General features: G+C 74.6%; 56 protein-coding genes. 32 read left to right on the top strand and 24 right to left on the bottom strand.

All coding sequences use genetic code 11. The features are described 5' to 3' along the window. Nucleotides 1–112 precede the first annotated feature (112 nt). Nucleotides 113–667 carry a DinB family protein gene (locus LN037_RS02480; RefSeq protein ID WP_230749474.1) on the top strand — a complete coding sequence of 185 codons (555 nt, stop codon included), beginning with the start codon at nucleotides 113–115 and terminating at the stop codon, nucleotides 665–667. A 19-nt stretch (nucleotides 668–686) separates the two neighbouring features. Here LN037_RS02480 and LN037_RS02475 read toward each other — a convergent pair whose 3' ends face one another. Beyond that, the gene (locus tag LN037_RS02475; RefSeq protein WP_230749472.1) at nucleotides 687–1,136 is read right to left on the bottom strand and encodes a GNAT family N-acetyltransferase; all 450 of its coding nucleotides are present in this window, start codon (nucleotides 1,134–1,136) and stop codon (nucleotides 687–689) included. Between the two features lie 90 nt (nucleotides 1,137–1,226). On the opposite strand from LN037_RS02475, the gene boxC reads away from it, so the two are divergent. The 3 genes from boxC to LN037_RS02460 are packed head-to-tail and all read left to right on the top strand — an operon-like array spanning nucleotide 1,227 to nucleotide 6,036. Continuing rightward, complete coding sequence (boxC, locus tag LN037_RS02470; RefSeq protein WP_230749470.1) at nucleotides 1,227–2,933, top strand: 2,3-epoxybenzoyl-CoA dihydrolase; 1,707 nt, start codon at nucleotides 1,227–1,229, stop codon at nucleotides 2,931–2,933. Between the two features lie 4 nt (nucleotides 2,934–2,937). Then, a complete protein-coding gene (gene boxB, locus LN037_RS02465) occupies nucleotides 2,938–4,365 on the top strand; it encodes a benzoyl-CoA 2,3-epoxidase subunit BoxB (RefSeq protein ID WP_230749469.1) in 1,428 nt (475 codons plus the stop codon). Between the two features lie 39 nt (nucleotides 4,366–4,404). Beyond that, complete coding sequence (locus LN037_RS02460; protein ID WP_230749519.1) at nucleotides 4,405–6,036, top strand: benzoate-CoA ligase family protein; 1,632 nt, start codon at nucleotides 4,405–4,407, stop codon at nucleotides 6,034–6,036. A 413-nt stretch (nucleotides 6,037–6,449) separates the two neighbouring features. Here LN037_RS02460 and LN037_RS02455 read toward each other — a convergent pair whose 3' ends face one another. Beyond that, nucleotides 6,450–6,641: a hypothetical protein gene (locus LN037_RS02455; protein WP_230749467.1), complete on the bottom strand. Its 192-nt coding sequence runs from the start codon at nucleotides 6,639–6,641 to the stop codon at nucleotides 6,450–6,452. A 240-nt stretch (nucleotides 6,642–6,881) separates the two neighbouring features. Between LN037_RS02455 and LN037_RS02450 the strand changes: the two genes are divergently transcribed. After that, nucleotides 6,882–9,011 carry a bifunctional lysylphosphatidylglycerol flippase/synthetase MprF gene (locus tag LN037_RS02450; RefSeq protein WP_230749465.1) on the top strand — a complete coding sequence of 710 codons (2,130 nt, stop codon included), beginning with the start codon at nucleotides 6,882–6,884 and terminating at the stop codon, nucleotides 9,009–9,011. On the opposite strand, the gene LN037_RS02445 is transcribed toward LN037_RS02450, so the two are convergent. Together LN037_RS02445 and LN037_RS02440 are read right to left on the bottom strand one after the other, a co-directional pair. Beyond that, nucleotides 8,992–9,543: a TetR/AcrR family transcriptional regulator gene (locus LN037_RS02445; RefSeq protein WP_230749463.1), complete on the bottom strand. Its 552-nt coding sequence runs from the start codon at nucleotides 9,541–9,543 to the stop codon at nucleotides 8,992–8,994. The genes LN037_RS02450 and LN037_RS02445 overlap by 20 nt on opposite strands. Continuing rightward, nucleotides 9,540–10,481, bottom strand: coding sequence for an alpha/beta fold hydrolase (locus tag LN037_RS02440; protein WP_230749461.1), 942 nt, complete (start codon nucleotides 10,479–10,481; stop codon nucleotides 9,540–9,542). Before LN037_RS02440 ends, LN037_RS02445 begins: the two co-directional genes overlap by 4 nt. 74 nt (nucleotides 10,482–10,555) lie before the next feature. On the opposite strand from LN037_RS02440, the gene LN037_RS02435 reads away from it, so the two are divergent. Next, nucleotides 10,556–11,785, top strand: a complete 1,230-nt coding sequence (locus LN037_RS02435) for an oxidoreductase (protein WP_230749459.1) — start codon at nucleotides 10,556–10,558, stop codon at nucleotides 11,783–11,785. Nucleotides 11,786–11,856: 71 nt separating this feature from the next. Here LN037_RS02435 and LN037_RS02430 read toward each other — a convergent pair whose 3' ends face one another. Together LN037_RS02430 and LN037_RS02425 are read right to left on the bottom strand one after the other, a co-directional pair. Further along, entirely contained in the window at nucleotides 11,857–12,849 is a 993-nt protein-coding gene (locus LN037_RS02430; protein ID WP_230749458.1) for a phosphotransferase family protein, read from the bottom strand. Nucleotides 12,850–12,884: 35 nt separating this feature from the next. After that, nucleotides 12,885–13,868, bottom strand: coding sequence for a zinc-dependent alcohol dehydrogenase family protein (locus tag LN037_RS02425; protein ID WP_230749456.1), 984 nt, complete (start codon nucleotides 13,866–13,868; stop codon nucleotides 12,885–12,887). A 101-nt stretch (nucleotides 13,869–13,969) separates the two neighbouring features. Here LN037_RS02425 and LN037_RS02420 point away from each other — a divergent pair, with 101 nt between their 5' ends. From LN037_RS02420 to LN037_RS02395, 6 genes are all read left to right on the top strand, one after another. After that, nucleotides 13,970–14,662: a TetR/AcrR family transcriptional regulator gene (locus LN037_RS02420; RefSeq protein WP_230749454.1), complete on the top strand. Its 693-nt coding sequence runs from the start codon at nucleotides 13,970–13,972 to the stop codon at nucleotides 14,660–14,662. After that, on the top strand, nucleotides 14,659–15,855 hold the full coding sequence (locus LN037_RS02415; protein ID WP_230749452.1) for a cytochrome P450: 1,197 nt from the start codon (nucleotides 14,659–14,661) through the stop codon (nucleotides 15,853–15,855). The genes LN037_RS02420 and LN037_RS02415 overlap by 4 nt, the downstream gene beginning before the upstream one ends. A 48-nt stretch (nucleotides 15,856–15,903) precedes the next feature. Continuing rightward, nucleotides 15,904–16,470: a thermonuclease family protein gene (locus tag LN037_RS33315; RefSeq protein ID WP_230749450.1), complete on the top strand. Its 567-nt coding sequence runs from the start codon at nucleotides 15,904–15,906 to the stop codon at nucleotides 16,468–16,470. Nucleotides 16,471–16,528: 58 nt separating this feature from the next. After that, nucleotides 16,529–17,386, top strand: a complete 858-nt coding sequence (locus LN037_RS02405; RefSeq protein ID WP_230749448.1) for a DMT family transporter — start codon at nucleotides 16,529–16,531, stop codon at nucleotides 17,384–17,386. A gap of 64 nt (nucleotides 17,387–17,450) precedes the next feature. After that, the gene (locus tag LN037_RS02400; RefSeq protein ID WP_230749446.1) at nucleotides 17,451–18,848 is read left to right on the top strand and encodes an alpha/beta hydrolase; all 1,398 of its coding nucleotides are present in this window, start codon (nucleotides 17,451–17,453) and stop codon (nucleotides 18,846–18,848) included. Between the two features lie 260 nt (nucleotides 18,849–19,108). Then, on the top strand, nucleotides 19,109–19,300 hold the full coding sequence (locus LN037_RS02395) for a DUF397 domain-containing protein (RefSeq protein ID WP_230749445.1): 192 nt from the start codon (nucleotides 19,109–19,111) through the stop codon (nucleotides 19,298–19,300). 10 nt (nucleotides 19,301–19,310) lie between these two features. On the opposite strand, the gene LN037_RS02390 is transcribed toward LN037_RS02395, so the two are convergent. The 3 genes from LN037_RS02390 to dapA all read right to left on the bottom strand — a co-directional run bounded on the left by LN037_RS02390 (nucleotide 19,311) and on the right by dapA (nucleotide 22,689). Continuing rightward, nucleotides 19,311–20,276 carry an alpha/beta hydrolase gene (locus LN037_RS02390; RefSeq protein WP_230749443.1) on the bottom strand — a complete coding sequence of 322 codons (966 nt, stop codon included), beginning with the start codon at nucleotides 20,274–20,276 and terminating at the stop codon, nucleotides 19,311–19,313. 5 nt (nucleotides 20,277–20,281) lie between these two features. Further along, on the bottom strand, nucleotides 20,282–21,667 hold the full coding sequence (locus LN037_RS02385; protein WP_230749442.1) for an FAD-binding oxidoreductase: 1,386 nt from the start codon (nucleotides 21,665–21,667) through the stop codon (nucleotides 20,282–20,284). Nucleotides 21,668–21,777: 110 nt separating this feature from the next. Next, nucleotides 21,778–22,689 carry a 4-hydroxy-tetrahydrodipicolinate synthase gene (dapA, locus tag LN037_RS02380; protein ID WP_230749440.1) on the bottom strand — a complete coding sequence of 304 codons (912 nt, stop codon included), beginning with the start codon at nucleotides 22,687–22,689 and terminating at the stop codon, nucleotides 21,778–21,780. 91 nt (nucleotides 22,690–22,780) lie between these two features. On the opposite strand from dapA, the gene LN037_RS02375 reads away from it, so the two are divergent. Genes LN037_RS02375 through LN037_RS02365 form a run of 3 tightly spaced genes read left to right on the top strand, consistent with a single transcriptional unit; the run spans nucleotide 22,781 to nucleotide 24,799 of the window. Then, nucleotides 22,781–23,350: a superoxide dismutase family protein gene (locus LN037_RS02375; RefSeq protein ID WP_230749439.1), complete on the top strand. Its 570-nt coding sequence runs from the start codon at nucleotides 22,781–22,783 to the stop codon at nucleotides 23,348–23,350. 23 nt (nucleotides 23,351–23,373) lie between these two features. Beyond that, the gene (locus LN037_RS02370; RefSeq protein ID WP_230749438.1) at nucleotides 23,374–23,751 is read left to right on the top strand and encodes a hypothetical protein; all 378 of its coding nucleotides are present in this window, start codon (nucleotides 23,374–23,376) and stop codon (nucleotides 23,749–23,751) included. A gap of 19 nt (nucleotides 23,752–23,770) precedes the next feature. Further along, nucleotides 23,771–24,799, top strand: coding sequence for an NAD(P)-dependent alcohol dehydrogenase (locus tag LN037_RS02365; RefSeq protein WP_230749436.1), 1,029 nt, complete (start codon nucleotides 23,771–23,773; stop codon nucleotides 24,797–24,799). On the opposite strand, the gene LN037_RS02360 is transcribed toward LN037_RS02365, so the two are convergent. From LN037_RS02360 to LN037_RS02350, 3 genes are all read right to left on the bottom strand, one after another. Then, entirely contained in the window at nucleotides 24,771–25,967 is a 1,197-nt protein-coding gene (locus LN037_RS02360) for an MFS transporter (protein ID WP_230749435.1), read from the bottom strand. The genes LN037_RS02365 and LN037_RS02360 overlap by 29 nt on opposite strands. Next, a complete protein-coding gene (locus LN037_RS02355) occupies nucleotides 25,964–26,596 on the bottom strand; it encodes a GntR family transcriptional regulator (RefSeq protein WP_230749433.1) in 633 nt (210 codons plus the stop codon). The genes LN037_RS02360 and LN037_RS02355 overlap by 4 nt, the downstream gene beginning before the upstream one ends. A 140-nt stretch (nucleotides 26,597–26,736) precedes the next feature. Further along, complete coding sequence (locus LN037_RS02350; protein WP_230749432.1) at nucleotides 26,737–27,168, bottom strand: GlcG/HbpS family heme-binding protein; 432 nt, start codon at nucleotides 27,166–27,168, stop codon at nucleotides 26,737–26,739. A gap of 81 nt (nucleotides 27,169–27,249) precedes the next feature. Here LN037_RS02350 and LN037_RS02345 point away from each other — a divergent pair, with 81 nt between their 5' ends. From LN037_RS02345 to LN037_RS02330, 4 genes are read left to right on the top strand one after another with little or no spacing between them, the layout of a single operon-like run. Beyond that, complete coding sequence (locus tag LN037_RS02345) at nucleotides 27,250–28,926, top strand: PP2C family protein-serine/threonine phosphatase (RefSeq protein ID WP_230749431.1); 1,677 nt, start codon at nucleotides 27,250–27,252, stop codon at nucleotides 28,924–28,926. Beyond that, nucleotides 28,923–29,951, top strand: a complete 1,029-nt coding sequence (locus LN037_RS33310) for a cobalamin B12-binding domain-containing protein (protein ID WP_230749429.1) — start codon at nucleotides 28,923–28,925, stop codon at nucleotides 29,949–29,951. Before LN037_RS02345 ends, LN037_RS33310 begins: the two co-directional genes overlap by 4 nt. Continuing rightward, on the top strand, nucleotides 29,927–30,289 hold the full coding sequence (locus LN037_RS02335; RefSeq protein ID WP_230749428.1) for an STAS domain-containing protein: 363 nt from the start codon (nucleotides 29,927–29,929) through the stop codon (nucleotides 30,287–30,289). The genes LN037_RS33310 and LN037_RS02335 overlap by 25 nt, the downstream gene beginning before the upstream one ends. A 46-nt stretch (nucleotides 30,290–30,335) precedes the next feature. Further along, complete coding sequence (locus tag LN037_RS02330) at nucleotides 30,336–31,151, top strand: crotonase/enoyl-CoA hydratase family protein (protein ID WP_230749427.1); 816 nt, start codon at nucleotides 30,336–30,338, stop codon at nucleotides 31,149–31,151. Nucleotides 31,152–31,159: 8 nt separating this feature from the next. Here the strand turns inward: LN037_RS02330 and LN037_RS02325 are convergent, their stop codons facing one another. From LN037_RS02325 to LN037_RS02305, 5 genes are all read right to left on the bottom strand, one after another. Continuing rightward, nucleotides 31,160–32,371, bottom strand: coding sequence for an oxygenase MpaB family protein (locus LN037_RS02325; RefSeq protein WP_230749425.1), 1,212 nt, complete (start codon nucleotides 32,369–32,371; stop codon nucleotides 31,160–31,162). 66 nt (nucleotides 32,372–32,437) lie between these two features. Further along, nucleotides 32,438–33,619: a sensor histidine kinase gene (locus LN037_RS02320; protein WP_230749423.1), complete on the bottom strand. Its 1,182-nt coding sequence runs from the start codon at nucleotides 33,617–33,619 to the stop codon at nucleotides 32,438–32,440. Continuing rightward, nucleotides 33,616–34,263: a response regulator gene (locus LN037_RS33305; protein WP_308286090.1), complete on the bottom strand. Its 648-nt coding sequence runs from the start codon at nucleotides 34,261–34,263 to the stop codon at nucleotides 33,616–33,618. Before LN037_RS33305 ends, LN037_RS02320 begins: the two co-directional genes overlap by 4 nt. Then, nucleotides 34,256–35,302, bottom strand: coding sequence for an alpha/beta fold hydrolase (locus LN037_RS02310; protein WP_230749421.1), 1,047 nt, complete (start codon nucleotides 35,300–35,302; stop codon nucleotides 34,256–34,258). Before LN037_RS02310 ends, LN037_RS33305 begins: the two co-directional genes overlap by 8 nt. A 345-nt stretch (nucleotides 35,303–35,647) precedes the next feature. Further along, the gene (locus LN037_RS02305) at nucleotides 35,648–37,264 is read right to left on the bottom strand and encodes an acyl-CoA dehydrogenase family protein (protein ID WP_230749418.1); all 1,617 of its coding nucleotides are present in this window, start codon (nucleotides 37,262–37,264) and stop codon (nucleotides 35,648–35,650) included. A 171-nt stretch (nucleotides 37,265–37,435) separates the two neighbouring features. On the opposite strand from LN037_RS02305, the gene LN037_RS02300 reads away from it, so the two are divergent. Then, nucleotides 37,436–38,206, top strand: a complete 771-nt coding sequence (locus tag LN037_RS02300) for an SDR family NAD(P)-dependent oxidoreductase (protein ID WP_230749417.1) — start codon at nucleotides 37,436–37,438, stop codon at nucleotides 38,204–38,206. 13 nt (nucleotides 38,207–38,219) lie between these two features. On the opposite strand, the gene LN037_RS02295 is transcribed toward LN037_RS02300, so the two are convergent. Continuing rightward, nucleotides 38,220–39,059 carry an aldo/keto reductase gene (locus tag LN037_RS02295; protein ID WP_230749415.1) on the bottom strand — a complete coding sequence of 280 codons (840 nt, stop codon included), beginning with the start codon at nucleotides 39,057–39,059 and terminating at the stop codon, nucleotides 38,220–38,222. 169 nt (nucleotides 39,060–39,228) lie between these two features. Here LN037_RS02295 and LN037_RS02290 point away from each other — a divergent pair, with 169 nt between their 5' ends. Genes LN037_RS02290 through LN037_RS02280 form a run of 3 tightly spaced genes read left to right on the top strand, consistent with a single transcriptional unit; the run spans nucleotide 39,229 to nucleotide 42,672 of the window. Then, nucleotides 39,229–39,996 (top strand): 5-formyltetrahydrofolate cyclo-ligase, encoded by a 768-nt coding sequence (locus tag LN037_RS02290; protein WP_230749413.1) that lies wholly within the window; start codon nucleotides 39,229–39,231, stop codon nucleotides 39,994–39,996. 37 nt (nucleotides 39,997–40,033) lie between these two features. Next, nucleotides 40,034–40,996: a cyclase family protein gene (locus LN037_RS02285; RefSeq protein ID WP_230749411.1), complete on the top strand. Its 963-nt coding sequence runs from the start codon at nucleotides 40,034–40,036 to the stop codon at nucleotides 40,994–40,996. Continuing rightward, entirely contained in the window at nucleotides 40,993–42,672 is a 1,680-nt protein-coding gene (locus LN037_RS02280) for an AMP-binding protein (protein WP_230749408.1), read from the top strand. Before LN037_RS02285 ends, LN037_RS02280 begins: the two co-directional genes overlap by 4 nt. Nucleotides 42,673–42,754: 82 nt before the next feature. Here the strand turns inward: LN037_RS02280 and LN037_RS02275 are convergent, their stop codons facing one another. Next, complete coding sequence (locus LN037_RS02275; protein ID WP_230749406.1) at nucleotides 42,755–42,979, bottom strand: hypothetical protein; 225 nt, start codon at nucleotides 42,977–42,979, stop codon at nucleotides 42,755–42,757. A gap of 91 nt (nucleotides 42,980–43,070) precedes the next feature. After that, entirely contained in the window at nucleotides 43,071–43,613 is a 543-nt protein-coding gene (locus LN037_RS02270; RefSeq protein ID WP_230749404.1) for an HdeD family acid-resistance protein, read from the bottom strand. Between the two features lie 75 nt (nucleotides 43,614–43,688). Between LN037_RS02270 and LN037_RS02265 the strand changes: the two genes are divergently transcribed. Further along, nucleotides 43,689–44,231, top strand: a complete 543-nt coding sequence (locus tag LN037_RS02265; protein WP_230749402.1) for a DUF305 domain-containing protein — start codon at nucleotides 43,689–43,691, stop codon at nucleotides 44,229–44,231. Here LN037_RS02265 and LN037_RS02260 read toward each other — a convergent pair. After that, complete coding sequence (locus LN037_RS02260) at nucleotides 44,191–45,087, bottom strand: isocitrate lyase/PEP mutase family protein (protein WP_230749400.1); 897 nt, start codon at nucleotides 45,085–45,087, stop codon at nucleotides 44,191–44,193. The two genes, LN037_RS02265 and LN037_RS02260, sit on opposite strands and share 41 nt — an antisense overlap. A 97-nt stretch (nucleotides 45,088–45,184) precedes the next feature. Between LN037_RS02260 and LN037_RS02255 the strand changes: the two genes are divergently transcribed. From LN037_RS02255 to LN037_RS02220, 8 genes are all read left to right on the top strand, one after another. Further along, a complete protein-coding gene (locus LN037_RS02255; RefSeq protein WP_230749399.1) occupies nucleotides 45,185–45,838 on the top strand; it encodes a GntR family transcriptional regulator in 654 nt (217 codons plus the stop codon). Next, the gene (locus LN037_RS02250) at nucleotides 45,835–46,455 is read left to right on the top strand and encodes an isochorismatase family protein (protein WP_230749397.1); all 621 of its coding nucleotides are present in this window, start codon (nucleotides 45,835–45,837) and stop codon (nucleotides 46,453–46,455) included. The genes LN037_RS02255 and LN037_RS02250 overlap by 4 nt, the downstream gene beginning before the upstream one ends. After that, nucleotides 46,455–47,537 (top strand): LLM class flavin-dependent oxidoreductase, encoded by a 1,083-nt coding sequence (locus tag LN037_RS02245; protein WP_230749395.1) that lies wholly within the window; start codon nucleotides 46,455–46,457, stop codon nucleotides 47,535–47,537. Before LN037_RS02250 ends, LN037_RS02245 begins: the two co-directional genes overlap by 1 nt. 10 nt (nucleotides 47,538–47,547) lie before the next feature. Beyond that, complete coding sequence (locus LN037_RS02240) at nucleotides 47,548–48,066, top strand: HAD family hydrolase (protein WP_230749393.1); 519 nt, start codon at nucleotides 47,548–47,550, stop codon at nucleotides 48,064–48,066. Nucleotides 48,067–48,189: 123 nt separating this feature from the next. Continuing rightward, nucleotides 48,190–48,570, top strand: a complete 381-nt coding sequence (locus LN037_RS02235) for a hypothetical protein (protein WP_230749391.1) — start codon at nucleotides 48,190–48,192, stop codon at nucleotides 48,568–48,570. 55 nt (nucleotides 48,571–48,625) lie between these two features. Continuing rightward, nucleotides 48,626–49,219, top strand: a complete 594-nt coding sequence (locus LN037_RS02230) for a TetR/AcrR family transcriptional regulator (protein WP_230749389.1) — start codon at nucleotides 48,626–48,628, stop codon at nucleotides 49,217–49,219. 6 nt (nucleotides 49,220–49,225) lie between these two features. Beyond that, entirely contained in the window at nucleotides 49,226–50,959 is a 1,734-nt protein-coding gene (locus LN037_RS02225; RefSeq protein ID WP_230749387.1) for an acyclic terpene utilization AtuA family protein, read from the top strand. A gap of 61 nt (nucleotides 50,960–51,020) precedes the next feature. After that, nucleotides 51,021–52,502, top strand: a complete 1,482-nt coding sequence (locus tag LN037_RS02220; RefSeq protein WP_230749385.1) for a CoA transferase — start codon at nucleotides 51,021–51,023, stop codon at nucleotides 52,500–52,502. Here the strand turns inward: LN037_RS02220 and LN037_RS33300 are convergent. From LN037_RS33300 to LN037_RS02205, 3 genes are read right to left on the bottom strand one after another with little or no spacing between them, the layout of a single operon-like run. Continuing rightward, complete coding sequence (locus LN037_RS33300) at nucleotides 52,490–52,945, bottom strand: protein-tyrosine phosphatase family protein (protein WP_230749383.1); 456 nt, start codon at nucleotides 52,943–52,945, stop codon at nucleotides 52,490–52,492. The genes LN037_RS02220 and LN037_RS33300 overlap by 13 nt on opposite strands. After that, nucleotides 52,942–53,670 (bottom strand): RNA polymerase sigma factor ShbA, encoded by a 729-nt coding sequence (shbA, locus tag LN037_RS02210; RefSeq protein ID WP_255692718.1) that lies wholly within the window; start codon nucleotides 53,668–53,670, stop codon nucleotides 52,942–52,944. The genes LN037_RS33300 and shbA overlap by 4 nt, the downstream gene beginning before the upstream one ends. Continuing rightward, complete coding sequence (locus LN037_RS02205) at nucleotides 53,660–54,214, bottom strand: RNA polymerase sigma factor (RefSeq protein WP_230749381.1); 555 nt, start codon at nucleotides 54,212–54,214, stop codon at nucleotides 53,660–53,662. The genes shbA and LN037_RS02205 overlap by 11 nt, the downstream gene beginning before the upstream one ends. Nucleotides 54,215–54,228 lie beyond the last annotated feature (14 nt).

The following is a 54,228-nucleotide window of genomic DNA, read 5'->3' as shown; positions in this document are numbered from 1 at the left end:
GCGCCCCCACCCCCCCCCACTTCCCGCGAAGTCCTTCGTGACGAGGACCGGACCTGACCGCCTCCGCCGCTACCGTTCCTCCTACCAGCAGCGATCAGGGAGGCCACCACCCATGAGCACCGACCCGAGCACCCTGTCCGGCGAGCGGCGCGACCTCGTCGAGGCCCTGCAGATGCACCGGGGACTGTTCCTGCAGACCGTGCAGGGGCTCACCGAGGAGCAGGCGCGGGCGCGGACGACGATCTCGCTGCTCAACCTCGCCGGGCTCGTCAAGCACGTCGCGCAGACCGAGGCCGGGTGGCTGGCGTTCGCGAAGGAGGGGCCGGCGGCGATGCCGATGGAGTGGCCGGAGGTCGACATGGACGACCCGGTGATCCAGGAGCGCATCGCGACCGGGGACATGCGCCACGACGAGTTCAACCTGCTCGGCGACGAGACGCTCGACGGGATGCTCGCCTACTACGCGAAGGTCGCCGACGAGACCGACGCCCACCTCGCGACGGCGGACCTCGACGTCTCGTGGCCGCTGCCCGAGGCGCCGTGGTTCACGCCGGGGGCGACGCGGTCGGTGCGGCGCGTGGCGGTCCACATCGTCGCGGAGACCGCGCAGCACGCCGGGCACGCCGACTTCCTGCGCGAGGCGATCGACGGCGCGCGGACGATGTGACCGCGTCCGGGACGGCGACTCACGACGACGGCGTCACCGCCCGGTCGGTCACGCGCACGCGGCGCCGGAGCTCCCCGGTGTCGCGGGCGTCGAACCCCTGCGCGGCGAGCCACGCCTGGACGCCCTCGCGGTCGGGGTGGTTCTCCGGCACCACGTTGTAGACGTAGTTCAGGGAGCGGGCCGCGGCCTCCTCGGCGAGCCGGTTCATCGCCCACGAACCCACCCCGTGCCCGCGGAACGCCGGCACCACGGCGACCAGCACCTCGGCGTCGCCCCAGGTGTCGTCCAGTCGCCCGAACGCCGCGACCTCGCCGTCGGCCGTCCCGACCCGCCACCACGCGTCGCCCAGCGCGTCGCCCTCGGCCGGGGCGCCGAGGCCGTGCAACCCCGGGCCGGCGGGGGAGAAGGCGTCCGCCTTCGCGGCGTCCCACTGCGGCGTCGTCTCGGCCGTCCACGTCCACTCGGTCACCGTCGAGCACCTCCACGACTGTCTACGGGTCTTCCCCACTGCGTCACAGCGTCGTAGAATGTGGGCCGGACGACAAGGGGGAGGCCCACGGTGACGGTCCTGGACGAGCCGGTCAACGAGACCGTCGCTCCCGAGCGGGTCCCGCACGTCGACTTCGACACGAGCCCGGACCGCTATCGGCACTGGCGGTTCACCGTCGACGGCGAGACCGCGACGGTCTACCTCGACGTCGACGAGGGCGGGGGACTGGTCCCGGGCTACGAGCTGAAGCTGAACTCGTACGACCTCGGGGTCGACATCGAGCTGCACGACCTCACGCAGCGACTGCGCTTCGAGTACCCGCAGGTGCGCAGCATCGTGCTGACCAGCGGCAAGGACTCGAACTTCTGCGCGGGCGCGAACATCCGCATGCTGGCCGGGTCGAGCCACCCGTGGAAGGTGAACTTCTGCAAGTTCACCAACGAGACCCGCAACGGCATCGAGGACATGTCGGCCGCGGGGCAGACCTGGATCGCGGCACTGAACGGCACCGCGGCCGGCGGCGGGTACGAGATGGCGCTGGCCTGCGAGCGGATCCTGCTGGTCGACGACCGCTCGAGCGCGGTCAGCCTCCCCGAGGTCCCGCTGCTCGGCGTGCTCCCCGGCACCGGCGGCCTGACCCGGGTGATCGACAAGCGCCGGGTGCGCAAGGACCGCGCCGACGTCTTCGCGACGAAGTCCGAGGGCTTCGGCGGGCGCAAGGCGGTCGAGTGGAAGCTGGTCGACGAGGCCGTGGCCCGCCGGGAGTGGGACCGCGTCGTCGCGGAGCGTGCCGAGGAGCTGAAGGGCGACCGGCCCGCCGACGCGCAGGGCATCGCCCTCAGCCCGCTCGCGCGCACCGAGGCCGACGACGCCATCACCTACGACCACGTGCGCGTCACGATCGACCGCGGCGCCCGGACCGCCACGCTCGTCGTCGCGGTGCCCGAGATGACCGACGACCCGGCCGCCCTCCACGAGCAGGGCGCGGCCCACCCGCTGCTGGCCATCACCCGCGAGCTCGACGACGCCATCCTGCGTCTGCGCACCAACGAGCTCGAGATCGGCACCTGGCTGATCCTGACCGAGGGCGCGGTCGAGCACGCCCTCGCGGCCGACCGCCTGATCGCCGACCACCAGGACGACTGGCTCGTCGCCGAGACCACACGGTTCCTCAAGCGCACCCTCAAGCGCCTCGACGTGACCAGCCGCAGCCTCATCGCGCTGATCGAGCCCGGCAGCTGCTTCGCCGGGCCGTTCCTCGAGCTCGCGCTGGCCTGCGACCGGCAGTACATGCTCGAGGGCACCTTCGAGGAGGCCGAGGACGCCACGCTGCCCAGTGGCGCCGAGGCGACCGAGCCGGCCACGCTCGTCGTCACGAACGCGCAGTTCGGGACGTTCCCGATGGGCAACGGGCTCTCCCGGCTGGAGTCCCGGTTCTACGGCGAGTCCCTCGACGACGTCCCGCGGGACACGCCGCTGACCGGCGCCGACGCCGACGACGCGGGCCTCGTCACCGACGCCCCCGACGACATCGACTGGACCGACGAGATCCGCATCCTGCTCGAGGAGCGGGCCTCCCTGAGCCCCGACGCCCTCACCGGCATGGAGGCGAACCACCGGTTCGTCGGCCCCGAGACCATGGAGACCCGGATCTTCGGCCGCCTCACGGCGTGGCAGAACTGGATCTTCGTCCGGCCCAACGCGAGCGGCCCCGAGGGCGCGCTGCGCAAGTACGGCACCGGCCGCAAGGCCGACTTCGACCAGAAGCGGGTGTAGCAGCATGACCAGCGCGCGACCGAAGATCGACTTCGACGCCAAGATCCCGAACAACGTCGACCTCGCCGGCGACCGCAAGCTGCAGCGCGCCCTCGAGCGGTGGCAGCCGAACTTCCTCGACTGGTGGGGCGACATGGGCCCGGCCGTCGACACCAAGGACGTCTACCTGCGCACCGCCGTCGACGTCGGCCGCGACGGCTGGGCGCACTTCGACCACGTCCCGATGAACGAGTACCGGTGGGGCGTCTTCCTCTCCGAGCACGACCCGGACCGCACCATCGCCTTCGGTGAGCACAAGGGCGAGCCGGTGTGGCAGGAGGTGCCCGGCGAGTACCGCGCCGACCTGCAGCGGCTCATCGTCATCCAGGGCGACACCGAGCCCGCGTCGGTCGAGCAGCAGCGCTTCCTCGGGGCCACCGCGCCGTCGCTCTACGACATGCGCAACCTGTTCCAGGTCAACGTCGAGGAGGGCCGCCACCTCTGGGCGATGGTCTACCTGCTGCACGCCTACTTCGGTCGCGCCGGCCGGGAGGAGGCCGACCAGCTGCTGGCCCGCAACTCCGGCTCGGACGACTCGCCGCGCATCCTCGGGGCGTTCAACGAGGAGACCCCGGACTGGCTGTCGTTCTATATGTTCACCTACTTCACCGACCGGGACGGCAAGTACCAGCTCGGCACGCTGAAGGAGTCGGGCTTCGACCCGCTGTCGCGCACCTGCGAGTTCATGCTCAAGGAGGAGGCCCACCACATGTTCGTGGGCACCACCGGCATCGACCGCGTGGTCCGCCGCACCGCGGAGCTCATGCAGACCCACGACACCGACGAGGTCGCGGGCGCCGGCGGCATCCCGCTGACGATGATCCAGAAGTACATCAACTTCCACTACACGGTGTCGCTGGACCTGTTCGGCAACGAGTCGTCGACCAACGCCGCGAACTACTTCACCGCGGGTATCAAGGGCCGCTGGCAGGAGGAGCGCCGCGACGACGACCACCGGCTCGCCGACGACGCCGGCCACGTCGACGCCTTCCGCGACGGGCAGATCACCCGCAACGAGGTCCCGGCGCTGCTCGCGCTCAACCAGGACCTGCGCCACGAGTACATCAACGACTGCAAGACCGGGCTCAAGCGCTGGAACCGCATCCTGCAGAAGGCCGGCATCGACGCCGAGCTCTACCTGCCCCACGTGGGCTTCAACCGACAGGTCGGCGCCTTCGCGGGCGCGCACATCACGCCCGACGGCAAGGTCGTGAGCGAGTCCGACTGGAAGGCCCGCAAGGACGCGTGGCTGCCCACCGAGCTCGACAAGACCCACGTGCGCAGCCTCATGCACCCGGTCCTCGAGCCCGGGAAGATCGCGAGCTGGATCGCCCCGCCGTCGACGGGGATCAACGACAAGCCCGTCGACTTCGAGTACGTGCACTTCCACTAGCACTTCCACCGGTCCCGACGATCCCGCAAGGTGGTCGATGTGCTGTCCCACCACCAGCAGTTCAACGCATCGCACTACCTGCTCGACCGGCACCTTCCCGACGCCGGGTCCAGGGTCGCGGTCCGGGCGCTGACGCCCGGCGGCGTGCGGGAGCTGACGTACGCCGAGGTCGCGGCCGAGGTGCGCACGGTCGCGGCCGGGCTGCGCGGGCTCGGCGTCCGCCCCGAGCAGCGGGTGGTCATGTGCTGCTCGGACGGCGTCGAGCTGTTCACCGCGATCCTCGCCACGATGCGGATCGGCGCCGTCGCGGTGCCGGTGTCGACGATGCTGCGCGGGCCGGAGCTCGCGAAGCTGATCATCGACTCCCGCGCCGCGGTGCTGATCTGTTCGCCGGAGTTCGGCGGGGTCACGCGGATCGCGACGGCGCTGGCCGTCGAGAACGGGGCGCCGGACCTCGCGGACGTCGTCATCACGTCGGCCGCCGTGCCGATCGACGACGAGGCGCCGTTGGACGGCTACCCGGTCCGCACCCGGGACTGGACCGACCTGGCCGCGTCCGGGTTCGGGTTCGACGACGGGCTCTACGCCACCTGGGACGAGTCGCCCGCGCTCTGGCTCTACACCTCGGGCACCACCGGGACGCCCAAGGCCGCGATGCACCGGCACGCCGACATCCGCACGGTGTGCGAGACCTACGGCGCCCAGGTGCTGCGCATCCGCCCCGACGACGTGTGCTTCTCGGTGGCCAAGCTGTTCTTCGCCTACGGCATCGGGAACTCCATGTTCTTCCCGATGGCGGTGGGCGCCTCGTCGGTGCTCTCCCCGGGACGGCCGTCGCCGGCGGCGATCGCCTCGGTGGTCACCGAGCACCCCGTGACGCTGTTCTACGGCAGCCCGAGCGTGTACGGCCCGCTGCTCGCCTCGGACCTGCCCGACTCGACGTTCGCGCGCGTCCGCCAGGGCGTGAGCGCAGGGGAGGCCCTGCCCGCGCGCATGGTGATCGGCATGCGCGACCGCTTCGGCCTCGAGGTGCTCGACGGCATCGGCTCGACCGAGGCGCTGCACATCTACCTGTCGAACCGGCCCGGCGAGGTCGCGCCGGGTACCTCGGGCGTGCCGGTCCCCGGCTACGAGGTGGAGATCCGGGCCGACGACGGCTCGCTGGTCGCCGACGGCGAGCAGGGCACCCTCTACCTGCGCGCCGACTCGCTGTGCACCGGCTACTGGTGCCGCACCGACGTCAACCGCCGCGTGTTCGAGGGCGAGTGGATGCGCACCGGCGACACCTACGTCCGCAACCCCGACGGCACCTACCAGTGCCTCGGGCGCACCGACGACGTCCTCAAGGTCGGCGGCATCTGGGTGACCCCGATGGAGGTCGAGGAGCGGCTGGTGCTGCACCCGTCGGTGGCCGAGGTGGTCGTCGTGGGGGTTCCCGACGACGACGGGCTCGACCGGACGGTCGCCTGCGTGGTCGCGGCGGAGGGCGCGGTGGTCGATCCCGAGGCGCTCATCGCCTGGTGCCGGGAGGGCCTGGCGTCGTTCAAGAAGCCCCGGCACGTCCTGGAGATCGACGTCGTCCCGCGCACCGCGACCGGGAAGGTGCAGCGGTTCCTGGTGCGCGAGCTCGCGGCGGCGCGGTTGGCGGAGGTCGTCGGCGCCCGTTCGTAGGAGCGGGTGCTCGATCCTGGCGATTCCTGCGCGTGGCGCACACGCTGCGGCGGTGGTGAGGGTCGACCCTGGCGATTCCTGCGCGTGGCGCACACAAGAACGCGCGGTCGTCCGGGTTCGGGTCGGGCGACCCTTCTTCGTGAGCGAGTCGCCGCGACGCTTGCGCGTGTCGCTCCCGAGATCGCGATCATGCTCCGACGGCAGGCCGGACCGGTGCCGCCGGGGGCGTGATCCGAGGGCGGCGACCGCCGTCGGAGAGTGTGTGCGCGCCGCGCGGGTGTCGCGGTAGCTGGGTTTGCTGCCCGCCGGAGTGTGTGCGCGCCGCGCGGGTGTCACGGCAGCTGGGTGTGCTGCCGGCCGGTGTGTGTGCGCGCCGCGCAGGTGTCACGGCGCGCGCGATGCCACGACCGGACTCAGGTCGTCGACGGCCACCAGAAGGCGCACGCGAGGTCGAGGTCGACCAGGTCGGGGTGCCGCCAGAACAGGGCGTCGTCGCGGTCGAGGCGGCGCGGCGCGTGGGACGCGGTCGGGCAGTGCGCCGCGTGCGGGACGGGGGAGAGGCGTCCCGGGCGGATGGCGGAGCAGAACGAACAGGTGCCGAACATCGGCCACCTCCGGCAATCGGGCCGTCGGTGGTGGACGACGACTGCAGGGGTCCCGGGCACCTCGTCGAACCCGGCTGACGTCCGAGGCTGCCCGACCCGGCGCGTTGCGTAGCGGGTTCGTGACGGCGGGCACCCGGTGAGCTGTATCCCGTCGAAGCGCTGACCGACGGTTGCCACGAGCGGGTATGGCGACCGACACTTCACTCAGATGCCGACCCTCTGACTGCACCGGGTGATCGCATGACCGTCACGGCCCCCTCGGCCCCGGCGCCCGCCCCGAGCGCCCACCGCGGCCACGCGGTCCTCGCCGTCGCCCGCCGCGTCCCGTTCACCGCGGTCGTCGTGGTGCTGATGGTGATCGGCGGGTTCGTCACCGGCGCGTTCTGGAGCCCGCTCGCGGGACGTCCGCTCGGCGCCGACCTCGCCTTCGGCGTGCCGTCGTTCGCCGACGGGAAGTGGTGGACGGTCGTCACCGGCTCGCTGGTCGCCGGCCACCCCGCGCTGTACGTGCTCACGCTCGGCCTGTTCGCGGTCGCCACCGGATGGGTCGAGCTGCGCTGCGGGACCCTCCGGACGGCCGTCGTCACGATCGGCTTCCAGGTCGGCGCCGTCCTCCTGACGGCGGGTCTCGTGCTCGCCGTCGCGGCCACCGACTGGCCGTGGGCGCAGACGCTCGCCGCGGACGTCGACACCGGGTTCTCGGCGGGCATGATGGCCGCCCTCGCGATGGCGTCCGCAACCGTCCGCGCCCCGTGGCGGCTGCGCCTGCGGCTGCTGCTCGTCGCGGTCGGCGTGGTCGGGCTGCTCTTCCTCGGCGGGCTCGCCGACCTCGAGCACGCGCTCGCCGTCGCCGTCGCGCTGCCGCTGGCGGCCCGGCTGGCCGGCCCGCACCGGGTCCGTCCGGTCGGTGCGACGCTCGGCCGCCGCGAGTGGCGCCTCGTCGCGGCGAGCGCGCTCGTGGTCATCGCCGCGATCCGGGTGGTCACGCTCGTGGTCCCGGTGGTCGGCCCGCTCGGGAACACCGCGTCGGACTCGACGGTCGCGGAGACGGTCGTGTCGGTGGTGATCGCGCTGCTGCTCGCCGACGGGCTGCGCCGCGGCCGGCGCCTCGCCTGGGTGCTCGGGCTCGTGGTGGGCGTGCTCTACCTGCTGCTCGGCCTGCTCGTGATCGGCGTCGTCGCCTGGGCGCGGGCCACCGACCAGATGGACCAGGTCGAGCTGGTGGGGCTCGCGGTGTTCGTCCCGAACGCGGTGCTGTGGTCGGCGCTCACGGGGTGGCTGATCGCGGGGCGGCGCGCCTTCGCGGTGCCGTCGCGACGGCGGCGGCGGAAGGACCCGTCGTCGGGAATGGGCTCGACGACCGACGGGCCGGACCTGGCCCGGGCGGCGCTGCACCGGTACGGCGGCCCGACGATCTCGTGGATGACGACGTGGCCGGAGAACCGCTACCTGCCGACCGGCGACGGCGGCGTCGTGGCCTACCGCGTGCACGCGGGCGTCGCGGTGGCGCTCGGGGACCCGATCACCGACGACCTCCCGACCGCCCTCGACGACTTCCGCGCCCTCGCCGAACGCTCGGGCCAGGTCCCGTGCCTCTTCTCGACGACGGGTGCGCTCGCCGATGCGGCGCAGGCGCGCGGGTGGCGGGCGCTGCAGGTCGCCGAGGACACCGTCGTCGACCTGGAGGGCCTCGCGTTCACGGGGAAGCCGTGGCAGGCGGTGCGCTCCGCGTTCAACCGGGCGACGAAGGCGGGCATCGAGCACCGGCTGGTCCACCTGGACCAGGAGCCGCGGTCGGTGCTGGCGCAGGTCCGGGCGATCTCCGAGGAGTGGGTGGGGGACAAGGGGCTGCCGGAGATGGGCTTCACGCTCGGCGGCGTGGAGGAGGCGCTCGACCCGGAGGTGCGGACCGGGCTCGCCGTCGATGCCGAGGGCACGGTGCACGGGGTGACCTCGTGGCTGCCCGTGTACGGGCCGGACGGGGTGGTCGTCGGGTGGACCCTCGACGTCATGCGGCGGCGCTCCGAGGGCTTCCGCGCGGTCGTCGAGTACCTCATCGCCTCGGCCTGCCTGGCGTTCCAGGCCGAGGGCGCGCGGTTCGTGTCGCTGTCCGGGGCGCCGCTCGCGCGCTCCGAGCGGACGGACGCCGAGCCGGTGCTCGACCGGGCGCTCGACCAGCTCGGCGCCATGCTCGAGCCGTACTACGGGTTCCGCTCGCTGCACCAGTTCAAGGCCAAGTTCCGGCCGCGGCCCGAACCGATGTTCCTGGTGTACCGGGACGAGGCGGACCTGCCGCGGGTCGGGATCGGCATCGGGCGGGCCTACCTGCCCGACGCCGGGTTCCGCGAGCTCATCGCGCTCGCCCGCTGAGCGTCGCCGCGGCGGCGTCGAGGTCGAACGACGGGTCGGCGAGCTTCTCCGCGACCAGCCCGTCGACGGCGCCGCCGAGCGCGACGGCGAGCACGCGCGGGTCGCCGGGGCGGTACTGACCGGCGGCCTGGGCCGCCTCGATCAACGCGGCGACGGGCCGCCAGCGGGCCGGGCGGTCCTCGCGGTCGCGGACGACCGCCGCGTCGAGCGAGTCGGCCAGCACCCGCGCGTGGTCCGGGCGGGCGCCGAGGTGGGCGAGCATCGTCGTGACGTAGGCGTCGACGGCCGCGCCCGGCGTCGGGGCGGCGTCGACGGCCGCCCCGACGGCCCCGACGAGCTCGCCGAGCACGTGCTCGTAGGCCGCGCGGACCACCGCGTCCTTCGACCGGAAGTGGTAGAGCACCGCCCCCTTGGTGACCCCGGCGGCCTCGGCGATCCGGGCGAGGGAGCACCGGCCGTACCCGTGCTCGGCGAGCATCCCGATCGTCACGTCCACGAGCTGACGGCGCCGGGCCTCCTCGGTGAAGGTCACGACGTCAGGAAAGCAGCGACGTCGGCGGCGACCCGGTCCGGGTAGTCGCCGGTGAGGGCGTGCGAGGCGTCGGGGTAGGTCAGCACCCGGGCGCCGAGCCGGTTGGCCGTCGCCGCGGCCACGGCGCTGTCGTGCATCACGGACCGGCCGGCGAGGATCACCAGGGTCGGCACCGGGAGGCGGGGCTCGAGCAGCCCGGGCTGCGGGAGCGCGAGGGGGTAGGTCTGCATCCCGGCCTCGATCATCTCGGCGACCGGCTCGTGCTCGACCGGCGCGCCGTTCGCCGTGTAGGAGGCGAACGCGTCGCGCCAGGAGCGCGGCAGCCGGCGGACGGACGCGGGCACGGAGCGGAGCACGGTGCCGAGCGGGAGGGAGGCGTAGGTCATCGCGGGGTCGAGCAGGACCACGCTCGCCAGCCGTTCTCCGGACCTTCCAGCAGCACGCCGATAGGGGGTCGCGAGGTTCGCCGCGGTCCAGCCGCCGATCGAGTACCCGACCAGGTGCACGCGCGGTGCCCCGACGGCGGCGAGGGCCTCGGCGAGCCAGGCCGCCTGGTCGGCGTCGTCGGTGATCGGCCGGGACTGGACCGACGCGCCCGGCTCCCCGAGCAGGTCGATCAGGTAGACGGTGCGCACCGCACGCAGCGTCGCCAGGTTGTCCGCCCACAACGGCGACGGCGCGGCCCGGCCGGGCAGGAGGACCAGCGGGTCCCCGGGCGCCCCGTCGTAGCGGTACATCCGGACGACGCCGAAGCCCGTCCGGACGTCGAGCGTCGCGTCCGGCGGCGGCATCCGGGCCATCGCCGCCCCGTACGCCGCGTCGAACCGGTCCTTCCCGGCGGCCGAGGTGAAGTGCCCGACCGGCGCCGAGCCCGTCGTCGTCAGGAGGACGACGGCGACGAGCGCCAGGACGACGAGCCCGACCGCGAATCTCCGCACGGTCAGGAGTCTGACCGATCGGTCAGTGCTCGCACAACCCGCACCGTTTTCCGTCGCGGACGGTTACTCCTGGTGTGAACCTCTCCGAGCCCCTCGCGCTGCCGTGCGGTGCGGTGCTGCCGAACCGCCTGGTGCGGGCGGCGATGACCGAGAGCATCGCCGACCGGCACGGCGACGCCTCGCACCGCCACGAGCGGCTCTACCGTGCCGCGGCGGCGGGCGGACCGGGCCTCGTGATCACCGGCAACGTCATGGTGGACCGGGCGCACCTGGAGCGGGCGCGCAACGTCGTCGTGGACTCCTGGACCGACGACCGCGCGCTGCGCCGGTGGGCGGAGGCCGCGAGTGCGGTGCCGACGATCGTGCAGCTCTCGCACCCGGGGCGGCAGACGACCCGCTTCGTCAACCCGCACCCGGTGGGGCCCTCGTCCGGCCCGGCGGTGGCGCTCGGCGGGGCGTACGCCCGGCCGCGGGCGCTCTCGGTGCTGGAGATCGCCGAGCTGCAGGAGCGGTTCGTCGAGGTCGCCCGCCGGGTGGTCGATGCCGGCTTCGCGGGCGTGGAGGTGCACGCCGCGCACGGCTACCTGCTGTCGAGCTTCCTGGACCCGGAGACGAACCGGCGCACCGATCCCCACGGCGGCTCCCTGACCAACCGCGCGCGGTTCCTGCTCGGGATCGTCGCGGGGGTGCGCCGGGCGCTGCCGGACTCCGCGATCGTCGCGGTGAAGCTCGACGCCCGGGACGACGACGAGCTCGTCGAGCTCGGCGGGTGGCTCGACGACGAGGGCGTGGACCTGCTCGAGGTCTCCGGCGGGAACTACGAGAAACCCGCGATGGTGGGGCTGGACGCGTCCGGGAGCGACCTCGCGGGGGAGCACGAGTCGCCGTTCTGGAACTCCGCGGCCGTGCTGTCGAAGGAGGTCGACGTGCCGGTGGTGCTCACCGGCGGGTTCCGGTCCCGGGCGGAGGTCGACGAGGCGTTGGCGTCGGGTGTGTGCGCCGCGGTCGGCGTGGGGCGGCCGCTCGCGGTGCGACCCGACCTGGCCGGCCGGTTCGTGCGCGGGGAGGTCGACACGCTGGACCGGCCCGCCCCGCGGTTGGGCGGCCCGGCGCCGGTGCGGGCGCTGCTCGGCGCGGCGGTCGGGGCGGGGTGGCACCGCATCCAGCTCGCGCGCACGAGTCGGGGGCGGGGCCCCGCGCTGCGCCTGCCGGCCCTGCTCGCCGGGATCGACTACAGCGTGGGCGACTGGGTGCGCAGCCTCGTCGAGCGGCCCGCCCGGATGCGGCGGGCGCGGCGGTTCTGAGCCGGCTGGTGTGACAGGAAAGCGTCGTTGCTGTCACTGGGTGCCGGCAACGACGCTTTCCTGCCAGGGGGTCAGAGCCCCAGCTGCCACAGGGCCGACTCGGCCTGCGCCACGATCGCCTCGGGGCCGGTGACCTCGTCGGCGTCGGCGGCGTCGCCCATGTCGCCGGCCTGGTAGCGCGTCCACACGCCGGCGTGGATGCACGCGGCGCGCCAGCGGGCGAAGGCGATGTAGAAGTCGATGTCCGGGAGCTTGGTGCCCGACGCCTGCTCGTAGCGCGCGATCAGGTCCTCGCGGGTCGGGAAGCCGCCGAGCTGCGTCGGGTTGGGCAGCGCGGCCGGCACCGTGTCGCCCTCCTGCGACCACGAGACCAGGATGTGCCCGAGGTCGCAGTAGGGGTCGCCGATCGTCGCGAGCTCCCAGTCGAAGACGGCGGCGGCGGTCCCGTCGTCGAGGTAGGAGATGTTCCCGGTGCGGAAGTCGCCGTGCGCGATCCGGTTGGCCGGCGGCTCGGGGACCCGCTCGGAGAGCGCTTGGTGGGCCCGGTCGATCGCGCTGAGGTCCTCCATCGCGGACTGGTGCGCCTGCCGGTGCCAGCGCTTGAGCTGACGCTCGACGAAGTTGCCCGGGCGGGCCAGGTCGTCGAGTCCGACCTCGGCCGGCTCCACGGCGTGCAGCGCCGCCAGCACGTCCATCGTGGACTCGCCGATGCGCTGCTTCACCTCCGACGACGTCACCCACGCGGCGTCGGAGACGCTGTTCAGCACCCGGCCCGGGGCGAAGTCCATGACGTAGAAGTCGACGCCCGCGACGTCCCGGTCGTCGCAGAACGCCACCGGGCGGGGCACCGGGACGTCGGTGGGGGCGAGGGCGGTGAGGAAGCGCCACTCGCGACCCATGTCGTGGGCGGTCTCGAGCACGCCGCCCAGCGGCTGGCGGCGCAGCGCCCAGGTGGTGCCGGCCTCGTCGGACACCCGGTAGGTCAGGTTCGAACGCCCGCCGGTGATGCGCCGGAAGACCGGCTCGCCCACCACGCCCGGCACGTGGTCGAGGAACCAGGTCACGGCCTCGTCAGGGACACCGGAATCTCCGGAACGGCTCAAGGGGTCACCACGATCTTCCCGACCTGGGCGTTCGACTCCAGGTACTCGTGCGCCTCCACGATCGAGTCCAGCCCGGCGAACACCCGGTCGACCTGCGGCGCGAAGTCCCCGGAGCGCAGTCCCGCGCCCACGAACTCGCCCGCACGGCGCAGTCGCTCCTCGTCGTGCGTCATCGCGAAGAGGGTATAGCTGCGCATCCAGAGATCCGGCAACGTCTCGGCGGGGAAGATCGTCGGCTGCCCCGAGAGCAGACCGTGGATCGTGACGATGCCGCCCGTCGCGGTCGCCCGGCACAGGTCGGCGACCCCGGGTCCGGCGACGGCGTCGAAGACGTGCTCCACGCCGCGGCCGCCGGTGATCTCCAGGACCTTCCCGACGAGGTCCTCCTCCCCGGTCGCGACGACGTGCGCCGCCCCCGCGTCGAGCAGCTGCTGCGCCTTCGACGACGACCGCGAGGTGGCGATCGGGATCGCGCCGACCCGGCGGGCGACGGCCATCGCGGCCAGCCCGACGCTCGAGGTCGCCGCGGTGATGAGCACGTGGTCGCCGGCGCGCAGGCCCCCGGTCTCGACGAGCCCGCCGTAGCCGACGAGGAAGGGCATCCACACGGCGGCGCCGTCGACCCAGGAGGTGTTCTCCGGCAGCGGCACCACCGCCCGGGCCGGGACGAGGGCTTTCTCGGCGTAGACGGAGTAGTCGTTCATCGAGAACCCCGGCACCACGCTGACCCGGTCGCCCACCGCGAACCGCCCCGGCGCCCCGACCGCCGACACCGTCCCACTGCACTCGTAGCCCAGCCCCGCGGGCAGGCGGGTCTCCTCGATATAGGTGCCGCGCCGGAACATCGACTCCGCCCGGTTGAGCCCGATCGCGGCGACGTCGACGACCAGCTCGTCGGGCGCTGGAACCGGGTCCTCGCGCTCGACCACCTCCAGCACCGACGGGTCGCCCAGCTCGGAGAACCGCACCGTCCTCGTCATGCTGCCGATCTTTGCGGGGGAGCCGGCCGCCCGCACCCTCTTCCCGGGCAGGCCGGGCGGGTCTAGCGTGACCGCATGACCATATTCGAAAGTTGGTCACGGTGACCGAGGAGCGGGGCCGGCGGGTGCTCGACGCCGCCGGGGAGCTGCTGCTCGCCCACGGCTACCGGAAGGTGACCGTCGCCGACGTGGCCGAGCGGGCCGCCGTCGGGAAGGGGACGGTGTACCTGCACTGGCCGAGCAAGGCCGAGCTGTTCGCGTCCGTCCTGGTCCGCGAGGGCGTGGACCTCGGGCGGGAGTTCGTGACGAGCCTGCGCCGCGACCCGCGCGAGGTGCTGCTGCACCGGAGCATGCGCTCGTCGTTCCTGCTGGTCATGCGCCGGCCGCTGGCCAAGGCGCTCTACACCGGGGACACGGCGCTGCTCGGCGCGCTCGTCTCCGACACGAAGACCGGTCTCGCGATGCGCCGGGGGCAGGCCGGCTACGACGCGCGCCACCTGGCCCTCATGCACCACCACGGCCTGTTGGCCGACGACCCGGCCGACGACCCCGAGCTCGGCTACCGCCTGGACGCGACGGTGTGGGGCTTCTTCGCGCTCGACGCGATCACCGACGTCCCCCTCGACCTCGACGGCCGTGCCGACGCCCTCGCCACCACCGTCCGCCGCGCCTTCGAGCCCGCGGACCTGCCCGGCCCCGACGCGCTCGCCGTCGCGGCCACCGAGATCGCCGACCTCTACGACGCCCGGCTCAGTGTCCTGAGCGGGGTCCTTCCGGATCCGGAGGAACCATGACCACCACCGAGATGGCCCCGGCCGACGCCGTCGCCCCCGACACCACGGACGAACCCGCCCTGCTCGCGTGGCTCGCGGAGATGCGCCGCGACCACCCCGTCTGGCGCGACCGGTACGGGATGTACCACGTGTTCCGCCAGGCCGACGTGCAGACGGTGCTGCGCGACCCGGCCCGCTTCTCGTCGGAGACCTCGCGTCTGGCGCCCTCGGCGAAGCAGGTCTCGCGCGGGATGCTCACCCAGATCGACCCGCCGGAGCACCGCCGGCTGCGCTCGATCGTCTCCACCGCCTTCACCCCGAGGCGCGTCGCCGACCTCGAGCCGCGCATCCGCGAGATCACGCGCCGGCTGCTCGACGCCGTTCCCGACGACGGGTCGTTCGACCTGGTCGACGCCCTCGCCTTCCCGCTGCCGGTCACCGTGATCGCGGAGATGCTCGGCCTGCCCGAGGCCGACCACCCGCTCTTCCGGACGTGGGCCGACCGCCTCTTCTCGATGCAGGTGGACGATCCGTCCGACCCGGCGCTGGGGGAGCGCGTCGCCGCCGCGATGGCCGACATCGCCGCCTACCTGACCGCGCGGGTGCAGGAGCGCCGGTCGGCCCCGACCGACGACCTGATCTCGGCGCTGGTCGAGGCCGGGCTCGACGACGAGGAGGCCGCGAACTTCTCGCTGCTGCTCCTGCTCGCCGGCCACATCACAACGACGGTGCTGCTCGGCAACGCCGTGCGGACCTTCGCCGAGCACCCCGGGGTGTGGGCGGGCCTGCGGGCGGACCCGACGACGATCCCGGCCGCGATCGAGGAGGTGCTGCGGCTGCGGAGCCCGTTCACGATGACGGCCCGGGTCACCACCGAGCCGGTCGAGCTCGCGGGCACGACGATCCCGGCCGACCGCTTCGTCGTGGTGTGGATGCTCGCGGCGAACCACGACGAGCGGGCCTTCGCCGACCCCGAGGCGTTCGTCCTGGACCGGGGGATCGGCGGGGGCGCGCAGACGGCGTTCGGTCACGGCGTGCACTTCTGCCTCGGCGCGCCGCTGGCCCGGTTGGAGGGTCGCGTCGCCCTGGAGGAGCTGACGGCCCGGTACGACGCGCTGTCGCCGGCGAGTGGCTCGATGGAGGCGCTCGAGCCCTACCCGCGTGGGGTGCTCGGCGTGCGACGGCTGCCCGTGAATGGTGTCCGAAGCTACTGAAGGTGACCGGTTGCGGGTGGATTTTCACGGTGCGTCACACTGGCGCGCGTGACGACCGGGACCGCACCGCGCGTGCTCCTCGCGGCGGCGTGCCTCGTCGCCCTGCTCGGCGGGGTCGGGGTGCTGTCCGGGGCGGTCCCGGTGTCGGCGGACCCGCCGGGGCCGGCCGCCTCGCCCGCCCCGCCCTCGGTGTCGGTGGCCGCCGCCCCCGAACTGCTCGCCGCGGGCGAGCCGGCGACGGTGCTCGCCGTGGCCGACCCGGTGACGATCGACGTCCGCCTCGAGGGCGGCCGCACGCTGCGGGTCCGCGCGCTCGGCGTCCAACCCCCGGAGCGCTGCTACGCCGAGCAGGCGTTGCAGTTCGCCCGCAAGACCCTCACCGGCAAGGCCGTGACCCTCAGCGGCGACGGCCGCTCCGACCGTTTCTCCCGCGCCCTGGCGTGGGTGTCGCTCCCGCAGGACGACTACGCCGTGCTCGCGGCCGAGGCCGGCACCGTCCGCGCGTACTCCGCCGACGCCCCGCCCGAGCGGATGCCGGCCGTCCGCGCTGCCGAGGACCGGGCCGAGCAGGCGGAGCGGGGACTGTGGCTGTCGCCGTGTGCCTCCGGCAGGTGAGCACTAACGGTCGCTATAGCGACCATTAGTGCTCACCTGCCTCGGGCACACTGCGCCCATGCTGCTCGCCGGGGTGTTGGTGGCCGTGGCGGCAGCCGCGGGCAACGCCGTCGGCTCCGCCCTGCAGCGCTCGGCCTCCCGCCACCACGACCCGACGGCCCGGTGGTGGCAGGGCCTCCTGACGCTCGCCCGCCGTCCCGCGTGGCTCGGCGGCATCGCGGCGCACGTCGTCGGGTTCGTGCTGCAGGCACTGGCGCTCACCCTTGCCCCGATCACCGTGGTGCAGCCCGTGCTCGTGGTCGAGCTGCCGTTCACGCTCCTGCTGGGGGCGCTCGCGCTCGGCACCCCGCTCGGACGGCGGGCGTGGCTGTCGGTCGGGGTGATGGCCGGCGGCGTCGCGCTGTTCCTGGCGTGCCTGGAGACCGACCGGGGCGGGCCGCAGGCCGCGACCACCGGCGGGTGGGTCGTGGGGACGACGGTCGTCGTCGTGCTCCTCGCGGTCCTGACGGTCCTCGGTCGGGCCGGTCGGGGGCGGCAGCGGGCCCTGTGGTTCGGGATCGCCGCCGGGGTCATGTACGGGTTCAACGCCGCCCTGCTCGCGGGCCTCGGACCCGCGTACGCGGCGGGCCTCGGCGGGGTGCTGACCGCCTGGCAGACCTACGGCGTGCTCGTCGGGGGCGTCGTCTCCTTCCTCTACCTCCAGCAGGCGCTGCAGGCGCACGACCTGATCTGGGCGCAGCCCGGCATCACGCTCGCGAACCCGATCGTGGCCGTGACGTGGGGGCTGACGGTCTTCGCCGAGCGGGTGGCGGTGGACCTGCGGCTGATCGGACTCGGGGCGGGGGTGTTCGCGATCGCGGCCGGCACCGTGGGCCTGAGCCTCCTGCGCGACCAGATCGCGGGTCGACCGCGGTGACCTCCACAGCTGACGCACAGCCGGCCACACGACACGTACAGGGTCGCCGAGCACGCTGACCGCCGTGGGATACCAGCGAGGCCTGTCCCTGCTCGACGGCTGGCTGCCGTGGACCGTGCAGGCGGTCGTGCTCGTCGCGTTCCTCGTCGTGCTGGTGCCGCTGGTGGTGTCCCGACGACGGGTCCGCGGCCGGTGGCTGCGCCTGGGTGCGGTCGTCGTGCTCGGCGTCGTCGGGGCGTTCGCCGCGCTGTGGGCGTTCTCCGGGAGCGGCCTGGCGTCGGACCCGGCGCCCGCGCTGCTGTGGGTGTGGGTCGGGATCACCGTGGCCGCGGTGGTGGCGGTGGTCGTCGCCTGGGGGTCGGCGCCGTGGTGGCGGCGCGGGGTGTCGGTGCTCGTGGTCCCGCTGGCGGTGGTGTGCGTGGCGCTGGTGGCGAACCAGTGGGTCGGCTACGTGACGACGGTGCAGGAGGGCTGGTCCGAGCTGGACGCCGGACCGCTGCCCGACCAGGTGGACGCGGCCGCGCTGCCGGCGCTGGTCGGGCACCCCCGGACGACGGGCGCCGTGGTCGAGGTGTCGATCCCGTCGACCGCGAGCGGGTTCGCGCACCGCGACGAGGACGTGTGGCTGCCGCCCGCGTGGTTCGCGCCCGGGCCGCGCCCGACCCTGCCGGCGATCGTGATGATCGGCGGGGAGTTCAACACCCCGGCCGACTGGATCCGGGTCGGCGACGCCGTGCAGACCGCCGACGCCGTCGCGGCCGCGCACGGCGGGACGGCGCCCGTCCTCGTGTTCGCGGACGCCGGCGGCACGTTCAACAACGACACCGAGTGCGTCGACGGGCCCCGCGGGAACGCGGCCTCGCACCTGACGGGCGACGTGGTGCCGTACGTCGAGCAGGCCTTCGGTGTCTCGCACGACCCGCGGGCGTGGGGCGTCGTGGGCTGGTCGATGGGCGGGACCTGCGCGGTGGACCTCGCCGTGATGCACCCGGAGCTGTTCGACTCCTTCGACGACATCGCCGGTGACGCCGGACCCGAGGTGGGCACGGAGCAGCAGACGATCGACCGGCTCTACGGCGGGAACGCCGCGGCCTGGGCGGCCTACGACCCGGCGACCGTGCTCGCCGCGCACGCGCCGTACGCCGACACCGCGGGCTGGTTCGACGACTCGTCCGACACCGCCGCCGGCGCGCACCGCCCGCCCGGCGCCCGGCGGCCGGGCGGGTACCACCCGCCATCGGGCACGGCGGGGATCGGCGGCCGCGGCGGCGGGGGAGCGACCGGGCAGGAACTGCCGGCGGCCCGACAGCTGTGCGCGCAGGCGCGGACGCGCGCGATCGCGTGCACGGTGGCCACGCAGCCCGGGCGGCACTCCTGGCAGTTCGCGACGACGGCGTTCCAGCTCGTCCTGCCGTGGATGGCCGACCGGGTCGAGCACCCGGGGGTGCCGGCGGCGGTGTGAGCGCCCCGCCCCCTCCGTGGCAGGAAAGCGTCGTTGCTGTCACTGGACGCCAGGAAAGCCACATCGTCGGGCGGTCGACACCGGCCGCCCCGCCGCGAGGTGCACAGGAGGCAGCTTTCCCGGCACCCGGAGATGCCTGACGTACACCTCGCGACAAGGCCGCCGCGACCGACGTCAACGGCGCGTCAAGGCCGCAGGACCCGGGCGGCGGGACACCTAGCGTCGGGGTCACCGGATCATCGACGGCAGGAGTGGGCGACGTGGAGACGACCTGGCGGTCCAGCAGCTTCGCGACCGGGACCGAGCGCGTCGAGTGGCGGGTCGAGGCGGGCCGCGTCGAGCTGCGGCACGGCGGGCACGCCGAGCAGGGGACGCTCGTGCTCTCCCGCGCGGAGTGGCAGGCGTTCCTCGCGGCGGCGAGGTCGGGCCAGGCCGGCGCGATCGCCTACTGAGGGGGCGGCGTCAGCCCACCGCCGCGCGCACCGCCGTCACCATCCGCCCCCGGAAGGCACGCATCGACGCCGCACCCGGGACGTTCGCGTCGGCGCCGTGGTACATCGCGGGCTCGACGTGCAGCTGCACGGGGACCCCGGCCGCGCGCAGGCGCCCGGCGTAGGAGACGTCCTCGTCGTGGAAGAGGTCCTGGTCGCCGACGCCGATCCACGTCGGGGGGAGGCCCGCGAGGTCCCGACGACGGGCCGGGGCGGCTCCCGGCGGCACGCCCGGGTCGCCGGCGGGCCGCCCGACGTAGGCGGTCCACGCGCGCTGGTTCATCCGCGCGTCCCAGACGAACCGGCCGCGGCCGCCCGGGACGCGCGCGAGCGCCGTGCGGTCGTCGAGCATCGGGTACTCGAGCAGCGCGAACGCGACCGGGCGCCCGTCGTCGTGGGCGCGGTGCACGGTGGCCGCGGCGAGCCCGCCGCCCGCGCTCGCCCCGCCGACCGCGATCCGCGCGGGGTCGACGCCGAGCTCGTCGGCGTGGTCCTGCAGCCAGCGCAGGGCGGCCACGCAGTCGTCGAGGTCGGCCGGGAACGGGTCCTCCGGGGCGAGCCGGTAGTCGACGCTGACGACCAGGACCCCGGCCTCGGCGACGAACCGGCCCGCGAGGTCGTGGTCCATGCCCGGGTGCCCGACCAGGTGCCCGCCACCGTGGATCCACAGCAGCGCGCCGCTCGGACGTGGACGCGACCCGTCGTCGTACACGAGGACCGGCACCCCGTCCGCCGACCGCTCGGTGACCTCGACCCCCGGCGGGACCGCGGTGTCCTGCCGCATCCGGGCACGCATCGCGGGGAGCACCCCGAGCGGCACCCACGCGAACGAGATCAGCAGACGAGGGGTCCGCAGCTCGGGCGCGACCCGCGCGAGCGCGCGCAGCACCCCCGCCGCCCAGACCCCGACCAGGACGGCGAGGACCGCCGCGAGCACCCGCCTCACAGGATCTTGCCCGGGTTGAGGATGCCGTGCGGGTCGAGGGCGGCCTTGACCGCGCGCTGCATGGCGAGGTTCTCGGGCGACTGCTCGGCGACCAGACCGTCGCGCTTGAGCAGGCCGACGCCGTGCTCGCCGGTGACGGTGCCGCCGAGGTCGATGGCGTCGGCGATGATCCGGTGGAACGCGGCCTGCGCGCGCTCACGGGCCGGTTCGTCGCCGACCGGGGTGACCAGCAGGGGGTGGAGGTTGCCGTCGCCGGCGTGGGCGATGTTGGCGATCGTGACCCCGTGGTCCTCGCCGATCGCCTGGATGCGGGCGAGCATCTCGGGCACCGCGGCGCGCGGCACGCAGACGTCCTCGGTGAGCACCGGGCCCAGCCGCTCCAGGGCCGGGTAGGCCAGGCGGCGGGCCGCGAACAGCGCGTCGGCCTCCTCGGCGTCGGTGGCCCGGGCGGAGAACGAGGCGCCGGCGGCGTCGAAGTGCCGGATCATCTCCTCGGCCTCCGCCTGCCCGGCGGCGCCGGGGGCGTCGGAGCGGCCGAGCAGCAGGACGTCGGCCTCGGCGGAGATGCCCAGGTTCTTCCAGTCGTCGACCGCCGTCAGGCAGGTCCTGTCCACGAGCTCCAGCGCGCTCGGCGTCAGCCCCGCCGCGGTGATCGAGGCGACGGCCCGGCCGGCGTCGACGAGGTTCGCGAAGTAGCCCGCGACCGTCTGCTCCGGCGCGCGGGCGGGGCGCAGCTTGACCGTGATCTCGGTGATCAGCCCGAGCGTGCCCTCCGAGCCGACCATGAGGCCCGCGAGATCGAGCCCCGCCACGCCCTTCGCGGTGCGCCGGCCGAGCCGCACGAGCTCCCCGAGCCCGTTGACCACCTGCACGCCCAGCACGTAGTCGCGGGTGACGCCGTACTTGACGCAGCACATCCCGCCGGCGTTCGTGGCGACGTTGCCGCCGATCGTCGACCACGGGCTCGACGCCGGGTCCGGCGGGTACCAGAGGCCCTGCTTCGCGCACTCGGCCCGCAGGTCGTCGTTGACGATGCCCGGCTCGACGACGGCGAGGCGCTCGGCCGGGTCGATCTCGTGGATGCGCGTCATCTGCTCGGTCGAGACGACGACGCTGCCGGCCGTCGCGTTCGCCCCGCCCGAGAGCCCCGTGCCCGCCCCGCGCGGGACCACCGCCACCCCGTGGGCCAGGCACGCGCGCACCACGGCCTGGCACTGGGCCGCGTCCAGCGGGCGCACGACCGCCGCCGGCAGCTCCCACGGCGCCCATTCCGCGTCGTCGTGCGCGTAGGACGCGAGCACGTCCGGGTCGTCGACGACCCGGTCCGCGGGCAGCGACGCGCGCAGCGCGGCGACGACGGGAGCCGGGGCGACGGTCGTCATGACGGGAGACCTCCGCGGGTCGGTGGGGGGATCGGTCCTCACCGTAACCCGGCCCCCCGACGATCACGGTCGCTCGCGACGACGGACCCGGCGTGACCCGCGGAGACCGATCACACGTGGTGACCCGGGGCGACCGGGACGGGCCGCCCGACCGCGACCTCCGCCTGTTCGAGGGCGGCCGGCGACGCCGGCGTCAGCGGCATCCGCACGGCGGGCGACGCGATCCGCCCCGTCGCGTGCAGGAGGGCCTTCACGACGACGGGGTTGGGCTCGGCGAACAGGGCCGTCACCAGCGGCAGGAGGGCCGCGTGCTGGGCCCGGGCGGCCGCCGCGCGGCCCGCGAGCCCGTCGGCGACCATCGTCGCGAACCGCCCGGTGGCCGCGTGCGCGGAGGCGGCGATCGCCCCGCGTCCGCCGAGCAGCACGGTCGGGGCGATGAACGCGTCGTCGCCGGCGAGGACCGCGAAGTCGGGGGCGTCGGCGGCGAGCACCGCGGCCGTGTCGAGGTCGAACGCGCCCACGGCCTGCTTGAGGCCGACGATCCGCGGGTGCGCGGCCAGGTCGAGCAGGGCCGGGGCGCCGAGCCCCCGACCGGTCCGCACGGGCACGTTGTAGACCACCAGCGGCACCGGTGACCGGTCCGCGACGTGGGTCAGGTGCGCGACGACCGCCGCCTCGGTCGGGCGCACGTAGTACGGCACGACGGTGAGGGCGGCCGTCACGCCGGGGACGTCGGCGAGGGCGGCGTGCCGCGCGAGCGTGGTGCGGGTGTCGTTCGTGCCCGCGGCCACGACGAGGCCCGCCCCGCGCGCGGAGGCCACCTCCGCGCACACCGCGGCCACGTCGCGCCGCTCCTCGGCGGTGAGCGAGGTCGGCTCGCCGGTGGTGCCGAGCGCGACCAGGCCCCGCGCCCCGTCGTCGAGGACCTCCCCGGCGAGGCGGCGCAGCCCGTCGAGGTCGACCTCGTCGCGGGCGGTGAACGGGGTGACGAGCGGGACCCAGAGTCCGTCGAGATCGACCATGGTCGGACCCTGGCCCGGCGGCGACCGCCGGAGAAGCGACGGATCCGAGGGGGAGCGTGAAGCGCACCTGCAGGCTGGCATGATCCGCGGGGTGATCGCCCGAATCGTCCTGTTCTGTGCGCTGAGTGCCGCGCTCGTCCTCGCCGGATGCAGCAGCACCTCCGAGACCCGGCGCGCCAGCGGCGGCGCCCTCGCGACGCCGGGCACGCCGAACGCGACCGCCGTGACCTACGACCCGGCGGCCGCGCCCGTCGGTGCGGACGTCGCCGTCGAGACCGTGCGGGCCGCCGACAGCACCTCCGCGACGCTCACGGTCTCCGGCCTGCTGCCGAACCGCGGCTACGCCGTCCACCTGCACACGCGCCCGTGCGGGGCGTCCGGTGCCGACGCGGGTCCGCACTTCCAGAACCGCGTCGACCCGGCCGCGACCCCGGAGAAGCCGTCGTCGGACCCGGCGTACGCGAACCCGGAGAACGAGTTCTGGCTGGACCTGCGCACGGACGCGTCCGGCGCCGGGACCTCGGGCACCTCCGTCCCGTTCGCGCTCACCGACCGTCTGCCCGCCTCGATGATCATCCACGAGAAGGAGATGACGGCGACGGCGCCCGGCCAGGCCGGGACGGCGGGCGGCCGCCTGGCCTGCGTGACGCTGACCGCGTAGCCGAGATCGTTACGGTGGACGCGATGAAGCGTCCCGCGAACGGCCCCACCGTCACCCTCTGCCGGGGCTGCTGCTGCGGCACCACCCGCAAGCACCCGGGCGTCGACCACGCCGGCCAGGTGGAGCGGCTCCGCGAGGGCACGGCGGGCGTGGGCCGGGTGACGCTGTCGGACTGCCTCGACGCGTGCGCGCAGTCCACGGTCGCGGTGGTCTCCCCGTCGCGGGAGGGCCGGGCCGCGGGCGGGAAGCCGGTCTGGCTGCTCGGCGTGCTCGACCGCGACACCGAGGACGAGATCGTCGCCTGGGTGCAGGCGGGCGGGCCGGGCGTGGCCGACCCGCCGGGCATGCTCGACCTGCGCGTGTTCACCCCCGCCCGCCGCATCCGCACGCAGGTGCCCTGAGGCGCGCACACTGGGCGGCATGCAGCGCGTCGCCGTCCTGACCGAGCCGGACAACGTCGTCCTGGAGGACCGGGACGTCCCGGAACCGGGACCGGGCCAGGTGCAGGTGCAGGTGCGCGCGGTCAGCGTGTGCGGCTCCGACGTGCACTACTACGACCACGGGCGCATCGGCGGCTTCGTCATGCACGCCCCGCTGGTACTCGGGCACGAGACCTCCGGCGTGGTCAGCGCGGTCGGCCCCGGGGTGAGCGCACCCGCCGTCGGGACCCGCGTCGCCGTGGAGCCGCAGGCCGAGTGCGGCCGCTGCGACCAGTGCCGGCAGGGCCGCTACCACCTCTGCCCGGACATCGCGTTCTTCGCGACCCCGCCGGTCGACGGGTCGTTCGCCGAGTACGTCGTGGTTCCCGCGCACCGCGCCCACCCGGTGCCCGACACCCTCTCCGACGAGGCGGCCGCGCTGATCGAGCCGCTGTCGGTCGCGCTGCACGCGGCGGCCAAGGCCGACATCGGGCCGGGGTCGCGGGTGCTGGTGAGCGGCGCGGGGCCGGTCGGGCTGCTGTGCCTGCAGGTGGCGCTGGCGCGGGGGGCCTCGGCGGTCGTGGTGACCGACGTGATGGCCCTGCGCCGGGAGGCCGCGACCGAGTACGGCGCGACGGCCGTCGTCGACGCCAACGATCACGAGACGGGGCTCGCCGCGATCGGCGAGGTGCTGGGGCAGGCCGACGTCGTGCTCGAGTGCACCGGCGTGCAGCCCGCGATCGACCTCGCGGTGGCGGCGACCGCCCCGGCGGCGACGGTCGTGCTCGTCGGCACCGGCGCGAGCGTCACCCTGCCGCTCGACGTGGTGCAGGCGCGCGAGCTCACGATCAAGGGGACGTTCCGGTACGCGCACGTCTACCCGGCCGCGATCGACCTCGCCGCCACCGGACGGATCCGGCTCGACGACATGGTCACCTCGCACCACCCGCTCGAGGACGCCGTCGGGGCGCTGCTCGCCGCCCGTCGGGACCCCCTCGCGCTCAAGGCCGTGGTGCACCCGTCGTCGTGACCGACCGCGCCACCACGGCGAGCGAGACCAGCGCGAGGGCCCCGAGCACGCCGAAGAGCACGCTGTAGGACACCGCGAGCGAGGCGACCGCGAGCACCGCGGGGACCAGGAAGCCGACGTAGGCGAGGGCGTAGAACACGGCCGTCAGGCCCGCGAGGTGGCGCGGCGCGGCGATCCGCTGGACCTCGGCGAGCCCACCCACCAGAGCGAAGCCGTAGCCGACCCCGAGCACGGCGGCGGAGACGACCGCGAGCACCACGCCCGGGGTGGCCGCGGTCCACGCCGCGAGGGCCATCCCGACGACCGCCACGGCCGCCGCGACGATCCCGCCCCGCGCGTCGTCGAGCCCGAGGCGCCGGGCGGCCGCCTGGGCGGCGACCCCGGCGACGAGGGTCACGGCCGTCATGAGGGCCGCGAAGGCGATCGCGTGACCCGGCACGGCGGCGGCGACGAGCGAGGGGAGCACGGCGTAGGCGACGCCCGCGCAGGTGAAGACCCAGGGCGCGACCGGGGCGACCACGGTCCAGAACTCCCGCTGCCCGCGGAGCGGGATGCGGAGGTCGTCGCGCAGGCGTCCGGACGACGGACGGGTGAGGGTCTCCGGGGCGCGCAGCGCCAGGAGCCCGAGCGGGATCCCGACGAGGACGTGGACCGCGTAGGAGAGGACCTCCGGGGCGGGCGCCCACTGGGCGAGCACCCCGGCCGCGGCCGGGCCGAGGAGGAAGCCGAGCGTCAACGACAGGGCCGCGCGCGAGGCGCCGCCGGTGCCCGACAGCTCCTGGATCCACGTCGAGCCGACCGCCATCGCGACGCCGAGCGCGAGGCCCGCGAGCACCCGGCCGGCGAGGAGCAGCGGCACCGTGTCCCCGCCCACGGCGAGCACGACGCTGCCGGCGATCGCCAGCGGCGGCGCGGCCAGCATGAGCGGCCGGCGTCCCAGCCGGTCGGACAGCGGGCCGCCGACGAGCATGCCCGGCACAATCCCGAGCACGTACGCGCCGAGCAGGACGTCGACCGTGGCGAGGGAGAACCCGCCGAGCTCGCGGTACATCACCATGAGCGGCGTGAACTGGTTGCCGCCCCAGGCGACGGTGAACAGGGCCAGTCCGACCGGCAGCCAGCCGACGGTCCGCCCGACGACGGGTCGGGTCCCGAGTGTCGCGGTCACCGGCCGCGGCCCCCGCGGTGCGTGTTGTCCAGGTGGGTCACCAGCGCGCGGCGGAAGCCGTCCACGTCGCCCGCGGCGACCAGGTCGCGCAGGGCGCGGTGCTCGGCGAGCACGCACGCGGCGGCGGCCCCGCGGCCGCGCACCGACTCCGCCGTCATCCGCTGCTGGCGTTCCCGCAGCCCGCGGTAGAACCCGCTGAGCAACGAGTTCCGCCCGGCGTCGGCGATCAGCCGGTGGAACTCGGCGTCGGCCTCGGCGAACGCGGGCAGGTCGCTGGCGTCGTGCGCCTGCTGCTGGACCCGCATCGCGGTGTCGAGGGCCGCCACCAGCGCCGCGAGGTCGTCCGGTCGCCCGGCGACGTCGGCGATCGCGTGCGACTCGAGCACCGCACGGGCGTCGAGCACCTCGTCGATCTCGCGCGGCGCGACGGGCACGACGAGCGCGCCGCGCTTCGGGAACAGGCGCAGCCAGCCCTCGACCTCGAGGCGCAGGAACGCCTCGCGGACCGGGGTGCGCGACACCGTGAGCGTCGACGCGATCTCGCCCTCGCTGACCATCCGCCCGCCCTCGAGCTCGCCGGTGAGCACCCGCTCCTTGACGTGGCGGTAGACGAGGTCGGCAGCGGACACCGCAGGGGCACCACTGGTGGACGACATAGATACAACGTAGCCGACACGGTTCGTCGTGCTCAACCGGTCGTGGTCCGCCGCACAGGCGCGCGGGGCGCCGAGTGGCGGCGAGGCGTCGTCGCCGCCACCCGGTCGACGCGCTACGCCCCCGTGCGCGCCACCAGTCCCGCCGCCTCGATCCCGGCGACGACCGCCTCCTCGTCGGCGAGCGAGGCGTCCCCGGACGCCCCGGCGGCCCCGATCACCGCGCCGTCGGCGTCGACGATGAACACCCCGCCCGGCACGGAGAACACCTTGCCGCCGGCCAGGGAGGCCACCGAGGTGAAGAACTCGGGGGAGTCCGACGCGCGCTGTGCGATCGCGCGGCTGTCCATCATCAGCCCGATCACGCCGTGCGCCTTCGCGATCGCGACGTCGGGCCGCAGGAAGCCCGACCCGTCGGCGCGGCCGAGGGCCACGAGGTGCCCGCCGGTGTCCAGGACCGCCACGGTCAGGGGCTTGTAGCCCGCCGACTCGCCGTGCTCGAGGGCCTCGGCGACGATGGTGCGGGCGTGCTCGTAGGTCAGGGTCATGGCCTTCCCTTTCCCCGCCGCGCCGTCCGTCACCCACCGTGCCCGTGAGCCGGGCCCTCTCCGGGAGATACCGTGGATCGCATGGACTCGACGATGCCGGCGGGGGCTCCCTCGCCGACGCCGCCGAGGGGGCTGCGCAGCCTGCACGCCCGCATGCTCGCCGGGTTGTCCGAGGCCGTGGTGGTCACCGGACGCACGCACCCGGGCGGCGAGGAGATCGTGCACGCGGCGAATCCGGCGGCGGGCCGGCTGCTGCCGGGCCTCGTCGTCGGGGTCGGTGTCGCGGACGCGGGCCACGACGCGTTCACCGACGCGGTCGTCCGCGCCCGGCCGGGCTTCGAGGCCGAGGTCGCGGGGCGCCTGCTGTCCGCGCGCGCGGTCCGGCTCGACGACGACGGCACGGTCGGCGCGGTCGTCGACGCGCTGACCTGCTGGTACCTCACCGACGTGACCGAGGAGCGGCGCGGCTCGGCGTCGCTCTCGCGGGCCCAGGCGCGGGCCCAGTTCCTCGCCGAGGCCGGACGGGCGCTGCACGGGGTGCTCAACCTCGAGCGCACCCTGCGCACCGCGGCCTCGCTCGCCGCCGGGTTCCTCGCCCCGACCGTGCTGGTGATGCTCGCCGACGGCTCGGACACCGTGCGCTGGGCCCGCGCCGACGCCGGCGCCCCCCGCCCGCACACCGGCGAGATGGCCCGCGCCGACCTGCGCGCCGCCCCGCGGCTGCACGAGGCGCTCACCGGCCGCGCCCCGATCGACCCGTGGGTCGGCGTCGAGCTGACCGAGCTCCCGGTGTGGCACGAGCGTCCCGACGGGCCGGTGCTCGTGGTCCCGGTGCCCGGCACCGTGGTCCAGGGCGTCCTCGTCCTGGTGGGCGCGGACCCCGACGCCGAGGTGCTGCCGCTGGGCGAGGAGTACGCCGTCCGCGTCGGCACCGCCCTCTCCGCGGCCGCGCTCTACCGCGAGCAGGCCCACCTCGGCCACGTGCTGCAGGCGAGCCTCGAACCCCCGCCCCTGCCCGCCGACACCTCCGGCGACCTGCTCGTGGGCAGCGCCTACCGCCCCGCGCGGGAGAGCCTGCGCGTCGGCGGCGACTTCTACGAGGTGCTGCCGCGCACCGCCGCGGGCCGCACGCCGTTCCTGCTCGGCGACGTCTGCGGCAAGGGCATCGAGGCCGCCGTGCTCTCCGGGCGCGTGCGGCAGTCGCTGCACGCCCTGCGGCTCGTCGAGCAGGACCCCGCGACGCTGCTCCGCCTGCTCAACGTCGCGCTCCTCGACGCCGCCGACCTCGACGCCGCGGGCTCCTCGGTCACCATGCCGCGCTTCGCCACGATGGTGCTCGGCGATGCCCAGGCCCGGCCCGACGGCGGGTCGCGGCTGCGGCTGGCGACCGGTGGGCACCCGCCGCCTTACGTGCTGCGGGCCGACGGTCGCGTCGAGGAGGTCGACGTCATCGGGTCCCTGGTGGGGGCGCTGCGCGACGCCGAGGTCGGGGCCACCGAGGTCCTGCTCGCACCCGGCGACACCTGCCTGCTCTACACCGACGGCGTCACCGAGGCCCGCGGCGGCCCGACCGGCCGCGACTTCTACGACGAGGAGCGGCTCGAGGCCGCCCTGGCCGGCTGCGTCGGGGCGCCGCCGCAGGTGATCTGCGAGCGCGTGCTCCAGCTGCTCTCCGAGTGGCTCGGCGGGCGCGACCACGACGACGTCGCGCTGCTCGCCCTGCAGGCCGCTCCCCGCCGGACCCGGGAGGCCCCGTGACCGCACCCGGCACCGCCGCCGTCGCGCCCGCGACGCTGCGGGCGGAGTACCTCGACCGGCTCGGCGCCTCTGACGAGCAGGGCGCGATCGACGTGGCGCTCGGCGCCGTGGACGCGGGCCTCGACGTCGAGGCGGTCCTGCTCGACGTGGTGGCCGAGGCCCAGCGCGAGGTGGGGGAGCGGTGGGCCGCCGGGGCGTGGTCGGTGGTCCAGGAGCACATCGCCACCCACATCTCCGAGCGCGTCGTCTCCGCGGTCGCGCGGCACCGGCCGGCGGGTCCGTCCAGCGGCGTCGGGCGGATCGCGGTCGCCTGCCTCGACGGCGAGTGGCACGCCCTGCCCGCCCGCCTGCTCGCCGAGGTGCTCACCCGGCACGGCTGGGACGTGACGTTCCTCGGGTCGAGCGTCCCCGCCGCGCAGCTCGCGGTGCACCTGCACGAGACCGGGCCCGACGTCGTCGCCGTGTCCAGCTCCCTGCCCTCCCGCCTGCCCGCGGCGCGGCGGATGGTCGAGGCCTGCCGGGCGTCGGGCATCCCGATCCTCGCCGGCGGCGCGGCCTTCGGGCCGTGCGGCGAGTGGGCCACCGCGGTCGGCGCGGACGGCTGGGCGCCCGACGCGCGCGCCGCCGCCGCGCTGCTCGAGGGCCCGTTGCCGCGCGCCGACGCCGGGCGGGTCGACGACGCCTCGCGCGAGGAGCAGGCGCTGCTGCACACCCGCCGTCCGGAACTCGTGGCCGGACTCGCCGCGCGGGTCCGCGCGGGTGCGGGGCCCGACGACCAGCTCGCCGACGACCTCGGGCACCTCGTCGACTTCCTCGCCGCCGCGGTCTACGTCGACGACCCCGGGCTGCTCGCCCGCTTCCTGCGCTGGGTCGGCACCGTCGCGGTCCCCGGCGGGCTCACCCGCGAGGAGCTGCGCGGCGCCGTGGACGACCTCACCGAACGCCTCGCCGACTCGCCGCGCACCGTCGCGCTGCTCCGGTCCGAGCCCGTGCAGGAGGCGTGTTCCGGGACGGGGGCGGCGTGACCGGCCAGGAGCCCGACTTCGGCGTCCGCGTCGAGAAGGAGCAGGTGCCCGGGGCCGGGCCCCGCGTGCTGGTGGTGGTCAGCGGCGACGTCGACTACGCCCACGTCGGCGAGCTCGAGGCGACCCTCGAGCAGGAGGTCGCCCGCGCCACGGGGCGGCTCGACCTCGTCGTCGACCTCACCGCGGTGCCCTACTGCGACTCGTGCGGCATGCGCGCGCTGCTCGGCGCGTCGCAGCGCGTGGCCGCGACCGGGGGCTCGTTCGGGCTGCGGGGCGTCCACGGGCAGCCGTCCCGCGCGTTGCGGCTCACCGGCCTGGACCGGGTGCTCGGCGTCTGACGGGTCGGGTTGAACGGTCCCGACGGCGGGTGATCTAGTCCGTCGTATGACCACCCTCCCGGAGTCCCTGGAGACCCTCGCCGTCGACCGGCCCGCCGAGCACGTCGCCCGGGTCGCGCTGGTGGCGCGCGCGATGTCGCCGACCTTCTTCGCGGAGCTGCCGCAGGTGATGGCGGCACTCGACGCCGACGCCGACACCCGCGCGATCGTGATCACCGGCGCCGACGGGCGGTTCTCCTACGGCCTCGACCTCCAGGCCGCCGCCGGCAGTCTCGGCGGGGTGCTGGGCGACCCGAGCGCGAAGAACCGCGAGTGGTTCCTGCGCCACGTCCGGGAGCTGCAGGCCTCGATCACCTCGGTCGCCGACTGCCGCACGCCCACGGTCGCCGCGATCCAGGGCTGGTGCGTCGGCGGGGGCGTCGACCTCGTGACCGCCTGCGACGTCCGCCTCGCGAGCGCCGACGCCCTCATCTCCGTGCGCGAGGTGCGCATGGCGATGGTCGCCGACATCGGGTCGCTGCAGCGGCTCGTCGGGATCGTCGGGGACGGGTTCCTGCGCGAGCTGGCCCTGACCGGCGACGACGTGTCCGCCGCCGAGGCCGAGCGCATCGGCCTGGTGAACCGCACCTACGCGACCGCCGAGGAGCTCGACGCCGCCGCCCTCGCCCTGGCCGGGCGCATCGCCGCCAACTCGCCGCTCGTCACCCGCGGGATCAAGGACGTCCTCGACGCCGAGCGCGCCCCCCGGGTGGAGGCGGGGCTGCGTTACGTCGCGGCGTGGAACGCGGCGTTCCTGCCCAGCGCCGACCTGCAGGAGGCGTTCACCGCGTTCGCCGAGAAGCGGCCGCCGCGGTTCTCCTGAGCCACGGATCAGGTGACCGCCGCCAACGACCGCCGCGACCCGAGCAGCAGCGCGAGCTCGGCGTCCACCCCGGCGTCCGAGCGGCGCTCCAGCCACCGCCGACCGGCGGCGGACCGGGCCACCACCCACGACTCCACGAGGTTCCGCGCCACCTGCGGCACCACCGTCCACGGCACGACGACGGGTTGCCCCAGGTCGCGCAGCCCGTCGCGGCCGAGGAAGAGCCGGAGGTGGCCCAGGACCCGTCGTCGGGCGTACCACCCCCGCAGCCCGCCGCCGTGCTTGGTGCGCTGCCCCTCGACGAGCGCGGTCGTCAGCTCGACGCCGGCGGGCGTGGGGCCGCCCTGGGCGAGGAGCAGGTGGTGGTCGAACGCGTGCTGCGCGCGCTCGGTGGTGAACAGCCAGTCCTCGTCGACGCCGAGCAGGAACCCGACGTAGCGCCACAGGTGCATCACGGCGTCGGAGTCGGCGCGGGGGATGCGGTGCCCGAGGACCCGGGCGCCGAGCATGGCGGTGGCGCTGAAGAGGGCGAGCGTCCCGGCGAGGTCGCTGCGGTTGACCGGCAGCCCGTACCGCCCGGTGTCCCAGTCCGGGGACCGCCCGAACCGGTCGTCGACCACCGCGTGCATCGCCCGCACGTGCGCGGTGAGCCGGAAGCCCTCGCCGCCGCGGGCCATCCCGCCGGGGGCGCTGACCGCACGGCCCCAGACGAGCGTCTCGCCGAGCCGCCGCATCGCCGCGCGTCCGGCGAGCCCGCCGGTGGCGACCAGCAGGTCGGCCGGCCCCTCGTAGCGGTACCCGCCGATCAGCGCGAGGGCGAGCAGCACGTCGTCGCGGGTCGAGCCCATCCGGCGGTAGACGGCGGCGCCGCGTTCCAGCAGGTCGCGGTCGAGCCACGCCGGCTCCCGCTCCAGGGCGGCGACGAACGCCCGGAGGGCCGGCGGGTCGGCGTCGGTGGGCCCCTGCCCGAGCGCCCGCTCCACCGCGGCCATCGTCACCCGCTGCGGCGCGTCCGGGCGCATCGCCCGGGCCAGGGCCGCGCCGACCTCGTCGCGGAGCATCATCCGCCGCCCGATCTCGTCCACGAGCCCCTCGTCCACCTCCCGCACGCGCCCGAGCAGCGCCAGCGGCCGGGCGATCCGGGCGTTGCGGGACGGCGCGCCGCGGAACCGCGTCGGGCACGTCGGGAGCGCCCGGGCGGGCGCGGCGTCGGCGGTCATGCCACGACGCTCACACGCCGCGGCGGTCGGCTTCAACTCGCGTTCGGTGACGACGGGTCCCGCTGGTCAGGCCCCGACGCGGGCCCCGGTACTCGCATCGGGCTCCCCGGACGGGACGCGGACCACCGTCCGGGTCCCGGGCGCCGTGGTGTCGAGGGTGAAGGTGCCGCCGACGCCCTCGACGCGCGCGCGGGTGGAGGCGAGCCCGATGTGCCCGTCGGCCAGGCGCGCCGAGAGCACCGCGCGGTCGATCCCGACGCCGTCGTCGTCGATCTCCAGCCGACGACCGTCCGGGGTGTCGCGCAGGGCGACCGTCACGTGCTCCGCCCGCGCGTGCTTCGCGACGTTCGTGAGCAGCTCGCGGGCCACCCCGAACAGCAGCCGGTCGTGCGGGCCGGACGGGAGCGGCTCCCCGTCCACGGTCACCGCGAACCCCGCCTGCCCGGCCACCCGCTCCGCGACCCGGCGCACCGCCACCACCAGCCCGGCCTCGTCGAGCACGTACGGGTGCAGCGCGAACACGACCTCGCGGATCTCCCGGATGCCCGCCCGCAGTGCCTCCTCGGCGGCCTCGGCGCCGTCGAGCTCGTCGAGCTCCTGGCCGGCGACGAGAAGGGTCTGCAGGGCGTGGTCGTGCAGGTCCTCGGCGAGGCGGCGGCGTTCGCGGGCCTCGGCGTCGAGCACCTGGGCGGTCAGGGCGTCGGCGTCGGCGAGCAGCGCGCGGATGCGCGTCGCACGGCGGGCGAGCACCACGGAGAGCAGGAAGGTCGCGACCGCCACGAGCGTCAGGACCGCGGCCTCGGCCACGAGGGTCGTCGTGTCGATCGGCGGGCGCTCGACGGCGGCGGTGAGCGCGAACGACAGGATCGTCGCGATCCCGACCCCCGCCGACAGCGTCGGCCGGTACCGGAACGCCGCCATCACGGGGATCACCACGTAGGCCAGCGTCGGCAGCGTGCCGCCGCCCCCGGCGAGCAGGGAGAGCACGGTGACGGCGACGAGGTCGACGGTGGTGGCGGCGAGCCCGGTCGTCGGCGACACCGGGCGCCGCCGCACCTTGACGAACCAGCCGACGGCGAACAGCCCGTAGGCGGCCAGCACGAGCCAGAAGCCGACGCCCTCGACGCGGGTCTGGTCCAGACCCCCGGCCAGCCCGAGCAGCCCGACGAGTCCCCAGCGCATCAGGCTCGTCGTCCGCGACGCCTCGGCCTGGAACTGCGCGAGCGCCCGCTCGGCCGGGGTGCTCACTCCAGCAGCCCGCGCCGCATCGCCTCGGCCACCGCGGCCGCCCGCTCGGTGACCTCGAGCTTCTCGTACATCCGCTGCACGTGGGTCTTCACGGTGCTCGGCGCGACGTAGAGCTGCTTCGCGATCGCGGGCGTCGTGAGCCCCTGCGCCATCAGCCGGAGGATCTCCGTCTCGCGCTCGGACAGCGCGGGGCCGCGGTCGGCGCGCCGGTGCCGGATCTCCCCGGCGAGACCGGCCGCGAGGTCGGCGGGCAGCACCGTGCCGCCGTCGGCCGCCGTCCGGACCGCCTCGACCAGTTCCCGACGACGGGTCTCCTTCGGCAGGTAGCCCGCCGCGCCCTCCTCGAGCGCGCCGTAGACGAGGTTCGGGTCGGTGAACGCCGAGAGGACGACGATGCGCGTCGGCAGGCCGTCGCGTGCGGCCCGCCGGACGATCTCGGTGCCGTCGAGCCCGGGCATGCGGTGGTCGACGAGGGCGACGTCGGGACGGTGCTCGGTGATCGCCGCCAGCGCCGCGTCGCCGTCGTCGGCCTCCCCGACGACGTCGATCCAGCCGCTGTTGACCAGCGCCCGCACGACCCCGTCGCGGTACATCTCGTGGTCGTCGGCGACGACCACCCGCACCTTCTCCCGGGAGTCACGCACTCGCCCAGAACTCCGTCGCGATCTCGAGCCACCGCGGCGCGGCGTCGACGTGCGGCCCGTGCCCGGACTCCGCGAACATCTCCGTCCGCGCCCGCCCGCCGGCCTGCTCGTAGCGCTCCAGCACGGCGCGGATCTGGCTGATCATGGGCTGCGGCGGGAAGACGTCCGCGCCCGGCCAGCCCGGCACGATCCCGGCCTGCCCGAGGGTGCCCAGTTCGAGCATCGATCCGTCGGCGACCACCACGTCCCGCGTGCCGTGCGTCCAGAGCACCGGCGGCTTCGGGTCCAGCTCGGGCAGCCACGACCAGTCGCAGTACTTCGGCGACAGCGCGTTCAGCAGCCCGCGCGTGCCGGGCGCCGCGCCCGGCCAGTTCGACGAGGTCGTGGCGTCGCCGGGGTAGCCGTCGTCGCCGATCTGCGAGAGCAGGATCTCGTCGACGAGCAGGTCCTCCCGTTCGCGCGGCAGTCGGAAGTCGGGGGACCAGTAGGTGCCGGCCATGACGTTGCGCGGGCTCAGGGCGTCGTCGCCGGAACGGTCGCCCTCGCGCAGCTTCGCCACGAACTGCGGGTTGGCCACGCCCGCGCCGGAGCCCGCGAAGTCGTCGAAGCAGGGGCGGCCGTCGGGGTGGGTGCCGCCGTAGCCGTGGGGGCTGACGGGGTCGAGGAAGAGCAGGCTCGCCACCGGGCGCTGCCGCGCGACCAGGGCGATCGCCGCGCCCGCCGTCGACCACCCGACGAGGTGCGGCCGCTCGATCCCGAGGGTGTCGAGGTAGGAGACGAGGTCGTCGGCCCAGTCGCCGAGTCCGCGCGTCGCGTCGATCGGCGCCGGCTCGGTGCGCCCGAACCCGCGCATGTCGGGGGCGAGGAAGCGCCAGCGGTCGCTCGCCGGGCTCATCAGGTGCTCGAAGAACCGGCCGGTCGACAGGTTCCCGTGCACCAGGACGACCGGTTCCCCGTCGGCCGGCCCGGACGTCAGGTGGTGGATGCGGATGCGGGCGTCGACGGTCCCGGCCTCGACACCGGGCAGGAGCTCTCTCATGGTGCGCGGAACGCTAGTGCCGGAGGGGCGTGGGCGGAACGCTCTCCGGACGACGGGTCCCCCGCGTCGCGCACACACCCCGGGTGGCGCCGCTGGTGGTCCCGGTGACTTCTGCGCGTCCCGCACACACCGCCGGTCACCTCGTGCTCGGTCCGGGTGAGTCCTGCGCGTGACGCACACACGCTCCGGACGCGGCCGTCCTCGGCGCAGCGGATCCGGGTTCCGGTGTGTGCGTGACGCGCAGGAGTCGGCCGGGTCGTTCCGGCCCCGCCCGGGAGTGTGTGCGGGACGCGCGCGATCCACCGGGCCCCGGGACCGACGCGCGCGACCCGCCGTCGGGAAGGGTCAGCCGAGGGGGACCCGGGCGAGGACGCCGTCGACGTCGACGCCCCGGGGGAGCGTCCCGAAGGCGGCGCCGTGATCGCCGGCGACCCGCGAACCGACGAAGGCGTCCGCGACGGCCGTGGGCGCGTGGCGCACGAGCAGCGACCCCTGCAGCACGATCGCGAGCCGCTCGGAGAGCCAGCGGGCGCGGTCCTCGGAGACGTCGCGCAGGTCGTCCTGGACGGCCTTCCACGCCGCGTCGAGCCGGTGGTCGGCACCGGCGGCGAGCTCGACCTCCGTGCGGTACGCGTCGACCGCGGCGGGCTCGCGGGCGAGGACCCGGAGCAGGTCGAGGGCGTTGACGTTGCCGGAGCCCTCCCAGATCGAGTTCAGGGGCGACTCGCGGAACAGCCGCGGCATCCCCGACTCCTCGACGAACCCGTTCCCGCCCAGGCACTCCAGCGCCTCGCCGACCACGGCCGTCTGGCGCTTGCAGATCCAGTACTTGCCCAGGGTGACGCCGATCCGCCGGAACGCGGCCTCGTGCTCGTCGTCGGCGGCCCGGTCCTGCGCGCCCGCCAACCGCATCGCCAGCGCGACCGCCGCCTCCGACTCCACCGTCAGGTCCGCCAGCACCGCGCGCATCAGCGGCTTGTCGATCAGGGCGGCGCCGAACGCGCACCGGTGCCGCGCGTGCCAGACCGCCCGGCGGACGGCGTCGCGCATCCCGGCGGCCGAGCCGAGGGCGTTGTCGAGCCGGGTGCACGCGACCATCTCGATGATCGTCCGGACCCCGCGGCCCTCGTCGCCGACACGGAAGCCGACCGTCCCGTCGAACTCGGGTTCGCTCGAGGCGTTCGACCGGTTGCCGAGCTTGTCCTTGAGCCGCTGGATCGCGAACGGGTTCCGCGTCCCGTCGGGCAGGACCCGCGGCACGAGGAAGCAGGTGACGCCCGCCGCCGTCTGCGCCAGCACGAGGAACACGTCGCACATCGGGGCGCTCGTGAACCACTTGTGCCCGGTGAGCGACCAGGTGCCGTCGGCGTTCGGGGTCGCGGTGGTCGTGTTGGTGCGGACGTCCGAGCCGCCCTGCTTCTCGGTCATGCCCATGCCCGCCAGCAGGCCCGACTTCGACGCCGGGTCGGTCAGGCCGGGCTCGTAGCTCCGCGCCATGAGCCCCGGCCCGTACTGCGCGAACAGCTCCGGAGCGGCCCGGAGAGCCGGCACCACGGCGTGCGTCATCGACACCGGACAGCCGTGGCCGGCCTCGGCCTGGGACCAGACGAGGAACCCGGCCGCCCGCGCGACGTGCTGTCCCGGCCGGCCCTCCCACACCGCGCCGGCGAACCCGCGGGACACGGCCTCGCCGAGCAGCGCGTGGTAGCCCGGGTCGTAGTCGACCTCGTCGATCCGGTTCCCGATCCGGTCGTGCGTCCGCAGCACCGGCTCGTTGCGGTGCGCGGCGTCGGCCCACGCCCGGACCTCGGCGCTGCCGACCCGGCGGCCGGTCTCGTGCAGCTCGTCGAGCGCCCACCCCGCGCCCTCGCGCTCGAGGGCCTCGAGCAGCGGCGGGTCGGCGGCCGCGTCGAACCCGACGAGGTCGGGAGCCTGGTTGGTCACGACGTGGGTGGGCGCCATGGCCCGATCGAAGCACGTCGGGCTACCCGTCGGTAGGTGCGCCGCGGGTCGGGCCGACGGCACAACCCCGGGCGTCGGGTTGGTACCCGGGGGACATGGCGTGGGTCACAGACGGACCTCTAGCGTCGCGCTCCGCGCGGCCGATCGGTCGCGCCCGATCGGAGGTGTGCGATGTCGACGGAGCTCGAGGGCAGGGTCGCGGTGGTCACCGGGGCGGGGAAGGGGCTGGGGCGGGCGATCGCGACCCGCTTCGCCGCCGCCGGCGCGACCGTCGTCGTCTCGGACCTCGACGCGGACGCGGCCGGCGCGGTGGCGGAGGGCCTGCCCGGCGCGGTGGCGATCGCGTGCGACGTCCGGTCCGAGGAGCAGGTCGCCGCGCTCGTCGAACGCACCGTGGAGCAGTGCGGCGCGCTGCACGTGATGGTGCCGAACGCCGGGGTCGGCGCGCCGCTGCCGCTGGTGCAGATGGACCTCGCGGCCTGGCGCGACGTGGTCTCGGTCAACCTCGACGGGGTGTTCCTGTCCCTGCGCCACGCGGCTCCCGCGATCATCGCCGCGGGCGGCGGCAGCATCGTCACGATCGGGTCGATCACCGCCCACGCGGGCTCGCCGCTGATCGGGCACTACGCCGCGGCGAAGGCGGGCGTGGTCAACCTGACCAAGACCGCTGCCGTCGAGCTGCGCCCCTACGGCGTCCGCGTGAACACGGTGCTCCCCGGGTTCATCGACACCGACCTCGTGACCGCCGCCCGTCCCGGGTTCGAGGCCGCCCTGGGGCTGCCCTCGGGCGGGTTCGACGAGCTCATCGCCCAGAAGCAGGGGCGGTACGGCCGACCCGACGAGGTGGCCGAGGCGGCCCTGTTCTTCGCCTCGGAGCGGTCCTCGTGGTGCACCGGGAGCGAGCTGGTCCTCGACGGCGGGATGGACGCGGGGCTGCTGTAGCCCGCCGTCGTCCTCAGAGGAGCTCGAGCGCGCGCTTGCGGTCCGGGGGCGGGAAGGCCCGGTCGAGCTCCGCGAGGTCGTCGTCGGTGAGGTGCACGTCGAGGGCGCCGCGGTTCTCGACGATGCGCTCCGGCGTCGCGGTCTTGGGGATCGCGATCGTGCCCGGCCGCCGCAGGACCCACGCGAGCGCGACCTGGGCGGGCGTCGCACCGTGCCGGTCCGCCACGGTGCGCAGCGCGGGGGCGCCGAGGAGCCGGCCCTGCTCGACGGGGGAGTAGGCCATCACGGGGACGGTGTGCTCGGCGCACCAGGGGAGCAGGTCGTACTCGGGGCCGCGCCGCGTGAGGTTGTAGAGGACCTGGTCGGTGGCCACGGCGCGGCCGGCGGCGAGCCCGACCAGCTCCTCGAGGTCGTCGGTGTCGAGGTTGCTGACGCCCCACGCGCCGATCTTCCCGGCGGCCTGCAGCTCCTCGAAGGCGGTGACGGTCTCGGCGAGCGGGTGTCGCCCCCGCCAGTGCAGCAGGTACAGGTCGATCCGGTCGGTACGCAGCCGTCGCAGGGCACGCTCGGCGGCCTCGACGGTGCCCCGCCGCGAGGCGTTCGAGGGCAGGACCTTGTCCACCACGAACGCCTCGTCCCGCCGTCCGGCCAGGGCCTCGCCGACGAGTTCCTGCGCGCCGCCGTCGGCGTACATCTCGGCGGTGTCGACGAGGGTGATCCCCTCGTCCAGCGCGGCGTGCAGGGAGGCGATCTCGTCCCGACGGCGGGTCGGGTCCTCCGCGTAGTGCCAGGTCCCGGCCCCGAGGACCGGGACGGGCGTGCCGTCGGGGAGGGCCGTCGTCGGGATGCTCATCGGGGCGGATGCCTCCGGGCGTGAGCACCCAATCCCGCGTCCGGCCGTCGGTCGGCGGTGACCGACCGTCGCCCGGGAGCGCGAGACAGGCCGCGGAACCGGGACCGGTCGCACCGGTTCCGCGGGGTGGCAGGCGGGGACGGGCTCGCCGGCGCGCGAGGATCCGGGCATGCCGAAGGCCCACGACCACGACGCCGGGGGCGACCCCGCGACCCTCGCCGCGAAGCAGGAGCTGCGCGAGCAGGTGTGGGCGCGCCTGTCCGAGGAGAAGCAGGCGCGGTTCCCCGGGGCGCGCAACCGGATCCCGAACTTCGTCGGCGCGGAGAAGGCGGCCGAGCGGCTCCGCGACACCGACGTCTGGCAGAACGCCCGCACACTCAAGTGCAACCCGGACTCCGCGCAGTGGCCCGTGCGGCAGCGCGCGCTCGAGGACGGCAAGACGGTCTACATGGCGGTCCCGCGCCTGGCCGAGGAGCACCCGTTCTTCCTGCTGGACCCCGACGACCTCGGCGGCCGGACCCCGCGCCAGGCGTCGTCGATCAAGGGCGCGAGCGCGGCGGGTCGCACGGTGGCGGTGGAGGACCTGGAGCCGGTGGACCTCGTCGTCGCCGGCTGCGTCGCAGTCACCGAGGACGGCGCCCGCCTCGGCAAGGGCGGCGGGTTCTCCGACCTCGAGTACGCGGTCGCCTTCGCGGCGGGGCTCGTCGGGCGGGACACCCCCGTCGTCACGACGGTGCACGAGCTGCAGGTCGTGGACGCGATCCCGACCGTCGACCACGACGTCGCGCTGGACCTCCTGGTGACGCCGGAACGCACCCACACGTGCCGTCGGGACGCCCGGCACGACCCCGCGATCGCCTGGGACGAGCTCACCGACGAGAAGATCGAATCCATTCCGCTGCTCGCTTCCCGCCGCCGCATGCGCATGGCACCGTGAGACCCGGGTCACGCACTCGACGACGAGGAGACAGACGATGGCCGACGCACCCTCGATGGCGGAGCTGCTCGGGGACAACCCCCCGAAGAACTGGGGCAAGTGGGGCGACGACGACGAGGTCGGCTCGCTCAACTACCTCGACGCCGCCCAGGTGCTTCGCGGGGTCGCCAGTGTGAAGAACGGCCAGGTCTTCACGCTGCAGTGCCCGATGGGACATCCGCACGGCGACCCGGTCTTCCCGGGCCGTGAGGGCATCAAGCGCGAGATGGTGTGGGACCAGGAGCTGTTCGAGTCGGGGCAGGGCCCGTCGTTCCCGGGCGGGATCCGCGCGACCGACGACAAGGCCGAGATCTTCCTCCAGGGGTCGTCGCAGTACGACGCGCTCGGCCACGCCTGGTACGACGACACGCTGTGGAACGGCCGGTCCGCCGACACCACGAACGGCGGCGGCATGAGCTGGGCCTCGGTCCTGCCGATCGCCGAGCGCGGCATCGCCGGCCGCGGCGTGCTCATCGACATGGCACGCCACCGCGGCAAGGAGTGGCTGGACAAGGGCGAGACGTTCACCCACACCGACCTCGAGGAGGCGGCGGCGAAGCAGGGCACCTCGATCGAGGACCGCGACATCCTGCTCGTGCGCACGGGCTTCCTGAAGTACTTCTACGCGACGCCCGCCGAGGAGTTCTACGACGACTTCGTGGAGCCGGGCCTGACCTACTCCCGCGAGCTCGTCGAGTGGTTCCAGAACAAGGAGATCCCGAACCTCGTCACGGACACGATCGCCAACGAGGTCACCGCCGACCCGGAGACCGGGGTGCTCCTGCCGCTGCACGCATCGCTGCTGCGCAACCTGGGCGTCAGCCTCGCCGAGATCATCTGGCTCGACGACCTCGCCGACGCGTGCGCCGCGGACGGGCGCTGGGACTTCCTCTACACCGCCGCCCCGCTGAAGATCCACGAGGCGACCGGGTCGCCCGTCAACCCGGTGGTGATCCGATGACGACCACGCAGTCGTCCGCGTACGAGTCGAAGCCGTGGCTCGCGCGCTACCGCGACGACTACAACCACGGCGCCGTCACCATCGAGTTCGCGAGCGCGCTGGACATGTTCCGGGCCGCCCTGGAGCGCGACCCGGACTGCGAGATCGTCCGCTACTTCGACGGCACCCTGACCATGCGCGAGCTCGACGAGCTCTCCGACGCGTTCGCCGTCGCGCTGACCGAGCGCGGCTTCGCCCGGGGCGACCGCCTCGCCACCTACCTGCAGAACATCCCGCAGGTGCTGGCGGTCGTGATCGGGACGTGGAAGGCCGGCGGCATCGTCGTCAGCGTCAACCCGATGTCGCGCCAGCGCGAGCTCACGACCATCCTCACCGACTGCGCGGCGACGGCGATCGTCGCGCAGGAGGACCTGTGGGCGATCGCGAGCGAGGTCGTGCCGAACACGAGCGTCCGCATCGCCTTCACCACGTCGCCGCTGGAGTTCCAGACCCGGCACGACGAGCGCCTCTTCCGGGACATGGAGCGGGTCGACTGCGACGGTGCCGAGGACCTGACGACGGTGCTCGGGCGGTTCCGGGGCCGGACGCCGGAGCCGGTGACGCTGACGGGCGACGACGTGGCCTTCCTCGGCTACACGAGCGGCACGACGGGTCCGCCCAAGGGCGCGATGAACACGCACGCCAACATCGTGTTCAACGCGCAGACCTACCGGGACTGGATCCAGCTCGCCCGCGAGGACTCGGTGTTCGGGGTCGCCCCGCTGTTCCACATCACCGGGGTCGTGGGGCACATGGCGATCGCGCTGCTGCTGCCCTGCCCGCTCGTGCTGGCCTACCGCTTCGAGCCCGGCGTCGTGGTCGACGCGATCCGGGAGCACCGGCCGACGTTCTCGATCGGCTCGATCACGGTGTTCATCGCGATGATGAACGCGCCCGGCGTGGACCGGGACGCGCTCTCGTCCATGGTCAAGGTGTACTCGGGTGGCGCGCCGATCCCGCCGTCGACGGTCAAGGCGTTCCAGGACCAGTTCGGCCACTACATCCACAACTTCTACGGGCTGACCGAGACCAACTCGCCGTCGCACGGGGTGCCGCTGGGCGCCACGGCGCCGGTCGACGAGACCTCGGGCGCGCTGTCGGTGGGGGTGCCGATCTTCGACACCGTCGTGCGGATCGTGCGCGACGACGGCACGGAGGCCGACGTGGGCGAGGTCGGGGAGATCACCACCCGCGGCCCGCAGGTGGTGCCGGCCTACTGGGGCAAGCCCGAGGAGACCGAGAAGGCGCTGCGCGGGCCCGGCGGCGTCGTCGAGCTCAAGACCGGCGACGTCGGCTACATGGACGCCGAGGGCTGGTTCTACGTCGTCGACCGTAAGAAGGACCAGATCAACGCGGGCGGCTACAAGGTCTGGCCGCGGGAGGTCGAGGACGTGCTCTACGAGCACCCGGCGGTCCGCGAGGCGGCCGTCGTCGGGGTCCCGGACGAGTACCGGGGCGAGACGGTCAAGGCGTTCGTCTCGCTGCGGCCGGGGCAGTCGGTGGAGCCCGACGAGCTCATCGCGTTCTGCAAGGAGCGCATGTCGGCCTACAAGTACCCGCGGCAGATCGAGCTGCGGGACGAGTTGCCGAAGACGGTCACCGGGAAGCTGCTGCGCCGCGAGCTGCGGGGCACGTAGGCGTCCCACACCGGACGGACGACGCGTTCGTGGCCTCTCGCCGCACGAACGCGTCGTCCGTCCGGGTCCGGGGGGTGCCGGGTCAGGCCTGTGCCAGCACCTCGTCGAGCACCCCGTTGCGGGCGTCGGCGACGAGGTCGGCGAGCTGGCCGAGGCTCATCTGGATGCGCTGGCCGAAGTCGTCGGTGATGACGACGCGGCGGTCCTCGTCCGCGGCCGGGTCGAGGTAGAGCTCCGGGCAGCCGCAGTTGCACTGGCCGCAGAAGGTGGCGACGTGCGTCAGACCGGTGGTGTCCTGCTCGATCATCTCGGGGTCCTCCTCGGAGCCGGGGCCGGGACGACGATCACCGTAGGCAGGGTCGCCGTGCTCGTGGCGTGGTCCGTTCGGGTGGGACCGGTCAGCGGGAGGCGCGGCGCAGGCTCAGGGCGAGGCCGATCTCGGACGCGCCGCGCAGCAGGAACCCGAACCCGGCGAGCAGCGCGATCGTGCCGACCGCCGCGCCCGGCGAGAACAGCAGGATCACCGCGGCGAGCAGGGCGAGCACGCCCATGCCGATGTTCCAGCCGCGGTGCTCCTTCGACCGGGCGGCGACGAAGAGGTCGTTGATCCCGGCGAAGAGGAACCAGAGCAGCAGGCCGACGACCATGATCGTCACCCCGGTGCCCGGGAAGAAGATCACGAGGATGCCGGCGAGCGCGGTCATGACCCCGAAGATCACCACCCACCAGCGGCCCGGCGCGCCGTGCTGCACGCGCAGTGCGACGGTGGCCTCGATGACCCCGGAGATCAGCAGGCCGATCCCGAGGAAGACCGCCAGGACCAGCACGGTGGCGATGGGGAACACGAGGGCGATCAGACCGACGATCACCCCGAGGATGCCGTCGGCGAGGATCCAGCCCCAGCGCTTGGACACCTGACGCAGGTCGATCGAGGAGGTCACGCCTCGTTGCGTACACCGTGCGGCGTGTCCGCACCAGCACGGCGCGCCCACACGTGATCGGGCAGGGTGGCCTCCGTGCTCCGCGCGTTCCTGGTCCTGCTCGTCCTGACGGCGGGTTGCGCGGCGGCCCCCGCCGTCGGGAACGACCCCGACGTCGCGTTCGCGGCGATGATGATCCCGCACCACCAGCAGGCCCTCGAGCTCTCGGCGCTGGTGGCGGGGCGGACCACCGACCCCACCGTCTCCGACCTCGCGTTCCGCATCGACCGCGAGCAGGTCGAGGAGATCGGCCAGCTCCAGGGCCTCCTCGCGCTGCGCGGCGGGGCCGCGCCGACGGCGATGCACCACGACATGCACGACATGCACGACATGCCCGGTATGGCCGACGCCGCCACGCTCCAGGGACTGCGCAGCAGCAGCGGCGCCGACTTCGACCGGCGCTGGCTGCAGACGATGATCGCCCACCACGAGGGGGCGATCACGATGGCGCGCGACTACCCGGGCGGGGCGCTCACCGAGTTCGCCCGGACGCTGACGCGCACCCAGCAGGCCGAGATCGACCGCATGCGGGGAGCGCTCACGAGCGGTAGCGCGCCTCCAGCTCCCGCACCTCGGTAATCCCGACGATCTCGGTGAACTGGTCGAGCCCGGACACGTCCAGCTGCTCGAGGGGACCGGTGGGGGAGCCGTGCTCGGCGAGGTGGCCGAGCATCGTGCGGATCCCGGAGGCGGCGGCCAGGAGCGTCGAGACGGGGTAGAGCACGAGCGAGAAGCCCAGCTCGGTGAGCCGCGACAGCGGCGGGAGCGGGGTGCGGCCGCCCTCGGCGCCGTTGAACAGCAACGTGTACCCGGACAGGGCGGAGGCGACCTTCTCCAGGTCGTCGCCGGAGGTGGGGGCCTCGACGAACAGCACGTCCGCGCCGGCCTCGGCGAAGGCGAGGGCGCGTTCGATCGCCGCGTCCACGCCGAAGGACTGCGCGGCGTCGGTGCGGGCGATGAGCACGAGGTCGGGGTCGGTCCGGGCGTCGACGGCGGCCCGGATCTTCGCGGTCATGTCCTCGAGCGGGACGACCTCCTTGCCCGCGAGGTGCCCGCACTTCTTCGGCATCACCTGGTCCTCGAGGTGCAGCGCGGCGACCCCGGCCTGCTCGTACTCGCGGACGGTGCGGATGACGTTGATCGGGTTGCCGTAGCCGGTGTCCGCGTCCGCGATCAGCGGCACGTCGACCACCGACGCCATCCGCCGCGCGTTGTCGACCATCTCGGCCTGCCCGAGGAGCCCGACGTCGGGCCGGCCCAGCAGCGAGGCGGTGGTGCCGAAGCCGGTCATGTAGACGACGTCGAAGCCGGCCTGCTCCACGAGGCGCGCGGACAGGGCGTCGTAGGCGCCGGGCGCGACGACGGGCCGGTCGGACGCCAGCAGCTCGCGCAACCGGGCGCGGCGGCCGGTGGGGTGGCTGAGCAGGTCGGCCATGGTCGGTCCCTCCAGGTTTGTGTACAACCGCCGAAGTTCTGCTGGCTTTCCGGCGTGGGTCACCCTACGTTGCACACAACGCGGAGCGGGAGGTGTGATGGCGACGACGCTGACGGCCCGGGCGAGCGAGCGCGCGCACCATGCGCTGCGCGACGAGATCCTGCGCGGCGCGCTCCCGCCGGGCGCCCGGCTGGGCGAGGTCGAGCTCGCCGAGCGGCTGGGCGTCTCGCGCACCCCGATCCGCGAGGCCCTCTCCCGCCTCGCCGCCGAGGGGCTCGTGGAGGTGCTGCCGCACCGCGGGGCACGGGTGGTGAGCTTCTCGGCCGACGATCTCGACGGCATCTTCGACGTCCGCCTGGCCCTCGAGCCGCGGGCGACCGGCCGGGCGGCGACGCGGGTGACCGCGGAGGACCTGGACGCCCTCGACGACCTCGCCACGCACATGCTGGCGATCGGCGCCCCGGGACCGGAGCAGGACCTCGACGCGCTCGTCGGGCTCAACCGGGACTTCCACGCGCGGCTGCTCGAGGTGGCCGCGGCGCCCGCGTTGTCGGCGGCGTTGGCGAACGTCGTGCACCTCCCGGTGGTCCTGCGCACCTTCCACACCTACGACCCGGCGTCGCTGGCCCGCAGCCTCGCCCACCACGCCGAGATCGTCGCGGCCCTGCGGGTCGCCGACGCCGACTGGGCGAGCGCCGTGATGCGCAGCCACATCCGCAACGCCCGCGCCGTGATGGTGAGGAACGCATGAGCAGTCCGCACGGCTCGAACTTCGCCGGCCGCGTCGGGTGGGGGTCGAGGCCCGCCGTCGTCGTGGTCGACCTCGTCCGCGCCTACACCGACGCCGGCGGCCCGTTCTTCCTCGACGGGCAGCAGGACCGGGTCCTGGCCGCCACCGCCGACCTCCTCGCCGCCGCCCGGGCCGCCGCGGTCCCCGTCCTGTGGACCGTGGTCCGCTACGCGCCGGACCTCGCCGACGGCGGGTTCTTCCCGGCCAAGGTGCCCGCGCTCGCCTGCTTCGCCGAGGGGGCCGACGGCGGGTGGGGCGAGCTCGCGCTGGCGCCCGCGGCCGACGACGCGCTGGTGGTCAAGCAGCACGCCTCCGCCTTCGCCGGGACCTCGCTGGCCGGGAGCCTGCGGGCCCGCGGGGTGGACACCGTCGTCGTCGCCGGGGTCTCGACGTCGGGCTGCGTGCGCGCGACCGCGACCGACGCGCTGGCGGAGGGGTTCCGACCCGTCGTCGTGCGCGAGGCGTGCGGGGACCGGAGCGAGGCGCTCCACGAGAACAACCTGGCCGACCTGGACGCGAAGTACGCCGACGTCGTCGGACTCGCGGACGCGCTCACCCACCTCGGAGGTCGAGACTGATGCAGTACGGCGTCTTCATCCCCAACGCCACGAACGGCTACATCCTCTCCACGGGCAGCCCGCAGTACCGGCCGAGCTTCGCGCACAACGTCGCGATCACGCAGGAGGCCGAGAAGCAGGGCCTGGACTTCGTGCTCTCGATGATGAAGCACCGGGGCTCGGGCGGGCCGAGCGACTTCTGGGGCGAGTGCCTCGAGTCGTTCACGCTGTTCGGCGGGCTCGCGGCGGTCACCGAGCGGATCGGGCTCTACCCGTCGGTGACCACGCTCGCGACGCACCCGATCATGGCGGCGCGGATGGTCGCGACGATCGACGAGATCTCCGGCGGGCGCTGCGGGCTCAACATCGTCACCGGGTGGAACAAGCCGGAGTACACGCAGATGGGCCTGTGGCCCGGCGACGAGTACTTCACCCGGCGCTACGAGTACGCCGCCGAGTACGTCCAGGTGCTGCGGGCGCTCTGGAGCGAGGGCCCGACCACGTTCCACGGCGAGTTCTTCGACCTCGACGAGGCCGACATGCGGCCCAAGCCGCTGCACACGCCCACCGTGGTGTGCGCGGGCCAGTCGCCGGCGGGGCAGGCGTTCACCGCGAAGCACGGCGACCGCAACTTCATCATGGCCGAGCGCTCGAAGGTCGGGGACATCGCGAGCGGGGTGCGCGACCTCAGCGCGGGCGAGGGCCGCGACGTGGGCACGTTCGCGCTCTACTGCATCATCGCCGAGGAGACCGACGAGGCCGCGGACGCGCTCTGCGACCACATCGTCGCGAACGCCGACCTCGAGGCGATCAGCTACATGACGACGGGGGCCTCGCTCGACACGAACCCCGACGGCACCTCGGCGCAGCTGCTCGCGTCGCTGGAGCGCCCGGCGGCGGAGGGGAACATGGCGTTCCTGTCCCTGCCGGTGATCAAGGGGTCCTACGAGCGCGTCGCCGCGCAGCTCGACGAGATCGCGGTGACCACCGGGATCACGGGCGCCCTGCTCACCTGGCCGGACTTCGTCGACGGCGTCACCAAGTTCGGCGAGCGGGTCAAGCCGCTGCTGCGGAACGCGGCGCAGGCCCCGGTGCCCGCCTGATAATCGGGCGGTGAGCGTGCTCTCCGCCCCCCAGGTGCCGATGCTGTTCGTCGAGCTCGACGCGATCCGCCGGACCGAGGCCGACCTCGGTCGGCCCTACCGGGGCCCGCTCGACGTCGAGGTCCACCTCGACGCGGTGGAGCGGCTGCGGCTGTGGAAGGCGGGGGGCGGGCGGGCCATCGGGTTCGCCCACCTCCCGGCGGTGGCGCGCGGCGAGCTCGGCGAGGACGTGGCGGTCCGCCTGCTCTGGACGATCCACGAGCGGGCGGGCAACCCGTTCGACACCCTCGTGCACTGCCCGCACGACCCCGACGCGGCGACGCCCGACCTGTCCCGCTGCTGGTGCCGCCCGCCGCTGCCGGGCCTGCTCATCGCCGGGCAGGAGCAGGTCGCGCTGCGCCAGCGGGAGCGCTACCCGGTGTGGATGGCGCTCGTGGTCGCGGCGAGCGAGCCGGTCCGGGCCTGCGCGGAGGGCCTGGGTCTCGACGTCGTCGACGCCGCCGCGTGGCGTTGGGGCGCAGCCGGGTGATGTTCGGCGGATCACCGTCCCATACGCCCTGAGCTGGGCGGATGACGACGAACGTCCCGTGGCCGCGGGGTGTCCCCGAGGTGTATCCCAGGGGGACGAACCGCTGCTCCGGGGAGCGTCGCCATGTCCGAACGCCCGATGTCCGACCGCAAGCACGTGGTGCCGGCTCCGCCGTCGCACTGCTGGGAGGTCCGCGGCTGGCAGCCGCCGCCCCCGCCGTCGGACGAGCAGACCGGCTGGCACACGGTGGCCTTCTGCCCGTCGCACGACGACGCCGTGGTGATCGCGCACGCCCTGGTCGCGGGGAGCGGTCCCGACGGCGGGCTCGGGCTGGCGACGGTGCCGGCGCGGCCGTTCGAGTACGTCGAGGTGTGGGGGCCCTCGGAGGAGGCGGGCGGCCGGTCGCACACCTGCGAGCGCTACCCCGAGCCGGACGTCCATGAGCGGCGCGCGATGTGGTTGCGCGCGGCATCGTCGCTCTACACGGACGGTCTGACCGTCTGACCCCGTTCCGCACCCGTTGGCCCCGACACGCAACGGGCCGTGACAGGATGAATGCATGGGGTCGGCCACACGGGAGGCGTTCTTCGACGCTGCGCTGAGGCTCCTGGCCGCCGCGCACGACGACGGGTCGGAGCACGACATCGCCGCCCGCGCCGGCCTCAAGCTCGCGCCGCTGTGCCGGGCCGTCGGCGTGACGACCGGGTCGTTCTACCACCACTTCGACGGGTGGGACGGCTTCGTCGTCGCGCTGCTCGAGCACTGGGAGACCACCGAGACCGCCCGGCTCGTCGAGGCGGCCTCCCGCGAGGTCGACGCCGCGGACCGGCTCGGGTTGCTCACCCTGCTCGCGCTGACGTTCCCGCACGAGGCCGAGGCCGCCATCCGCGCGTGGGCCCACGTCGACGCGCGGGTCGCCCGCGTGCAGCGGCGCGTCGACGACGCCCGCCGCGACGTCGTGGCCGCCTGCGTGCGGGTGCTGCGCTCGGACCACGCCGACGAGATCGCCGAGCTGGCCATCGACTCGCTGATCGGCTTCCAGTCCCGGCTGCGCCCGATGGACACCGACGCCCTGCGGCGGCGCTTCGCGCTCCTCCTGGGCCTCGCGGAGCTCCCGACCCCGGACGGGCTGGTACCGCAGCAGCTAGGGTGATCACCCATGGCGGCCGTTCGCATCGCTAACTGTGCCGGGTGGTTGTGGGACCGCTTCTCCGGGCTGCGGGACGCGCTCGCGGGCCCCGTCGACGTCGTCACCGGTGACTACCTCGCCGAGCCGACGCTGCGCCAGCTCGCCCTGGAGCGGACGAAGGACCCGGCGCTGGGCTACGCGCGGAGCTTCCTCGCCCAGTTCACCGACGCGGTGGACCTGCTGGTCGAGCGCGGGGCGAAGCTCGTCGTCGACGCCGGCGGCCTGAACCCGGCGGGGCTGGCCGAGGAGTGCCGCCGCATCCTCGCGGAGGCCGGGCACGGCCTCGTCGTCGCGCACGTCGAGGGCGACGACGTGCTCGGTCGCCTCGGCGAGTTCGGCGCGCTGCCCCATCTCGACGACGGGCGTCCGCTCGCCGACTGGGGTCACGACGCCGGCACCGCGAACGCCTACCTCGGCGGCTGGGGGATCACCGCGGCGCTCGCCGCGGGCGCCGACGTGGTGATCACCGGCCGCGTCACCGACGCCTCCCTGACGACGGGGGTGGCCGCGTGGTGGCACGGCTGGGCCCCGGAGGACTGGGACGCGCTGGCCGGCGCGGTCGCCGCGGCCCACGTGATCGAGTGCGGCCCCCAGGCCACCGGCGGCAACTTCTCGGGCTTCACCGAGGTGCCCCGCGTCGACGACCTCGGCTACCCGATCGCCGAGATCGCCGCCGACGGCACGGCGGTCATCACGAAGCACGACGTCGCCGGCGGCACGGTCACCACGGACACCGTGACCGCCCAGCTGCTCTACGAGATCCAGGGCCCGATCTACCTGAACCCCGACGTCACCGTCGACCTCACCGACGTCACCGTGACGCAGGAGGCGCCCGACCGGGTCGCGCTGACCGGGGTCCGCGGCACCCCGCCGAGCCCGACGACGAAGCTCGCGATCACCGCGCCCGGCGGGTTCGAGTCGAGCGTGTCGTTCTACGCGACCGGGCTCGACCTCGAGGCCAAGGCCGACCTCCTGCGCACGCACGTCGAGCGCATCACCGCACCGCTCGACCTCTCGCTGCTGCGCGTCGACCGGATCGGCACGCCCGTCGAGGACCCGCGTGACCAGTGGGAGGCCGCGCAGCAGATCCTCGTGACCGCGCAGGCGCGGGACCGGCGCCAGGTCGGCGCCGAGCGCTTCATCGCCCCGCTCACCGGCCTGTTCCTGCCCGGCTACCCGGGGCTCTACGTCAACCCGCTGCGGGTGGCGAACCCCGTCGTCGAGTACTGGCCGACGCTCGTGCCCACCGAGGCGCTGCACCACGAGGTGGTCCTCGCCGACGGATCCCGGCTGCCGGTGAAGGACACGCCGGTCCGGGCGGAGTTCCGCGGTCAGCCGCCGTCGGTCCCGGCGTCCCCGGGCTCGTCCGCGACGACGCGGCGGGCCCCGCTCGGGCTCGCCGTGCACGGCCGGTGCGGGGACAAGGGCGGGAACTCCAACGTCGGGTTCTGGCCCCGCGGCTCCTCCGACGCGGCGTGGGCGTGGTTGCGCGCCGCGATCACCGCCGAGTGGGTCGCCGAGGTCTACCCCGGCGCCGCGATCGAGCGCCACGAGTTCCCCGGCCTGCGGGCGGTCCACCTGGTGATCCACGGGATCCTCGGCAAGGGCGCCTCGTCCAACGGGCGCCCGGACATCGCGGGCAAGGCCGTCGCGGAGTTCCTCCGTGCCCGGCACGTCGAGATCCCCGAGGAGGTGCTGTCGTGAGGGGACGATCCGAGCGCTCTCGTGGCACGAGGGTTCCCCTCGCGCGGGTGGAGGAGGCGCCGTGAGCGACCTGACCGGACGGCTGGAGCACGCCTGGGCGCACCCGGCGACCTCCGACGGGTTCGACCTGCTCGGCGAACTGGAGACGGTGCTCGGCGGGGTCGGGCTCTCCGCCGCGGACGCCGGCGGGGCGATCACGACGACGGGTGCGGACCCGGTGGTGCCCTCGCCCATGCGGATCGGCGGGGCGGCGACGATCGGGCTGCTGGCCAAGTCGGTGGCGGCCGCGGCCGTGCACCGGTGGCGCGGCGGTCCGGGCCAGGACGTGCACGTCGACCTGCGCCGGGCGCCGCACCGGCTGTGCCCGTTCTACGACCGCCGGTGGGAACGGCTCGGCCGCTATCCCGTCGGGTCGTCGCTCGAGCGCGGCAACGCCATGGCGTTCTCCTTCTTCCGGTGCGCCGACGACCGCTGGGTGATGCCCCAGAACATGTACCCCGGCCTGCGCGAACGGGCCCAGGAACTGCTCGGGGTGCCGCTGACGAAGGAGCGGGTGCGCGACGCGATCGCGGCGTGGACCGCGCCCGAGCTCGAGGCCGCGGCGGCCGAGGCCGGCGTCGTCATGCCGATGCTGCGGACACTGCCCGAGTTCCTCGCCTCCGAGCAGTACCCGCACCTCGCCGACCTGCCGCTTATCGAGCTGACGAAGGTGGGGGAGGCGGACCCGCAGCCCCTCCCCGCCGTCGGGACGAACCCGTTCGACGGCCTGCGGGCCCTGGGCATGGGGCACGTCATCGCCGGGGCGGGCTTCGGGCGGTCGTTCGCGCTGCACGGCGCGGACGTGCTCAACCTGTGGCGGCCGAACGAGGGGGAGCACGAGTCGACGTACGCGTCGGCCAACGTCGGGATGCGCTCGGCGTGGCTGGACCCGCGCGGCGACCGCGCCGAGCTCTCGCGGCTGCTCTCCGGCGCCGACGTGTTCTTCCACAACCGCCGCCAGCAGTTCCTGTCCGAGATCGGGCTGACGCCGGCCGAGGCGTGCGCGCAGCGCCCCGGGCTGATCTACGTGTCGGTGTCCCTGCACGGGCTGACCGGCCCGTGGGCGGGGCGGCCCGGGTTCGACCAGTCCGCGGGCTCGGTCACCGGGATGATGCTGCTCGAGGGGTCGACCGACCGACCGCGGCTGCCCCCGATCATGGTGGTGAACGACTACATCGTCCCGTGGCTCGCCCAGGCCGGGGTGGCCGCGGCGCTGCGGCGCCGGGCGGACGAGGGCGGGTCGTGGCACGTGCACGTCTCGCTGACCCGGGTCGCACTGTGGATCCTCTCGCTCGGCATCCTCGACCGGGAGTGGGCGCACTCCGTGGCGGGGTCGCCGGGCGAGCACGAGTACCTGGACCCCGAGACGTTCACCGCGACGACGCCGTTGGGGGAGTACCAGGGCGTCACCGACCAGGTGGCGATGTCGGTGACGCCCGGCGCCTACGACCCGGTGCTGGACGCCCGGGGCGCGGCCCCGCTGAGCTGGCGTCACAGCTCGTAGAGCATCTCCAGGAACTCCGGGTTGTTCAGCGCCCCGTGCCGGGCCTCGCGGACCGTGGCGATCGCGTCGTCGGCGGTGTAGCCCTCCCGGATCAGCGCCGCCGCCGAGAGGAGCCCCGAGCGGTTCATCCCGGCCGCGCAGTGGATGAGCACCCGCTTGCCGCTGGCGTGCATCGAGCGGACGAGGTCGGCGAGGGCGACGAGCGTGTCGCGGTCGGGCTTCGGGCCGTCCTCGATGAGCCAGTGCACGTAGAACTCGACGTCCTCCAGCGGCGGCTCCTCGCCCGAGAGGTCGAACACCGCGTCCCACGGCTCGCCGGGGCTGGGGTGCCCGGACTGCCAGAGTCCGGGCACCACCTCGTCGGCGGGCCAGGGCGGGGCCTCGTCGACCCGGTCGTCGCGGAGGTGGGCGGGGACGTAACCCTCGAGTGGATCAGAGCTCACACGGGGTCTGTACCCGCCGCGGCCACGTCGCCGAGCGCCGATTCCGCGTCGACGAACAGCGCGTCGAGCTCGGGGTCGCCGGTGGGGCCCTCCCGCTCCGGGCCGGCGGGGTAGGACCGGCGCAGCGCGGTGAGCGCCCGGTGCTGGGCGACGCGCACCGCCCCCGCCGTCGACCCGACCGCCGTCGCGGTCTCCTCGGCCGACAGTCCCACGACGACGCGCAGGTGCAGGATCTGCCGCTGACGCCGTGGGAGCGCGGCGAGCGAGCGTCGCAGCCCGGGCTCCCCGGCCCGGCGCACGGCGAGGGTCTCCGGGCCGTCGTCGAGGTCCGGCCGGTCGCCGGGGTCGGCGACGGGCGCGGCCCGGCGGACGGCCGCGCGCCGGGCGTCGACGATCTTGTGCGCCGCGATGCCGTGCACGAACGCGAGGAACGGTCGTCCCTGGTCCCGGTAGCCGGGCAGGGCGCGGAGCACGGCGAGGCAGACCTCCTGGGCGACGTCGTCCGCGTCCGCCGCACCCGGTCCGCCGCGCCCGAGCCGCGCCCGGCAGGAGCGCACGACGACGGGTCGGATCGCCGCGAGCACCGCCCCGAGCGCGGCGCGGTCGCCGGCGACGGCGGCGGCCACGAGGGCGTCGAGCCGGTCGTCCGTCTCCGGTGTCTCCCGCGTCGCCGGCTTCCGCGGGACGGCCGCGAGCGGGCGGGCGGTGGCGTGGTCAGAGCCCATCGGTGCCTCCCCGCGCGGGCAGCCCCAGGTCACGACGCAGCGCCCGCTTCGCCCGGGCGAGCCCGGCGCGGACCTCGCCGACGGAGCACCCGGTCTCGAGCGCGATCCGCGCGAGCCCGATCTCCTGCGTCCGGTACATCATGATCCTCTTCTCCTCCTCGGGCAGGCGGGCCACGGCCCGGTGGAACGCCAACCGGCTCTCCCGCTGCAGCACCTCGGCGACCGGGTCCGCACCCCACTGCCCGGGCGGGACCTCGCGGTCGTCGTCCCCCTCGTCGGGCACCTCGCGTCGCCGGATCGCGGACCGGCGCAGGTCGCGCGAGCGGTTCACCATCACCACGCCGGCGAACCGGAGCCGGACCCCGTCGTCGGCGTCGATCCCCGACCACCGCAGCCACATCACCTCGAGGGCGTGCGAGAGCAGGGCGTGGTGGTCGGTGCCGGACTGCACCGCGACCGACCACGCGCGGCGGACCAGCCTCGGCTGGCAGCGGCGGACGAACGCGTCGAAATCGTCGTCCTGCGCGTCCCGGCCCGGCGTCACCGCGCGTCCGGAGC

The organism is Actinomycetospora soli (genome assembly GCF_021026295.1).
GTDB classification, from domain to species: Bacteria; Actinomycetota; Actinomycetes; order Mycobacteriales; family Pseudonocardiaceae; genus Actinomycetospora; species Actinomycetospora soli.
The sequence above is the reverse complement of the archived record's forward strand: the minus strand, read 5'-3'. Positions and strand labels throughout refer to the sequence as shown.

What these genes read in the sequence shown, in the direction of transcription:
- LN037_RS02480 (WP_230749474.1), top strand. Translation starts at nt 113, where the DNA reads ATGAGCACCGACCCGAGCACCCTGTCCGGCGAGCGGCGCGACCTCGTC.
- boxB (WP_230749469.1), top strand. Translation starts at nt 2,938, where the DNA reads ATGACCAGCGCGCGACCGAAGATCGACTTCGACGCCAAGATCCCGAAC.
- LN037_RS02455 (WP_230749467.1), bottom strand. Translation starts at nt 6,641, where the DNA reads ATGTTCGGCACCTGTTCGTTCTGCTCCGCCATCCGCCCGGGACGCCTC.
- LN037_RS02450 (WP_230749465.1), top strand. Translation starts at nt 6,882, where the DNA reads ATGACCGTCACGGCCCCCTCGGCCCCGGCGCCCGCCCCGAGCGCCCAC.
- LN037_RS02425 (WP_230749456.1), bottom strand. Translation starts at nt 13,868, where the DNA reads ATGACGAGGACGGTGCGGTTCTCCGAGCTGGGCGACCCGTCGGTGCTG.
- LN037_RS02415 (WP_230749452.1), top strand. Translation starts at nt 14,659, where the DNA reads ATGACCACCACCGAGATGGCCCCGGCCGACGCCGTCGCCCCCGACACC.
- LN037_RS02405 (WP_230749448.1), top strand. Translation starts at nt 16,529, where the DNA reads ATGCTGCTCGCCGGGGTGTTGGTGGCCGTGGCGGCAGCCGCGGGCAAC.
- LN037_RS02385 (WP_230749442.1), bottom strand. Translation starts at nt 21,667, where the DNA reads ATGACGACCGTCGCCCCGGCTCCCGTCGTCGCCGCGCTGCGCGCGTCG.
- dapA (WP_230749440.1), bottom strand. Translation starts at nt 22,689, where the DNA reads ATGGTCGATCTCGACGGACTCTGGGTCCCGCTCGTCACCCCGTTCACC.
- LN037_RS02370 (WP_230749438.1), top strand. Translation starts at nt 23,374, where the DNA reads ATGAAGCGTCCCGCGAACGGCCCCACCGTCACCCTCTGCCGGGGCTGC.
- LN037_RS02365 (WP_230749436.1), top strand. Translation starts at nt 23,771, where the DNA reads ATGCAGCGCGTCGCCGTCCTGACCGAGCCGGACAACGTCGTCCTGGAG.
- LN037_RS02350 (WP_230749432.1), bottom strand. Translation starts at nt 27,168, where the DNA reads ATGACCCTGACCTACGAGCACGCCCGCACCATCGTCGCCGAGGCCCTC.
- LN037_RS02345 (WP_230749431.1), top strand. Translation starts at nt 27,250, where the DNA reads ATGGACTCGACGATGCCGGCGGGGGCTCCCTCGCCGACGCCGCCGAGG.
- LN037_RS02330 (WP_230749427.1), top strand. Translation starts at nt 30,336, where the DNA reads ATGACCACCCTCCCGGAGTCCCTGGAGACCCTCGCCGTCGACCGGCCC.
- LN037_RS02325 (WP_230749425.1), bottom strand. Translation starts at nt 32,371, where the DNA reads ATGACCGCCGACGCCGCGCCCGCCCGGGCGCTCCCGACGTGCCCGACG.
- LN037_RS02310 (WP_230749421.1), bottom strand. Translation starts at nt 35,302, where the DNA reads ATGAGAGAGCTCCTGCCCGGTGTCGAGGCCGGGACCGTCGACGCCCGC.
- LN037_RS02305 (WP_230749418.1), bottom strand. Translation starts at nt 37,264, where the DNA reads ATGGCGCCCACCCACGTCGTGACCAACCAGGCTCCCGACCTCGTCGGG.
- LN037_RS02300 (WP_230749417.1), top strand. Translation starts at nt 37,436, where the DNA reads ATGTCGACGGAGCTCGAGGGCAGGGTCGCGGTGGTCACCGGGGCGGGG.
- LN037_RS02295 (WP_230749415.1), bottom strand. Translation starts at nt 39,059, where the DNA reads ATGAGCATCCCGACGACGGCCCTCCCCGACGGCACGCCCGTCCCGGTC.
- LN037_RS02290 (WP_230749413.1), top strand. Translation starts at nt 39,229, where the DNA reads ATGCCGAAGGCCCACGACCACGACGCCGGGGGCGACCCCGCGACCCTC.
- LN037_RS02285 (WP_230749411.1), top strand. Translation starts at nt 40,034, where the DNA reads ATGGCCGACGCACCCTCGATGGCGGAGCTGCTCGGGGACAACCCCCCG.
- LN037_RS02280 (WP_230749408.1), top strand. Translation starts at nt 40,993, where the DNA reads ATGACGACCACGCAGTCGTCCGCGTACGAGTCGAAGCCGTGGCTCGCG.
- LN037_RS02275 (WP_230749406.1), bottom strand. Translation starts at nt 42,979, where the DNA reads ATGATCGAGCAGGACACCACCGGTCTGACGCACGTCGCCACCTTCTGC.
- LN037_RS02260 (WP_230749400.1), bottom strand. Translation starts at nt 45,087, where the DNA reads ATGGCCGACCTGCTCAGCCACCCCACCGGCCGCCGCGCCCGGTTGCGC.
- LN037_RS02255 (WP_230749399.1), top strand. Translation starts at nt 45,185, where the DNA reads ATGGCGACGACGCTGACGGCCCGGGCGAGCGAGCGCGCGCACCATGCG.
- LN037_RS02250 (WP_230749397.1), top strand. Translation starts at nt 45,835, where the DNA reads ATGAGCAGTCCGCACGGCTCGAACTTCGCCGGCCGCGTCGGGTGGGGG.
- LN037_RS02245 (WP_230749395.1), top strand. Translation starts at nt 46,455, where the DNA reads ATGCAGTACGGCGTCTTCATCCCCAACGCCACGAACGGCTACATCCTC.
- LN037_RS02235 (WP_230749391.1), top strand. Translation starts at nt 48,190, where the DNA reads ATGTCCGAACGCCCGATGTCCGACCGCAAGCACGTGGTGCCGGCTCCG.
- LN037_RS02230 (WP_230749389.1), top strand. Translation starts at nt 48,626, where the DNA reads ATGGGGTCGGCCACACGGGAGGCGTTCTTCGACGCTGCGCTGAGGCTC.
- LN037_RS02225 (WP_230749387.1), top strand. Translation starts at nt 49,226, where the DNA reads ATGGCGGCCGTTCGCATCGCTAACTGTGCCGGGTGGTTGTGGGACCGC.
- shbA (WP_255692718.1), bottom strand. Translation starts at nt 53,670, where the DNA reads ATGGGCTCTGACCACGCCACCGCCCGCCCGCTCGCGGCCGTCCCGCGG.